The organism is Ralstonia sp. A12 (genome assembly GCF_000801955.1).
GTDB lineage: Bacteria > Pseudomonadota > Gammaproteobacteria > Burkholderiales > Burkholderiaceae > Ralstonia.
The window spans coordinates 111,787-166,876 of the sequence record NZ_JSZO01000019.1 but is presented as its reverse complement, the minus strand read 5'-3'; the positions used below and the strand labels follow the sequence as shown (position 1 = coordinate 166,876).

58 protein-coding genes and 1 tRNA gene (1 of these 59 cut by a window edge) are annotated in these 55,090 nt (G+C 59.9%); 33 read left to right on the top strand and 26 right to left on the bottom strand.

Annotated features, from left to right (window positions below; genetic code table 11):
* The first annotated feature begins 54 nt into the window (after positions 1–54).
* Entirely contained in the window at positions 55–405 is a 351-nt protein-coding gene (locus PI87_RS20660; RefSeq protein WP_039599590.1) for an arsenate reductase family protein, read from the top strand.
* 122 nt (positions 406–527) lie between these two features.
* On the opposite strand, the gene PI87_RS20655 is transcribed toward PI87_RS20660, so the two are convergent.
* From PI87_RS20655 to PI87_RS20645, 3 genes are all read right to left on the bottom strand, one after another.
* On the bottom strand, positions 528–791 hold the full coding sequence (locus tag PI87_RS20655; protein WP_039599589.1) for a hypothetical protein: 264 nt from the start codon (positions 789–791) through the stop codon (positions 528–530).
* Between the two features lie 274 nt (positions 792–1,065).
* Positions 1,066–1,782, bottom strand: a complete 717-nt coding sequence (locus PI87_RS20650; protein WP_039599588.1) for an exonuclease — start codon at positions 1,780–1,782, stop codon at positions 1,066–1,068.
* Positions 1,779–2,435 (bottom strand): MBL fold metallo-hydrolase, encoded by a 657-nt coding sequence (locus PI87_RS20645; protein ID WP_039599587.1) that lies wholly within the window; start codon positions 2,433–2,435, stop codon positions 1,779–1,781. The genes PI87_RS20650 and PI87_RS20645 overlap by 4 nt, the downstream gene beginning before the upstream one ends.
* Positions 2,436–2,636: 201 nt before the next feature.
* Here PI87_RS20645 and PI87_RS20640 point away from each other — a divergent pair, with 201 nt between their 5' ends.
* Positions 2,637–3,359, top strand: a complete 723-nt coding sequence (locus PI87_RS20640) for a septal ring lytic transglycosylase RlpA family protein (protein ID WP_039599586.1) — start codon at positions 2,637–2,639, stop codon at positions 3,357–3,359.
* Here the strand turns inward: PI87_RS20640 and rsmI are convergent.
* Positions 3,356–4,258 (bottom strand): 16S rRNA (cytidine(1402)-2'-O)-methyltransferase, encoded by a 903-nt coding sequence (gene rsmI / locus PI87_RS20635; protein ID WP_039599585.1) that lies wholly within the window; start codon positions 4,256–4,258, stop codon positions 3,356–3,358. The two genes, PI87_RS20640 and rsmI, sit on opposite strands and share 4 nt — an antisense overlap.
* 19 nt (positions 4,259–4,277) lie before the next feature.
* On the opposite strand from rsmI, the gene PI87_RS20630 reads away from it, so the two are divergent.
* From PI87_RS20630 to PI87_RS20550, 17 genes are all read left to right on the top strand, one after another.
* Complete coding sequence (locus tag PI87_RS20630) at positions 4,278–4,658, top strand: YraN family protein (RefSeq protein ID WP_039599584.1); 381 nt, start codon at positions 4,278–4,280, stop codon at positions 4,656–4,658.
* Between the two features lie 49 nt (positions 4,659–4,707).
* Positions 4,708–5,502: a BON domain-containing protein gene (locus PI87_RS20625; RefSeq protein ID WP_039599583.1), complete on the top strand. Its 795-nt coding sequence runs from the start codon at positions 4,708–4,710 to the stop codon at positions 5,500–5,502.
* Positions 5,503–5,627: 125 nt separating this feature from the next.
* Complete coding sequence (locus PI87_RS20620) at positions 5,628–5,975, top strand: c-type cytochrome (RefSeq protein WP_039599625.1); 348 nt, start codon at positions 5,628–5,630, stop codon at positions 5,973–5,975.
* Complete coding sequence (locus PI87_RS20615) at positions 5,972–7,264, top strand: NAD(P)/FAD-dependent oxidoreductase (RefSeq protein WP_039599582.1); 1,293 nt, start codon at positions 5,972–5,974, stop codon at positions 7,262–7,264. Before PI87_RS20620 ends, PI87_RS20615 begins: the two co-directional genes overlap by 4 nt.
* A 130-nt stretch (positions 7,265–7,394) precedes the next feature.
* Positions 7,395–8,291 (top strand): EamA family transporter, encoded by an 897-nt coding sequence (locus PI87_RS20610; RefSeq protein ID WP_039599581.1) that lies wholly within the window; start codon positions 7,395–7,397, stop codon positions 8,289–8,291.
* A 151-nt stretch (positions 8,292–8,442) separates the two neighbouring features.
* Positions 8,443–8,790, top strand: a complete 348-nt coding sequence (locus PI87_RS20605; protein WP_039599580.1) for a c-type cytochrome — start codon at positions 8,443–8,445, stop codon at positions 8,788–8,790.
* A 10-nt stretch (positions 8,791–8,800) separates the two neighbouring features.
* Complete coding sequence (gene soxY / locus PI87_RS20600) at positions 8,801–9,271, top strand: thiosulfate oxidation carrier protein SoxY (RefSeq protein WP_039599579.1); 471 nt, start codon at positions 8,801–8,803, stop codon at positions 9,269–9,271.
* Between the two features lie 17 nt (positions 9,272–9,288).
* The gene (gene soxZ, locus PI87_RS20595; RefSeq protein WP_039599578.1) at positions 9,289–9,600 is read left to right on the top strand and encodes a thiosulfate oxidation carrier complex protein SoxZ; all 312 of its coding nucleotides are present in this window, start codon (positions 9,289–9,291) and stop codon (positions 9,598–9,600) included.
* A gap of 15 nt (positions 9,601–9,615) precedes the next feature.
* Positions 9,616–10,080 carry a DsrE family protein gene (locus tag PI87_RS20590; protein ID WP_039599577.1) on the top strand — a complete coding sequence of 155 codons (465 nt, stop codon included), beginning with the start codon at positions 9,616–9,618 and terminating at the stop codon, positions 10,078–10,080.
* A 19-nt stretch (positions 10,081–10,099) separates the two neighbouring features.
* A complete protein-coding gene (gene soxA, locus PI87_RS20585) occupies positions 10,100–10,930 on the top strand; it encodes a sulfur oxidation c-type cytochrome SoxA (RefSeq protein ID WP_039599576.1) in 831 nt (276 codons plus the stop codon).
* An 8-nt stretch (positions 10,931–10,938) separates the two neighbouring features.
* Positions 10,939–11,583, top strand: coding sequence for a sulfur oxidation c-type cytochrome SoxX (gene soxX, locus PI87_RS20580; RefSeq protein WP_039599575.1), 645 nt, complete (start codon positions 10,939–10,941; stop codon positions 11,581–11,583).
* A gap of 4 nt (positions 11,584–11,587) precedes the next feature.
* On the top strand, positions 11,588–12,097 hold the full coding sequence (locus PI87_RS20575; protein WP_039599574.1) for a TlpA family protein disulfide reductase: 510 nt from the start codon (positions 11,588–11,590) through the stop codon (positions 12,095–12,097).
* On the top strand, positions 12,094–13,809 hold the full coding sequence (gene soxB, locus PI87_RS20570; RefSeq protein ID WP_039599573.1) for a thiosulfohydrolase SoxB: 1,716 nt from the start codon (positions 12,094–12,096) through the stop codon (positions 13,807–13,809). The genes PI87_RS20575 and soxB overlap by 4 nt, the downstream gene beginning before the upstream one ends.
* Before the next feature lie 46 nt (positions 13,810–13,855).
* Positions 13,856–13,931 (top strand) — tRNA-Ala (locus PI87_RS20565).
* 1,163 nt (positions 13,932–15,094) lie between these two features.
* On the top strand, positions 15,095–15,322 hold the full coding sequence (locus PI87_RS20560) for a hypothetical protein (RefSeq protein ID WP_039599572.1): 228 nt from the start codon (positions 15,095–15,097) through the stop codon (positions 15,320–15,322).
* Positions 15,323–15,326: 4 nt separating this feature from the next.
* Entirely contained in the window at positions 15,327–15,647 is a 321-nt protein-coding gene (locus tag PI87_RS20555; protein ID WP_084210037.1) for a helix-turn-helix domain-containing protein, read from the top strand.
* Positions 15,644–16,690, top strand: a complete 1,047-nt coding sequence (locus PI87_RS20550; RefSeq protein ID WP_084210036.1) for a reverse transcriptase family protein — start codon at positions 15,644–15,646, stop codon at positions 16,688–16,690. Before PI87_RS20555 ends, PI87_RS20550 begins: the two co-directional genes overlap by 4 nt.
* Positions 16,691–16,699: 9 nt before the next feature.
* Here PI87_RS20550 and PI87_RS20545 read toward each other — a convergent pair whose 3' ends face one another.
* From PI87_RS20545 to PI87_RS20530, 4 genes are all read right to left on the bottom strand, one after another.
* On the bottom strand, positions 16,700–17,845 hold the full coding sequence (locus PI87_RS20545; RefSeq protein WP_157003186.1) for a hypothetical protein: 1,146 nt from the start codon (positions 17,843–17,845) through the stop codon (positions 16,700–16,702).
* A 19-nt stretch (positions 17,846–17,864) separates the two neighbouring features.
* Complete coding sequence (locus PI87_RS20540; RefSeq protein ID WP_084210035.1) at positions 17,865–18,476, bottom strand: hypothetical protein; 612 nt, start codon at positions 18,474–18,476, stop codon at positions 17,865–17,867.
* 209 nt (positions 18,477–18,685) lie between these two features.
* A complete protein-coding gene (locus PI87_RS20535; RefSeq protein ID WP_039599568.1) occupies positions 18,686–19,255 on the bottom strand; it encodes a hypothetical protein in 570 nt (189 codons plus the stop codon).
* 14 nt (positions 19,256–19,269) lie between these two features.
* On the bottom strand, positions 19,270–20,235 hold the full coding sequence (locus PI87_RS20530; RefSeq protein WP_198139592.1) for a YaaC family protein: 966 nt from the start codon (positions 20,233–20,235) through the stop codon (positions 19,270–19,272).
* 267 nt (positions 20,236–20,502) lie between these two features.
* Here PI87_RS20530 and PI87_RS20525 point away from each other — a divergent pair, with 267 nt between their 5' ends.
* Positions 20,503–21,480, top strand: a complete 978-nt coding sequence (locus tag PI87_RS20525; RefSeq protein ID WP_039599567.1) for a 5'-nucleotidase — start codon at positions 20,503–20,505, stop codon at positions 21,478–21,480.
* 74 nt (positions 21,481–21,554) lie between these two features.
* Here PI87_RS20525 and PI87_RS28185 read toward each other — a convergent pair whose 3' ends face one another.
* From PI87_RS28185 to PI87_RS20505, 4 genes are all read right to left on the bottom strand, one after another.
* Positions 21,555–22,907 (bottom strand): hypothetical protein, encoded by a 1,353-nt coding sequence (locus PI87_RS28185; RefSeq protein WP_052321651.1) that lies wholly within the window; start codon positions 22,905–22,907, stop codon positions 21,555–21,557.
* A 97-nt stretch (positions 22,908–23,004) separates the two neighbouring features.
* Positions 23,005–24,393: a TniQ family protein gene (locus PI87_RS20515; RefSeq protein WP_039599566.1), complete on the bottom strand. Its 1,389-nt coding sequence runs from the start codon at positions 24,391–24,393 to the stop codon at positions 23,005–23,007.
* Positions 24,390–25,523 carry an AAA family ATPase gene (locus PI87_RS20510; protein ID WP_039599565.1) on the bottom strand — a complete coding sequence of 378 codons (1,134 nt, stop codon included), beginning with the start codon at positions 25,521–25,523 and terminating at the stop codon, positions 24,390–24,392. The genes PI87_RS20515 and PI87_RS20510 overlap by 4 nt, the downstream gene beginning before the upstream one ends.
* Positions 25,520–28,186, bottom strand: coding sequence for a Mu transposase C-terminal domain-containing protein (locus PI87_RS20505; RefSeq protein WP_039599564.1), 2,667 nt, complete (start codon positions 28,184–28,186; stop codon positions 25,520–25,522). The genes PI87_RS20510 and PI87_RS20505 overlap by 4 nt, the downstream gene beginning before the upstream one ends.
* Positions 28,187–28,967: 781 nt before the next feature.
* On the opposite strand from PI87_RS20505, the gene PI87_RS29870 reads away from it, so the two are divergent.
* From PI87_RS29870 to PI87_RS20495, 3 genes are all read left to right on the top strand, one after another.
* Positions 28,968–29,090, top strand: coding sequence for a hypothetical protein (locus PI87_RS29870; protein WP_269746654.1), 123 nt, complete (start codon positions 28,968–28,970; stop codon positions 29,088–29,090).
* Between the two features lie 93 nt (positions 29,091–29,183).
* Positions 29,184–29,456, top strand: coding sequence for a hypothetical protein (locus PI87_RS20500; RefSeq protein ID WP_039599563.1), 273 nt, complete (start codon positions 29,184–29,186; stop codon positions 29,454–29,456).
* A gap of 19 nt (positions 29,457–29,475) precedes the next feature.
* Positions 29,476–29,838 carry a hypothetical protein gene (locus tag PI87_RS20495; RefSeq protein ID WP_039599562.1) on the top strand — a complete coding sequence of 121 codons (363 nt, stop codon included), beginning with the start codon at positions 29,476–29,478 and terminating at the stop codon, positions 29,836–29,838.
* Positions 29,839–30,127: 289 nt separating this feature from the next.
* Here the strand turns inward: PI87_RS20495 and PI87_RS20485 are convergent, their stop codons facing one another.
* The 7 genes from PI87_RS20485 to PI87_RS20455 all read right to left on the bottom strand — a co-directional run bounded on the left by PI87_RS20485 (position 30,128) and on the right by PI87_RS20455 (position 37,098).
* Positions 30,128–30,856: a hypothetical protein gene (locus tag PI87_RS20485; RefSeq protein WP_157003185.1), complete on the bottom strand. Its 729-nt coding sequence runs from the start codon at positions 30,854–30,856 to the stop codon at positions 30,128–30,130.
* A gap of 73 nt (positions 30,857–30,929) precedes the next feature.
* Positions 30,930–31,913, bottom strand: coding sequence for a hypothetical protein (locus tag PI87_RS20480; RefSeq protein ID WP_039599559.1), 984 nt, complete (start codon positions 31,911–31,913; stop codon positions 30,930–30,932).
* Positions 31,910–32,119, bottom strand: coding sequence for a hypothetical protein (locus PI87_RS20475; RefSeq protein ID WP_039599558.1), 210 nt, complete (start codon positions 32,117–32,119; stop codon positions 31,910–31,912). Before PI87_RS20475 ends, PI87_RS20480 begins: the two co-directional genes overlap by 4 nt.
* A 184-nt stretch (positions 32,120–32,303) precedes the next feature.
* Complete coding sequence (locus PI87_RS20470) at positions 32,304–33,407, bottom strand: ComEC/Rec2 family competence protein (protein ID WP_039599557.1); 1,104 nt, start codon at positions 33,405–33,407, stop codon at positions 32,304–32,306.
* Entirely contained in the window at positions 33,404–34,870 is a 1,467-nt protein-coding gene (locus PI87_RS20465) for a hypothetical protein (RefSeq protein ID WP_039599556.1), read from the bottom strand. The genes PI87_RS20470 and PI87_RS20465 overlap by 4 nt, the downstream gene beginning before the upstream one ends.
* Positions 34,867–35,988, bottom strand: a complete 1,122-nt coding sequence (locus PI87_RS20460; protein ID WP_039599555.1) for a caspase family protein — start codon at positions 35,986–35,988, stop codon at positions 34,867–34,869. Before PI87_RS20460 ends, PI87_RS20465 begins: the two co-directional genes overlap by 4 nt.
* 459 nt (positions 35,989–36,447) lie before the next feature.
* Complete coding sequence (locus PI87_RS20455; protein ID WP_039599554.1) at positions 36,448–37,098, bottom strand: DUF433 domain-containing protein; 651 nt, start codon at positions 37,096–37,098, stop codon at positions 36,448–36,450.
* Positions 37,099–37,966: 868 nt separating this feature from the next.
* On the opposite strand from PI87_RS20455, the gene PI87_RS20450 reads away from it, so the two are divergent.
* From PI87_RS20450 to PI87_RS20440, 3 genes are all read left to right on the top strand, one after another.
* The gene (locus tag PI87_RS20450; protein WP_039599553.1) at positions 37,967–38,401 is read left to right on the top strand and encodes an SMI1/KNR4 family protein; all 435 of its coding nucleotides are present in this window, start codon (positions 37,967–37,969) and stop codon (positions 38,399–38,401) included.
* Between the two features lie 1,206 nt (positions 38,402–39,607).
* The gene (locus PI87_RS20445; protein WP_232314046.1) at positions 39,608–40,204 is read left to right on the top strand and encodes a hypothetical protein; all 597 of its coding nucleotides are present in this window, start codon (positions 39,608–39,610) and stop codon (positions 40,202–40,204) included.
* 91 nt (positions 40,205–40,295) lie between these two features.
* Positions 40,296–41,597, top strand: a complete 1,302-nt coding sequence (locus tag PI87_RS20440) for a hypothetical protein (protein ID WP_039599552.1) — start codon at positions 40,296–40,298, stop codon at positions 41,595–41,597.
* A gap of 281 nt (positions 41,598–41,878) precedes the next feature.
* Here PI87_RS20440 and PI87_RS20435 read toward each other — a convergent pair whose 3' ends face one another.
* Positions 41,879–42,643, bottom strand: coding sequence for an SDR family oxidoreductase (locus PI87_RS20435; RefSeq protein ID WP_039599620.1), 765 nt, complete (start codon positions 42,641–42,643; stop codon positions 41,879–41,881).
* 532 nt (positions 42,644–43,175) lie between these two features.
* On the opposite strand from PI87_RS20435, the gene PI87_RS20430 reads away from it, so the two are divergent.
* From PI87_RS20430 to PI87_RS20425, 4 genes are all read left to right on the top strand, one after another.
* Positions 43,176–43,454, top strand: coding sequence for a hypothetical protein (locus PI87_RS20430; protein ID WP_232314045.1), 279 nt, complete (start codon positions 43,176–43,178; stop codon positions 43,452–43,454).
* A gap of 602 nt (positions 43,455–44,056) precedes the next feature.
* Positions 44,057–44,731 (top strand): hypothetical protein, encoded by a 675-nt coding sequence (locus PI87_RS29150; protein WP_198139591.1) that lies wholly within the window; start codon positions 44,057–44,059, stop codon positions 44,729–44,731.
* Entirely contained in the window at positions 44,728–45,549 is an 822-nt protein-coding gene (locus tag PI87_RS28685) for a dCTP deaminase (RefSeq protein WP_084210033.1), read from the top strand. Before PI87_RS29150 ends, PI87_RS28685 begins: the two co-directional genes overlap by 4 nt.
* A gap of 7 nt (positions 45,550–45,556) precedes the next feature.
* On the top strand, positions 45,557–46,591 hold the full coding sequence (locus PI87_RS20425; RefSeq protein ID WP_039599551.1) for a thiamine-phosphate kinase: 1,035 nt from the start codon (positions 45,557–45,559) through the stop codon (positions 46,589–46,591).
* Between the two features lie 264 nt (positions 46,592–46,855).
* Here PI87_RS20425 and PI87_RS20420 read toward each other — a convergent pair whose 3' ends face one another.
* From PI87_RS20420 to PI87_RS20410, 3 genes are all read right to left on the bottom strand, one after another.
* On the bottom strand, positions 46,856–47,863 hold the full coding sequence (locus PI87_RS20420; protein WP_039599550.1) for a HEAT repeat domain-containing protein: 1,008 nt from the start codon (positions 47,861–47,863) through the stop codon (positions 46,856–46,858).
* Between the two features lie 79 nt (positions 47,864–47,942).
* Complete coding sequence (locus PI87_RS20415) at positions 47,943–48,614, bottom strand: HEAT repeat domain-containing protein (protein WP_039599549.1); 672 nt, start codon at positions 48,612–48,614, stop codon at positions 47,943–47,945.
* Between the two features lie 101 nt (positions 48,615–48,715).
* The gene (locus tag PI87_RS20410) at positions 48,716–49,705 is read right to left on the bottom strand and encodes a zinc-dependent alcohol dehydrogenase family protein (protein ID WP_039599548.1); all 990 of its coding nucleotides are present in this window, start codon (positions 49,703–49,705) and stop codon (positions 48,716–48,718) included.
* A 104-nt stretch (positions 49,706–49,809) separates the two neighbouring features.
* On the opposite strand from PI87_RS20410, the gene PI87_RS20405 reads away from it, so the two are divergent.
* Positions 49,810–50,709 carry a LysR family transcriptional regulator gene (locus PI87_RS20405; RefSeq protein ID WP_039599547.1) on the top strand — a complete coding sequence of 300 codons (900 nt, stop codon included), beginning with the start codon at positions 49,810–49,812 and terminating at the stop codon, positions 50,707–50,709.
* Between the two features lie 372 nt (positions 50,710–51,081).
* Here the strand turns inward: PI87_RS20405 and PI87_RS20400 are convergent, their stop codons facing one another.
* Positions 51,082–51,990 (bottom strand): dienelactone hydrolase family protein, encoded by a 909-nt coding sequence (locus PI87_RS20400; RefSeq protein WP_039599546.1) that lies wholly within the window; start codon positions 51,988–51,990, stop codon positions 51,082–51,084.
* Positions 51,991–52,007: 17 nt separating this feature from the next.
* Entirely contained in the window at positions 52,008–53,387 is a 1,380-nt protein-coding gene (locus tag PI87_RS20395) for a sensor domain-containing diguanylate cyclase (RefSeq protein WP_039599545.1), read from the bottom strand.
* A 294-nt stretch (positions 53,388–53,681) separates the two neighbouring features.
* On the opposite strand from PI87_RS20395, the gene PI87_RS20390 reads away from it, so the two are divergent.
* Positions 53,682–54,281, top strand: coding sequence for an undecaprenyl-diphosphatase (locus PI87_RS20390; RefSeq protein ID WP_039599544.1), 600 nt, complete (start codon positions 53,682–53,684; stop codon positions 54,279–54,281).
* A 12-nt stretch (positions 54,282–54,293) separates the two neighbouring features.
* On the opposite strand, the gene PI87_RS20385 is transcribed toward PI87_RS20390, so the two are convergent.
* The gene (locus tag PI87_RS20385) at positions 54,294–54,743 is read right to left on the bottom strand and encodes a GlcG/HbpS family heme-binding protein (RefSeq protein ID WP_157003183.1); all 450 of its coding nucleotides are present in this window, start codon (positions 54,741–54,743) and stop codon (positions 54,294–54,296) included.
* A gap of 98 nt (positions 54,744–54,841) precedes the next feature.
* Between PI87_RS20385 and PI87_RS20380 the strand changes: the two genes are divergently transcribed.
* A protein-coding gene (locus PI87_RS20380; RefSeq protein WP_039599543.1) for a LysR family transcriptional regulator crosses the window boundary here: on the top strand, positions 54,842–55,090 show its 5' portion. The gene runs 633 nt beyond the window's last position; the window shows 249 of its 882 coding nt (coding positions 1–249); it begins with the start codon at positions 54,842–54,844; its stop codon lies off the right edge, out of view.

Genomic DNA, 55,090 nt, shown 5'->3' with positions numbered 1-55,090 from the left:
ATGCCGCCAAGCCAATTAAGATGGCACCTCCAGCAAGCCCAAGCCATCACCACCATGCAGATCTACCACAATCCCCGCTGCTCCAAATCCCGCACCGCGCTTGAGCAAGCCCAAGCCTTCGCAGATAAACAGGGCGAACAACTCGAAGTCATCGAGTACCTGAAAACCCCCGCCACGCTGGCCGATCTCAAAAAGCTCGCATCGCAACTCGACACACCGCTGCGTAGCCTCGTGCGCGAAAACGAAGACGAGTACGCGCAACTGAACCTGGCCAGCGCATCGGACGAAGCCCTGCTGAAGGCCATTGCAGAAACCCCGAAGCTGATGCAGCGCCCGGTGCTCGTGCGCAATGGCAAAGCCACCATCGGCCGCACACCCGAAGCACTGGATGCGTTCCTGAAGTAAATCAGCGCGCCCCAAAAGTTGAACGGCCTGCCGATTTCCATCGGACAGGCCGTTCAGGGGTGGCCGTATCGCCTTGCGCGAGGGCCGGGGCTGCGTCCGTCAAGACGCGCAAGGGCACCGGATCATTCCAGGCCCATCAATCGGGCCATTTCTGACCCGAAACCAATTGCCAGCAGCGCAACCAACACCACTGCCAGCGCCACCGCGGTAGAGACCGCCGTGACTTTCATAACCTCCGCGTCGTCGCTCTCGTCGCCGCGGGCACGATGCAGATGCGTGCGGGCGCTCAGCGGGATTGCCTTGGCGGATACATTGCGATGCCAGTGCAAGCGCTCCGTCATCGCTCGCAAGTGTTGCGTGTCAAACGCGTCACGGGAAAATCGCATCGCGGCACCTCCCGTCGTTAGCTGATAGCCGACGCCGGCACGCACCGGCGTCGGGGGTACGTGCGGCCCGAAAACGATACGACAAGCAAATGGCGTATGCGAGTGGCTTTGCTTGTCGGCGCCGGGTGGCGCAGTCGTCTGGTCGCCTCGCACAAGCCCAGCGTAGACGCGGGTTTGCGGCGCCGCAAGTTGCGTTGCGTCATGGTGAGCGCATCACGCGGGCAAAACGCAAACGGTATGCGGCTCTTCGCGAAATGCGTGATGTGAGCGGCGCTCAATCCTGAGCAGGTTGCTGGGGTAATAGCTCGGTGGCGCGCTCGGCTTCGCGCTTGCGGAGTTCGGCGAGCATGTTGCAGAAGAGGGCGCCTTGCTCCTTCGCATCATCCAGCGCGACATGCGTGTGCGGCAGCGGGTCGTGCCAATGCTCGGGGAAGAGCGCCTTGACGTTGCGCCGATACGGCAGGCCCGTGAGCGCAAAGGCCAACGTCTTGATGTCGAGCGCGGCCCAGCCGAATGGCGAGCGCCCCGCAAAACGCATCATGTACCAGAACATGTACGTGAAATCGAAGCCCGCCGGAAACGCCACGAACACGGGCTTGCCGGGCAGGCTCTCGACCCACTCCACATAGCGCGGCAGGGCCACTTCGGGCGCTTCGAGATTCTTGCGGCAGGCGGCCCAGGCCTCGGGCTGCGTTTGCCACCATTGCATCTGGATCGGATGCCCCTCTGCGCCGGGCAGCGTTTCGAGATTCGCTTCGAACGTGCCAATGAGCGTCTTGTCAGCCAGGTATGCCGCGCTCGCGAAACTCAGCATCGAGTGCGGCCCGGGGATGGGGCCATCGGCTTCGATGTCGGTGCTGACGTAGATCTCGGGCCGCGTGTCGGGCGGCTGGTTGCCGCGTTTGCGACGGGGCTTGTCTGCCGGTGCAGCGGGAGCGGTGTCCGCGAAGGTGTCGTCGCTGTCGTTGGGTTCGCTGGTGTCGTCGCTCATGACGTGCCTTCGTTGGCAAACAGGCGATCGGCGACGTACGGGTTGGTCGCGCGCTCATCGCCAAAGGTGGAGACCGGCCCGTGGCCCGGCACGAAGGTGACGTCGTCGCCCAGCGGCCAGAGCTTGGTGCGGATCGCGTGGATCAGGTCTGCATGGTTGCCGCGCGGGAAATCCGTGCGGCCGATCGAGCCCGCGAACAACACGTCGCCGACGATGGCGACACGGTCTTCCGCGCTGAAGAACACCACGTGGCCCGGCGTGTGGCCAGGGCAGTGGAACACCTGCAGCGTGCGGCCGGCGGCTTCCACGGTGTCGCCATCCTCAAGCCAACGGTCCGGCACGAAGGCCTTGGCGGGCGGAAAGCCGAAGCGCTGGCTTTGCATCGGAAGCTGGTCGATCCAGAAGGCTTCGTCTTTCTGCGGGCCTTCGATGGGCACGCCGAGCTGCGTGCGCAGCGCATCGGCGGCGGCGCAGTGATCGACATGGCCATGCGTGAGCAGGATCTTTTCGATGCGTGCGCCGTGCTGCTGGGCAGCCGCCAGGATGCGTTCGATGTCGCCGCCCGGGTCGGTGACGGCGGCAGCGCCATCGTCGCCAATCAGCAGCGTGCAGTTCTGTTCAAACGGCGTAACGGGGACGACAACGACTTTCATGTGGTTTTTTGCGCACTTTCGCGCGGGAGGTGGACAAGGCAATTGTAACGGCCCAAGCCCGCACCAGCATTGGGCTGGCGGGGCACCCTGTTACATCCGGCGGAAAATATTACAAAGTTCACGCAAGATGCCTGCATGATGTGACCGTTTTAATAGGAAATGTAAATAATCGGGCTGGGCATGCGTGTTAGACTCGCGCCCATGCTCAAGCTTCCCCCCCTGTTCTCCAGCCTTCCGGCCGGCCGCGCGCTGCGTGCCTGGCTGATGCACGGCACCGCGTTGATGGTGCTGGCAGGCTGTGCCGCCGTGCCGGGTGAGCCTCCGCTTAACGCGAGTGCTGGCAAGCCTGCAGCGCCCGCGCTGAAGGTGCCGGATACACGCGACAACCCCGACGCCTGGGGCTCGCTGGCGTTTCGTGGCGTGCCGGATTCGAGCAGCCTGAAGCTCGACGAGAACACCGATTCCACGCCCGGCCTGCGGGCCGACCTCGGCACGTTTGAACAGCGCGGCCTGGCCTCGTGGTACGGCCGCGGCTTCCACGGCCGCCGTACCGCCAGCGGCGAGCGCTTCAACATGAATGCCTTCACGGTGGCGCACCCGTCGCTGCCGCTGCAAAGCTGGGTGCTGGTGCGCAACCTCGCCAACGACCGCGTGGTCGTGGCCAAGGTGACAGACCGTGGTCCGTACTATGGCAAGCGCATCCTCGACATGTCGTATGCCGCGGCCAAGCGGCTGGATTTCGTCAAGCGTGGTTCGACGCAGGTAGAAATCCGCCGCCTGTCGCGCGCAGAAGTCGACGCGCTGCGCCCGGAACTCACGCAGACAGACATCGCCAGCAATGACGGCGACGCCGACGTCGGTGCCGACGAGCCGGCACCGCCGAAGAAAAAGGCGACCAAGCGCCGCGCGAAGGCGCGTCGTTAATCCTTCCCGTCGTTTTTCAATGCCAGCGCGCTTTGATACAGCGCGTCGACCGGCGCACCCGTAATCGCCCCGGCCAGCTTGGCGGCGCGCTTGGCCGGTAGTTCGGCCAGCAGCAGGCGCAGCACCTGGTCTGCGGCCATGGCTGTCGGGGCCGCGTCCTGCGCGCCCGCACCCTCCACCACCAACACGAATTCGCCCTTGCCGTGCGCGGCATCCGCAGCCAGCCAGGCCGGCGCTTCGGCCGCAGGCAGCACGACGATCTGCTCGAACAACTTGGTCAACTCGCGGCCGATGAGGATGCGGCGCGCCGGCAGATGTTCAGCCAGCGCTGCGAGCGTGGCATCGATGCGATGCGGCGCCTCATACAGAACCCAGGCTGGCCCGTGCGAAGCCCATTGGCGGATGGTTGCGTCACGTTGCCCGGCTTTGGGCGGCAGGAAGCCGACGAAGGTGAATTGCCCACCGGACGTGTCGAGCAACTCGCCGGCAGCGGAAAGCGCCGTCACCACCGCACTCGCGCCCGGCAACGGAATCACGCGATGCCCCGCCGCCCGCACCGCCTCGACGATGCGTGCACCGGGGTCCGACACGCCCGGCGTGCCGGCATCGGACACATAGGCGATGCGCTCGCCCTGCGCCAGACGCGCGACGATGCGCACAGCGGCTTCGCGCTCGTTGTGCTCGTGCGCCGCCAGCATCGGCCGCGACAGGCCCAGCCGATTGAGCAGTTGCCCGGTGTTGCGCGTGTCCTCGCAGGCCACCGCGTCGACCATGCCGAGCACATATCGCGCCCGCAGCGACACGTCGGCGGCGTTCCCGATGGGGGTGGCCACCACATATAATGCGCCGGCGGGATAGTGCTGGTCGTGCGCCAGCAGGGTCCAGTCAGGATCACTCACAAGAACTTCTCTCAGTCACTTGGTTCAAACCGCAAAGCCCATCACCGCAGCCACCGGCGAAGCCGGTGAAGACCGCGCGCTGCGTTACTTGCAAGCGCGCGGTTTGTCGGTGGTCACCCGCAATTATCGCTGCAAGGGCGGCGAGATTGATCTGGTGATGCGCGATGCGGCCGGCGCGTTGATCTTCGTGGAGGTGCGCGCCCGCGTGGCGCGGTCCACGCAGCGCTTCGGTGGTGCGGCCGCGAGCGTCACGCCCGCCAAGCAGCGCCGCCTGATCGCCGCGGCGGAAGATTTTCTCGCACGGCAGGCTGACGATGTGCCGGCTTGCCGTTTTGATGTCATCGCCATCGACGGCGCGCGTATCGAATGGATGCGCGATGCGTTTGGCGCTGAAGCATGAACCTCGCTCTTCTCGATCTTCCTCTTTCCGGACTCTCTTCAAGGACAGCATGAAACTCTCGTCGCCTACGTTTGCCCGTGCCAAGCGCATTGTCGTGCTGGCCGCCCTGGCGGGTATCACCGCCACGCAGTTGACCGCCTGCTTCCCGCTGTTTGCTGGTGCCGTGGCCGGCGGCGTGGCGCTGGCCACCGACCGTCGACCGACCGCCACCCAGACCATCGACCGCGGCTTGCAGATGGAAGCCGAGAACACGCTGATCTCGCGCTACGACGGTCGTGCCCACGTCAACGTGACGGTCTACAACCGCAAGGTCCTGCTGACCGGTGAAGCCGGCACCGAGGCGACCAAGCAGGAGATTGGCCAGTACGCGCAGAAGCTGGAGAACGCGCGCGAGGTCGTCAACGAGATCGTGGTGACGCCGGAGTCGAGCACGTTCGGCTCGCGCACCAACGACACGTACATCACCACCAAGGTGAAGAGCGTGCTGGCCGGCACGGAAGGCGTGCCCTGGAACTCCATCAAGGTGACCACCGAAGCCCAGACCGTCTTCCTGCTGGGCGTGGTGACCGAGGCCGAAGGCAACAAAGCCACCGAGGCCGTACGCACCGTGGGCGGCGTCAACAAGGTCGTGAAGGTGTTCGACTACGTGAGCGAAGACGAGCGCAAGCGCCTAGACACGAACGCATCGTCGAGCAATCCGCAGACCGCGCCGGGCACGCCGGCACCGGTGCAGGGCACGCCGACGGCAACGCAAGCACCGGCACCGGTCACGTCGGCGTCGCCGGGCGTGACGGTGTCGCCGACCAACACGCCGGCACTGCCGCCGGGCAAACAACTGCCCTGATGCAAGCCACACACCGCAAAGAACGCAGCCACCGTGCTGCGTTTTTTGTTGCCCGCGCGCACTGCACGGCACATGGCAAGGCGGGCGTGTTAGCGTATGACGCTCCCGTGACTTCGTTGCCCCCCATGCCCGTCGCTCACCGACTTGCCGCCGCCGCTCTACTTGCGGCGCTGTCTTCGGCCTATGCGGCCCAAGCGGCCGATCGCCCGCCCACCAACGCACAAGCCCGCACCTGGGCCGCCTCCTGTGCGAGCTGCCATCACGCTGATACGGCGCCCGGTGCAAAGTCGGCTGCGCAGACGCTGCCCTCTCTGGCCGGCCGCTCGCAGGCTGAGTTGATTGACACGCTGCAGGCGTTCCGCAACGGCACGCGCCCATCCACGGTCATGGGGCAACTCGCCCGCGGCTACGACGATGCGCAGATCACCGCGATTGCCGGCTGGCTGTCACGCCAACCGCAGGAGGCGCCATGAACGAGACCCCACGCAAGGATCGGCGCGCCGTACTGCGCGCGCTTGGGGCGACGGCGTTGGCCGGCCCGCTGGCGGCATGCGCGTCGCTCTCTGGCACGCGCAATGCGCGCGTCGTCGTGGTTGGCGGTGGCTACGGTGGCGCGACGGCGGCGAAGTACGTGCGTGTGTTCTCCGGCAACCACGTCGACGTGACATTGGTCGAGCCGAATGCCGCGTTCGTGTCGTGCCCGCTGTCGAATCTCGTGCTGTCGGGTGACCGTGATTTGGCCTCGATCACCGTGCCATACGACGCACTGGTCGAGCGCCACGGCGTGCGCTGGGTACGCGATCGCGCCGCGGCCATCGACATTGGCGCAAAGCAGGTGCGCCTGGCCGGCGGCGGCACGCTGGAGTACGACCGGCTGATCCTCTCGCCGGGCATCGACTTTGTGCCGGGGGCGATTCCTGGTCTGGCCAACCCTGCGACCGCCGCGCAGGCGCCGCACGCGTGGAAGGCCGGCATGCAGACGCTCGCGCTGCGTCATCGGCTGGAGGCCATGCCCAACGGCGGCACGGTGGCGATCAGCATTCCGCTGGCGCCGTACCGCTGCCCGCCCGCGCCGTACGAGCGTGCCTGCCTGATCGCCAGTTGGCTGCAGCGCGCCAAGCCGGATTCGCGCGTGCTGATTCTCGATGCCAACGACGACGTGACCTCCAAGGGGGCGTTGTTCAAGCGCGTGTGGGCGGAACGTTATCCACAGCACATCGAATACCGCCCGCAATACAACGCGGTCGACATCGATGCCACGGGCCGTGTGCTCAAGTTCGACGTGCAGGACGACGTGCAGGCGGATGTGGTCAACCTCATCCCCCCACAGCGCGCCGGGGCCATTGCCGTGCAGGCTGGGCTGGCAACCGCCAACGGGCGCTGGTGCGAAGTCGATTTCCTGTCGTTCGAGTCGAAGGTGGCGCCGGGCGTACACGTGATCGGCGACGCCATCCAGACTGCGCCGCTGATGCCCAAGTCGGGCCACATGGCCAACCAGCACGGCAAGGTGGTGGCTGCCGCCGTGGTGGCGATGCTGGCCGGCCACGCGCCCGATGCGTCGCCGCTGTATGCCAACACCTGCTACAGCTTCACTACGCCGGACGAGGCGATGCACGTGGCAACCGTGCACCGCTACGACCCGGCCGAACACACCATGGTGACGGTGCAAGGCGCGGGTGGGCTGTCGAACGCCCCCTCCGTGGCGGAGGGCAAACTGGCGCAGGGCTGGAGCCGGGCGATCTGGTCGGACATGCTCGGCTAGGCACGCGGGCGTCGGGAGGCAATTCGGCTGGGCACAAACAATGCGCAAGATTGTGCAAGTCGCGTAGGCGCCCCACGCCTACAGTGCGTCATAGGGCCGCGCGGGCGGCCGTTCGACCATTCCAATCATCATGTCTCCCAAGGATCTGCTGCTGGCCCTGACCGTTGTGCTGGTGTGGGGCGTCAACTTTGTCGTCATCAAGGTGGGCCTGCATGGCGTGCCGCCCATGCTGCTGGGTGCGCTGCGCTTTGCGCTGGTCGCCTTCCCAGCGGTGCTGTTCGTGCCGCGCCCGAAGATTCCGCTCAAGTGGCTGCTCGCTTACGGCGCCACCATCAGCTTGGGGCAGTTCGCTTTCCTGTTCTCGGCCATGTATGTGGGCATGCCGGCGGGGCTGGCCTCGCTGGTGTTGCAGTCGCAGGCGTTCTTTACGCTGACCATCGCGGCGCTGGTGCTGCGTGAGCCGATCCGCTGGTTCCACCTGGCGGGCATGGCGGTGGCGGCGTGCGGGCTGGCGATCATCGGCATGGCAGGCCAGGCGACCACGGGCGTGGCCACCGGCATGACCACCGCCGGTTTCCTCCTGACGCTGTGCGCTGCGTTCTCGTGGGCCAGCGGCAACATCGTCACCAAGCGCATCGGCAAGGTCAACGTGGTGGGCCTGGTGATCTGGGGCGCGGTGATCCCGCCCGTTCCGTTCCTGCTGCTGTCGTACTGGATGGAGGGGCCGGAGCAGATCGTCCACAGCCTGACGAACATCGGCTGGTCGAGCATTGGCGCGATCGTCTACCTGTCTTTCGGTGCCACCATCTTCGGCTACAGCCTCTGGAGCCGCCTGCTGGGCCGATACGCGGCCAGCCAGGTCGCGCCGCTCACGCTGCTGGTGCCGGTGGTGGGGTTGATCTCGGCCGCTGTGCTGCTGGATGAGCGGCTGGTGCCGGCGCAGTGGCTGGGCGGCGCGGTGGTGATGGGCGGCTTGCTGCTCAACGTATTCGGCGGGCGGCTGGCGGCACGGCGGGCGATGGCCTGAGCGTCGATCCGACCATCGCACAAGCGCCCGGGGCCGGCTGGTTCCGGGCGTTTTGCTTTTGGGGCGACGTAGGTTTTGGCCCACTTCGGGCACAATATCGGGTCCATCCGCCCGTACACGCATGCGGGCCGCCCCATCCATTGGAGACCACATGAAGTTCGCCCCCACGCTCGCCGCTGCTGCGGCGCTGGCCGGCTTGGCGCTGTCTGCTGCGCCTGCACAGGCTACCGTTGATGCCGCCCGCGCTCAGGCCATCACCAGCCAGAACGCCTGCATGAGCTGCCACGCTGTCGACCGCAAGCTGATCGGCCCGGCCTTCAAGGATGTCGCCGCCAAGTACAAGGGCGATGCCGGCGCGCAGGCCAAGCTCGTCATGAAGGTGCGCAACGGCGGCGCGGGCAACTGGGGGGTGATCCCGATGCCGGCCAACCCGAAGATCAGCCAAGAGGATCTGAAGATTGTGATCGACTGGGTGCTCGCGGGCGCCCCGGCCAAGTGAGGAACGGGCGATGAATGATTCGATCAATCTGAGCCGTCGCGACGTACTGCGTGCGGGCGCCATGATGGCGCTGCTGGTGTCTGCCGGCCTCGCCACCCCGGCGCAGGCTGCGGAGTGGAACAAGGCCGCCTTCGCCGTCAAGGGCGTGAACGACGTGCTCAAGCAACTGGGCGGCGGCGCTGTCGAGAAGGGCGGCGCAGGCATCCAGCTGACCGCCCCGGACATCGCCGAGAACGGCGCCGTGGTGCCGCTGGTGGTGACCAGCACGCTGCCGGGCACGGACCTGATCGCCATCCTGGTGGAAAAGAACCCGAACACGCTGGCCGCCACGTTTGCCATTCCTGCCGGTACCGATCCGTTTGTCAGCACGCGCGTGAAGATGGGCGAGACCTCGATGGTCTACGCCGCCGTGCGCGCCAACGGCAAGTGGGTGCTCGCGAGCAAGGAAGTGAAGGTCACCCTCGGTGGCTGCGGCGGTTAAGGAACAAGGAGCACACCATGGCAGACCCGATGCGCATCCGCGCAATGGAAAACGGCGGCACGACCGACGTGAAGATCCTGATGAAGCACGATATGGAAACCGGGCAGCGCAAGGATGCGTCCGGCAAGGTCGTGCCCGCCTGGCACATCACCAACGTGACGGTGCAGCACAACGGCAAGACGGTGCTCGACGCGCAGTTCGGCCCGGCGGTGTCGAAGGATCCGTTCCTCAACGTCAAGTTCAAGGGCGGCACCAAGGGCGACAAGGTGACGGTCACCTGGGTCGACAACCACGGCGACAAGCGCACCGACGAAACCGCAATTCAGTAACACCAGGAGGCCGAGATGCGACGCAGCTTTTTTCGTGTAACCGCCGCGCTGGCGGCACTGGGCGTGGCCGGCAAGGCCGCCGCACAAACCGCGCCGCCGACTGGTCGTGCTGGTGGCGCTGGTGCCCGCTACAAGGTGGTGTACCAACTGAGCGAAGGCCTCGACCAGGCCATGCGCGCGATCGGCAACCTGCGCAACCATCTCAACGGTGCACCCGGCACGCGCATCGTGGTGGTGGCGCTGGGGCACGGTATCGAATTCCTCGTCGAAGGGGCCAAGGACGCACAGGGCCGCACGTTTGATGCGCCTGTGGCCGCGCTGGCCAGCATGGGCGTGGAGTTTCGCGTGTGCCACAATTCGCTGATGGCCTTCAAGGTGCCGGAAGACAAGCTGCTGCTCGAAGCCAAGGTCGTGCCCGCCGGTGTGGTGGAGATCACCCGCTTGCAGCAGGAAGAAGGTTTCGCCTATATCAAACCGTAGGCGACCCGCGGAGGGGACCGTGAAACGCACACAACGAATCGTCGCGCTGGCAGCGGCACTGCTTGCCGGCAGCGCCCTGGTGGCCAATGCGCAAGACGCCAAGGACCAGAAGGACAGCACCGCCGCCGGCATCGCGCAGTACCGCGAGATGCTGGCCGACGGCAACCCGGCCGAGCTTTGGGAAGCCGCCGGCGAAGAACTCTGGAAGAAGCCCGCTGGCCCGAAGCAGGCCTCGCTCGAAGCGTGTGACCTGGGCCTGGGCCCTGGCGTGGTGAAGGGCGCGTACGCCAAGCTGCCGCGCTTCTTCAAGGACACCGGCCGCGTGATGGACGCCGAACAGCGCCTCATGTACTGCCGCATGACGCTGCAGGGGTTGACGAAGGAAGAGGCTTCGGCCCGTCCGTTCTCGTCGCCGGGCAAGCCGTCGGACATCGAACGGCTGATGGCGTACATCACATCGGAATCGCGCGGCACGGCTATCGACATTCCGCTCGCCCATCCGGAAGAAAAGCGCGTATACGAACTCGGCCGCCGCATGTTCTTCTACCGTGGCGGCGCATACGACTTTGCCTGCGCCACGTGCCACGCCCAACCGGGTCAGCGCATCCGCCTGCAAGAGTTGCCTGATCTGCTGACGGCCGATGGTGCGCGCTTTGCGTATTCGACATGGCCGGGCTATCGCGTCTCGCAAGGCGAGGTGCGCACCATGCAGCACCGTCTGTACGACTGCCTGCGCCAGCAACGCTTTCCGGAACCGCTCTACGGCAGCGAGGTGATCACCGCGCTCGAGCTGTTCCTCGCCCGCAACGCCAACGGCGGCAAGATGGACGCGCCGTCGATCAAACGCTGAGGCCCGCCATGCTTCGAACAACCCTCATCGCTTTGATGTTCGCTGCCGGCATCGCGCACGCTGCGGACGTGGCCAAGGGTGTCACCCCGCCCAAGCCCGACGCGAAGGCCGACGCCGCACTCACCAAGGTCATCCACGAGAGCTTCGTCTCCAAGGGCCCGGCCACCGTGGAAGGCGTGACCGAGCGCGACGACGTGCAGAAGACCTGCAGCCAGTACGCCGACCGCAACGCCGTGCCCGCCGCCGTCGCCAAGAAGCTGGAAGACGCGCAACTCAAGACCATCCATTACCCGGCTGACAACAAGTGGCTGGGCGACTGGAAGGAAGGCGAGAAGACCGCGCAGAGCGGCCGCGGCATGCAGTTCTCCGACCCGGCCGGCACGGTGAACGGTGCCAACTGCTATGCGTGCCATCGCCTGTCGAAGGACGAGGTGTCGTACGGCACGATTGGCCCGTCGCTGTACCAGTACGGCAAGCTGCGCGGTGACTCGGAAGCGATCCTGCGCTACACGTGGGGCAAGATCTACAACTCCAACGCGTACGCCGCGTGCTCCAACATGCCGCGTTTCGGGCACAAGGGCATCCTGAGCGAACAGCAGATCCGCGATGTGATGGCGCTGTTGTTTGACCCGGCCTCGCCAGTGAATCAATAACGCCATGCATATGATTCGACGGCTCCTGATGTGGGCGGCAGCGGCGATGGTGTTTGCCGCTGGCACCGCGCAGGCCGTCGAAGTGGGCGATGTGGTGACGATGCCCGAGGTGCAATTGCTCGACGGCACGCGCGTGCCGGGCAATGCGTGGCGCGGGCATCCGGTCATCATCGCCACCTGGGCATCGTGGTGCCCGTTCTGCGCGCTGCAGAACCCGCGCCTGCAGAAGCTCTATGACGCCACGCGCGGCACCGACCTGCGCATCCTTACCATCAGCATCGACGCCAACCCGCAGCTCGCGAAGGATTACGTCGCCAAGCGCAACTTCACCTTTCCGGTGACGATGGAAACCGACGCACTGTGCGCCGCCACCGGCCCACGCAAGGGTTTGCCGGAGTTGCTGGTGCTCGACGCCAACGGCCGCGTCGTGCGCAAGGAAGTCGGCGAGATGCTGGAAGACGACGTTGCAGATCTCGCCCAGTACGCCCACCCGGCGCACAACCACAAACAATGAACCGCCGCGAATTCGTTCAAGCCCTGGCGATTGCCGCAGCCGCCGGCCTGCGCCTGACCGACGCCCACGCAGATACGGTGGCCTACGACGTGCCCCGCTTCGGCAACGTCCACCTGCTGCACTTCACCGACTGCCACGCGCAATTGCTGCCCATCGAATACCGCGAGCCCAGCGTCAACCTGGGCGTGGCGCAATGGGCCGGGCAACCGCCGCATCTGGTGGGCCATGCGCTGCTCAAGCGCTACGGCATCGCGCCGGGCTCGCGTGCCGCACACGCTTTTACCTCGCTCGACTTCACGGAAGCCGCGCGCCGCTACGGCCGCATGGGCGGCTTCGCGCATCTGGCCACGCTCATCCAGCGCCTGCGTGCCACGCGCCCGAATGCGCTGCTGCTCGATGGTGGCGACACGTGGCAGGGCTCGGCCACCGCGCTGTGGACCGACGGCCAGGACATGGTCGACGCGGCCCTCGCACTTGGCGTGGATGTCATGACCCCGCACTGGGAAATGACCTACGGTGCCGACCGCGTGCGCCACGTGGTCGATCACGATTTCAAGAACAAGGTCGCCTTCGTTGCGCAGAACATCCAGACCGCCGACTTTGGCGACCCGGTGTTCGATCCGTACGTGCTGCGCGAGCTGAACGGCGTGCCGGTCGCCATCATCGGCCAGGCGTTCCCGTACACGCCGATCGCGCACCCGGCGGACTTCACGCCCGACTGGACCTTCGGCATCCAGGAAGAGCGGTTGCAGAAGATGATTGACGAGGCGCGCGGCAAGGGCGCCAAGGTGGTTGTCTTGCTGTCGCATAACGGCATGGATGTGGACCTGAAGCTCGCCTCGCGCGTGCGCGGGTTGGATGCCATCCTCGGCGGCCACACGCATGACGCGGTGCCGGCGCCGGTCAAGGTCAGCAACCCGGGCGGCGTGACGCTCGTGACCAACGCGGGCGCCAATGGCAAGTTTGTCGGCGTGCTCGATCTGGATGTGCGTGGCGGCACCGTGCGCGACATCCGCTACACGCTGCTGCCCGTGTTTGCCGATCTGCTGCCGCCCGATCCGGCCATGACTGCGCTCATCGAGCGCGTGCGTGCGCCGTACCAGGACAAGCTCGGCGAGACGCTCGCCACGAACCGCGGCCTGCTGTACCGGCGCGGCAATTTCAACGGTACGTTCGACCAGCTCATCATCGACGGCCTGATGCAGGCGCAGGGCGCGGAGATCGCCTTCTCGCCCGGCTTCCGCTGGGGCACCACGCTGCTGCCCGGCGAGGCCGTCACGATGGAAGCACTGATGGCCCAGACCGCCATCACGTACCCGGCCACCACGCTCACCGAGATGACCGGCGCCACCATCAAGACCGTGCTCGAAGACGTGGCGGACAACCTGTTCAATCCCGACCCGTATTACCAGCAGGGCGGCGACATGGTACGCACCGGCGGTCTGCACTACACCATCGACCCGATGAAACCGATGGGCCAGCGCATCACCGATATGCGCCTGGGTGACAAGCCCATCGACGCCGACCGCCGCTACAAGGTGGCTGGCTGGGCCGCGGTGTCGCCCGAAGCGCGCAAGGCCGGTGGCCGCCCCGTGTGGGACGTGCTGGCCGACTGGCTGCGCGACCAGCGCGAAGTGACCGCGCGGCCGCTGAATACACCGCGCATTGTCGGCATGGAAGGTAACGCCGGCATGGAGACAGGGGCGGGTTGACCCGCGATTGAAGGCACGCTGGAAATTCGAGTAGACTGATTTTTACGGGCCGATAGCTCAGCTGGGAGAGCGCCGCGTTCGCAATGCGGAGGTCGGGAGTTCGATCCTCCTTCGGTCCACCAACTCAATGGCAAAGTTTGCCAAGCGATGAGACAGGGACGATATTTTTGCAGCAGATGCAAGGATATGCTTCTCTGACAAAGTGCAGCCTTATGCTTCAACAACGAAGCCGACCATGTGTCGGCTTTGTTGTTTCTTGGCTAGGCCGCCCGATATGCTCTAATGCGCCGCGCAGGCGGAACTGCGCCGACTACCTTGGCCACATGGTCAAACGGTGAGATCATCGTCCAAAGGTTCGCTCCTTCGTCGAGCCCAGAATTTTCATCTTCTTCATGCTTGGCGCAGGTCGGCTTCAAGGCGGCAACGTCGCGCAGCGTTTTGCCAATTGTTCCCACCGCGAGGATTGAGCTATGAAGACGCCCGCCCACGCTCCCCTTAGAGACACAAAGCAATTCGAGTCGCCAGAAGCGCTTCGCTCGCGGTTAGCGATGTTTGCCATCGCGACGCGTGACGAGGCTTTGCGACGCGGCAAGATAGAAGAGCCGGTTTCCTGCGGGCCCGTGTTGGTCGGGCCACGCGTCCGCTTGACGGACACGGCCTAGAATCAGGCGCCAGACGCCCCAGGCCTCGCTTGACTACGGCGGTCCTCTTGCAAGTCGGGGCCCTGGTGCGTAGCGAACAATACTGCGGGATTCACTGATTCACTCATTTAGCCCACCCAGCCCCGAAAAAGTCGGCCAATCCACCTGAGCCGCGCCTGTCGCCCTGTCCACGACACTTGGCCGCGCCTCATTGCGTGAGGAAGGCTCTTCAGAGTACGTGAATTTGCCTGAATGGCAAAAAAATTGCCAAATCTCCGTGCCTGTGATTCAATACCCCCAGGGCAAGCGTTTCGCTTGCGTGTTCTTTAAGAATTCTCTCCAGTTCGTCTAAGACAGGACCGTTTCACGCTGGCGCAAGCCGGCGCTAGATGGACCAACATCTGGCTATTACGTGGGCGCGGGCGACCGTACCTACGCAGCGAGGCGTCGACCTTCTGTGGTATCGCGGGCAGCGACTAGCGACCAGCAGCTCTCATGAGCAGTTGGTATCAGTCGGGAGCCATCGAGAGCGGAAGGGCGGCAAAACCTCTTTCGTCGGTGGTGGGTCTTGAGGTGTTGAGCAACTCCTTTCCGGTCATTGCTCTTGGGCGGCAGGCATGGTGCCTGAAACGGAGATTTGCAAAATGCAAAACTTGAAGAACCAGATCCAGGAACTCGAGGAGCTCTTGGATTTGAATCACGGTCAGCTCAACACCGAAGTGCGTGCAGCTATGAAACTCAAGATCGCCGAGCTCAAAAGGCAGGCAGATCAGGCAGACGCCGCGAATCAGCGGCGAATTGCGGCGGAGGCCTTGCGGCTTTTGTCGTCACTGCTGAGCGTGATCACAAATGTGATGACGCTTTTGAAATAAGTGGATGCGACGCACGCAAGGCCCACACTTTTGTATTGATCTTATGAATATCGGAAAAACCCTAAAGCTGTGCCGCTCAGCGAAAGATCTCTCTTTGGAGACGGTCGCTGCGCGCGCGGGTATTTCCACGTCTTATCTCTCTCGCTTGGAGAACGACAAGCGGGAGCCCACCTTGACGTTGATAAGTAAGGTTGCTGAGGCGCTGGAAGTCCCAGTCCCTGTCATTGTCTTCCTTGCCTCTGATGACAAAGAGCTGAAGGGTATGGACAAGAAGACCGAGCAGCGATTTTCTGAACTGGCGCTCGAACTGATCCGGCACAAATGAACGCACCAAGGTATCGACATCACCGCGTTCAATCGATCGAATCACTACGGCACCCGCTGGGCATGGGGCCGAGTGAGCTGCTTGCCCTGGCGAAGAGAGCCTCTCACCTGTACCGGATTGCCAAGACCGTTCCTAAGGATGATGGGACATTGCGTGTTCTGTACGATACCCGCGAACCCCTCAAAGCGGTCTTAGGCCGTATCAACGAGCACTTTCTTCGACGAGTCATTTATCCAGACTACTTGACTGGTGGAGTGCCGCGCAAAGACTACACGGACAGCGTGAAAATTCACGTCGGCGCTAAGTCTGTGATCAAAGAGGACATCTCCAAGTTCTATCCGAGTGTGAGTTTTGATGTGGTGCGAGAGATCTGGTCTGGCTTCTTTGGCTTTGCAGACGAGGTTTCCGACCTTTTGACAATGCTCACCACCCGGGATGGATACCTTGAACAGGGTGCCCCCACGAGCGGCTATCTGGCAAATTTGGCACTATGGGATATCGAGTCACAACTCATTGCGCAAATTGCGTCGGCTGGCGCGACGCGCTATTCCCGTCACGTGGATGACATCACCATTTCCAGCCCGGAACACCTTAGCACCTCGCGCGTCGACTGGATTGTCAGGATGGTTGCCGGAGCCTTAGCAAGTAAGGGGCTTCGCGTAAATGCTAGCAAGCATGAAGTCATGCAGGCGGGCGGACAAATCAAGATTCTCAAGCTCGTTGGCAATGCGAAACCCTCTCTGCCACCGAAAGAGCGATCAAGGGTCCGGGCGTTGGTGCACACGTTTTGCCTGCGGGTCGAATCGGGGGAGTCGCCCGAAGAGCTGGCGCTGCTCTTACCTCGTGTGAGAGGGCAAGCCCACAAAGTCAAAAGATTTCACCGGCGTGCCGGGGAGCGGCTGGTAGAGCAAGTCAACCAAGCCGCCCAACTGCTAAAAAATCAGACGGCCGAGGCCCAGCCAGTCAAGCAACCGACACCTAATCTAGTTTTCGACGAGGCAATTGCTGGCCAACAGCCTCCAGAGAGCGACCCACCCTGGTAAGGGGCTGCGCTAAAGGGTCGTAAGCGTGGCGAGGATCTCGCTGTAGCTGCCAGCCTTGCCGACATGCTCCACCAGTTCCGCGAAAACTGCGTTCTTTCCTTTTGCCCGACGAACGCTCTCCAAGGTGCGCTTGTCCACGTAGGTGACATCCGCATAAGGTGCTAGGCAGAGTAAATGAACATCATTGAGCTCGCTGCCTTTGCGCTCCGGTTGATCATGTGCGTAAAGCCGCATGCATTCCTGGATCACGGTGACCGGAAGGCGGTTTTGCGTCACCGTTCGCTTGAGTTCTTGTAAAGGTAGTCCCGACGTCTTCGCCACAATCGCTAAGCGCTTGTGAAACGTAAGGAGATTCGTCGCCTCTGCGAGGGTGATGGAAGGGTCGATATCTTCGAGATCCATGCCAGCATTTACTAGGGTCTGAATGGCCGGCGACGGACTGTTCCGCCTATTGATTGCCTGACCGCCGCGGACGATTTCTGAGATGAACGTATCTGCCACCGTCGCTGGATCCGAGATCCGCCTGTCGCCGCGCGTAGCGATCTCCTTAGTCAAATTGCCTCGAAGCAACTGAAGCATGCGAGCTGCTTCGTCACTATGGCGGAGAGGCTTGTCCATCCAGTCCGCAACCCGTGTGCCGTCGACATCCATCGCACGCCACCGCGAGATTGCAGTGATCTCTCGTGCTTTCTGTTGTTGTGCCACCAAGGTCGAGCGAAGAAGCCGCCAGTCCCGGAACACCTCAGGAATTGCTTCTGTGCCCGGCCCCATGGCGAGCAAACTATCACGCGCAAGCTCGCGAACCTCGAGTGCATCAGTTCCGGCGTGCCTATGGGCTGCCACAACCTCCGCCTGCAACACGTCTACAACGGATCCGGGACCAGCTCTTGAATCCTGTGCTTGGATCCATGCCATCAGAGGCCAGCTTCGAAGGTAGCGAAGCCGTGCTTCAACCAACTTGTCATTTTGATGTTGCAGCAGCTCTTCCACATGGTGCCAACAAAGCAGCGGCAGCCATGCGTGTTCTACAAGGCTGTGAATGAATTCCTCAGCAGCACGGCGCTGCTCACGGTTGGGCGATATCGAATCTGCCGCAAGTCCAACAATGTGGGACGTGTCGAGAACTACTAGGCGTGGGAGAGTTAGAGTAGTCACAAGGGAGGAGCTGTATTGTTCAGCCGGATTGCGTCGCACCCTCCGTGCACACTGAGTCTGGTATCGGAGAGCTCACTAACCCGGCGGCTGAGAGCGTGAGTTGATGAGCACTAAGGCTTTGCTCAATTGCGCGACGTGCCCAATGACGGTTCCTCACCTCCGCAAATTCGGCAAGCGTAACCATTGCAGACAAAGCGGTCAGCCCGCCCATGATGGCAGCCCCTTTGAAATTGTTAGCGAGCAAAGCTACGACGATGATGATGAAACCGAGCACGGTCATCGCTATCGGTGCTATGAGTTGGCGAGCAGACCCCGGTTCAGGTGGTACGAAGGTACTCTCCGCGCTGAAGCCAGTAGACTCGTTGAAGTCTAGGTATTGCCTCCCGGCAGCGACATTCCTCGCTAGCCGTAGTGCTTCTTGGTGTCGAGCGATATAGCGCAACTCGGCAAGTGTGAAATCCGAACCGTACGCGGAAAACATGCGGCCGGCGTCTGCCAATGTCGGTGTGTCGGCGTTGATCTCCGCCCAAGCTTTTGCCACAGCTTCCGGATTCCGTACGCAGTGCTCACGTACTACCCATGACAAAAAGCCGCCTAAGAGTGATGCGATACCGCCAGATTGACTAATCATTCTGAATGCCCATCTTGTTGTCGCCTACGAGGGTGCTTCCACAATGAGCTACTGTGCACCGCGCTCGCAGATCACGCGCAACCACCTGAGACCTGTCGCAATGATGCTCATACGTCAAGCACACGGTAGGTTCACGTATGTCAGTAGCGATTCTGGAGTATGCGTGCGCGAAGGAGTTTATCGGAACGGCGTCTCGCAGCTAACGGCTGTTACTCGCTAGGCATCTGCGGACTACCTGTCGGAAGTCCGCTGTTCTCAGTAGCTTGTGGTCGCCTCAATGTCTCGAGCATTGCGTGAAGCTCGAGCCATAGATGTCCAGGATTGGTGTAAGGCAAAATGCCAAACAGATTTGGAAGTCCAAGTGCCATCAGGGAAACATAGCCGTCGCCAAGCTGAAGATCATGAATTTGATGATCAGCGGTTTCGTACTGCACCGGCTTTGCTCGATGCCCATCCTCTAGCTTAAAGGCGAGAACAACTGGGATACCGCGTGAGCAAGCGAGTTGCAGTTCGATGCCTAGCCCTGTGGAGGGGAAACTCGCTTCGGCCACGATGACATCTGCCCACTCGACCATATCTTTGTCCCACAAGTAGCAGAGACGAGCTCGATCCGCGAATGGTTTTTCGGCGAGCTGCGGATCGCTATCTTTCAGCGCGTAGCGTACTTGGGCATGGAGGTGAGTGGTCAGCAGGCTTGCAAGACCCTCCACCAGACCGACGTAGCTCGAAAACTCATCTCTTGGGACGTGAGTAAGTCCACAGGCGATATAGATGTTCATTCGTGAGTCCCTCACTAGCTCGCCGGCCTTACGTTTGGCACCATAAACTGCTGACCTGTCAGTTCAGCAGATAGCTCGTCAATGAACTGGGTGGGCGCCATACGAATGAACTCAGTGAGCAGCCAGTTCTTTTGGCCATTTAAGAATGCTGCGAGCTCCATGGGGCGATAGCGACATACCTCGCTCAATCGATGCATAGCCAACAACGTGCAAGTCAGCGGTGAGCGCATCAGACGAGTGGGGCCGGGGACAATGGCTTTCACATACCAAAGCGTTTGCGCGCCGGCAATGTAGTTCAAGTCGGGGCGAAGCTTCTTCCATAGGTCAGCAATCAACGAAATCTGTGCTGAAGTGCGAGCAACGTGGCTCGTCAGCGTTACCTCATCAATTGATCTGATGGATCGACCGTCATTAACTTGTGGATTCTCAATAAGTGAGGCTGGAAGACGTCGAATGTATGAGGGGCCGGAGAAATCTTTGGATAATTTTGCCGAAAAATATGCTGCGTTTAAATTTGAATCGAACTCAAATCGACAGTCTGTTAGAGGTATGAACAGGTCTTTTTGGCTCTTGTAGGTGAGGCAAAACGTTCGATGAATATAAGGCAAGTTAAACAGTAATTCTTCTAGGCTGTGACGGTCGCCTGTTTCTGCCTCTTGAAGATACGCTGACAACGACGGGGCGATACCTCGCTGCATGACTCTGATGCCCTCGTTTGACAGAGTGATCTTCCCCGACGAGGTTCGTATGTTGTGCGCCCTGACTCCGTGGTGCTCGTCGAAGACCACAGACTTAGCCGAAAGTAACGCTTTCGTGGCGTTCATGAAGGTGTAGTACCAAAGCAGCGGCGCCGAGCTAACCGGCATGCCTTCTGCGGCTTGTGCAAATGTTTGGGCTTGCTGCCAGTAAAATAGGGCGGCATTTTTTCGCTCTCGCCGGAGCCAAAGTGAAACGTATTCCCAGTGACTATTTGTCAGCACGGTCCGAGAACCCAGATTGGGTTGAGTCGTAGCTTTATGTGGGCCGGCGTCTCGACCGTTTATACGTAGAGTGGGCATATCGAAATGGCGGTGTCGCTGGCCCAGAGAATGACAGGTGATAAACCTCCGTGAGGAGTGCATCCTCGCGTTAGATGACTTTCCTCATCGCCAGTCTGTTCCAGCGGGATATCATTCGAGAAATATACCCGACTATTCTGACGTCGGTTTGAAGTTGGATCTTATCGTTGCGTTTTGGTGGAGGTATATGTGTCCTACGATCTGACAACTCGACTGGTAATCGGTCTAGCATCCAGTGCTCTATTTGACTTAGACGAGTCCGATCGCATCTTCCGGAGCGAAGGCGAGGAAGCCTATCGCGACTATCAACGAGAGCATCAAAACGTTCTCTTGCGCCCTGGCGTTGCCTTTCCGTTCATTAGGCGGCTACTGTCACTCAACGAGCTGCGTCCAGAGGATCCGCTAGTCGAAGTGATCCTGCTCTCAAGGAATGATCCCGACACGGGCATGCGGGTGATGGAGTCGATCAAGGCGCACCACCTCAACATAAGCCGGGCACTGTTTCTGCAAGGGGGCGCCCCGCAGCGCTACATTGAACCGCTGAGTATCAGTCTGTTCCTATCCGCCAATCAAACCGACGTCAGGCAGGCGATACTTGGAGGCCATCCTGCCGGTCAAGTGCTCGGTGGTGTTCTATCGGCAGACACTGAGTCCGATGAACTGCGCATCGCTTTTGACTTCGATGGTGTCATCGCGGACGACGCAGCGGAGGCGGTTTTCCATGCAGGAGAGCTGGACGCATTTCACCGTCACGAACAGCAGCATATCCACGTGCCGCACAATCCTGGCCCTTTGGCGCCCTTTCTCAAAAAACTCGCTGTGATTCAGGCAATCGAATCGGAGCGCCGGGAAAAGGATGTGTCATATAGACGCAAGTTGAGTGTTTCGATTGTCACCGCGCGAAACGCGCCAGCCCACGAACGGGTTGTCAACACGATGCGTCATTGGGGTATCTCAGTCAACGAAGCGTTTTTTCTGGGCGGCGTGGAGAAGCGGTTGGTATTGGAGGTCTTGCAGCCGCACATATTCTTCGATGATCAGCGCCTGCACCTGGAATCTGCTGCACGGACCTTGCCATGTGTTCATATCCCCTTTGGTATCAGGAACAGTGAGCAAGTTGAGTCTTTGCTGCCGCCTCAAGAAAGTGCGGCCCCATCGGGCGGGTAAGCCTCGGAGTTGCGATCTCATTGGAGGGCTGTGGTCGTTTGCCGCTCCTCACGGTGTATTAACGGGCGAGATAGCTAAGCGCGCACCTCAGCCCGTATGCTCGATTCCTTCCGAGCGGCGAGCCGATTGTAGTAGTCAGGGCGCTTGCTATGTAGCGACTCCCAGAGCGCATCAAACAACGGCATCAGGCAGTCCAGCGATCTTTCTGACTCGCTCCCGACAGAAAGCTCTCTTCTGATCTCAACCTCGTCGGTTCCCGGTGTGTGTTTGCCCGTCAGCTCACCGTCTTCGTCCATTAATGGCAAGACACGGCTACCAATACCGAGGATAGTAGCAACCACCTCGTAAGGCTCATGCATCCCCAAAAGTCGGAGTGTCGCGCGAGCCTGGTCCAAAATGGAAACAAACCGTGCCTCGACGTCGGGAACGATGGGGCGAATCTCATCGTCGATCGGGAAGCGAAGTGCATCGTAGTCAACCAGCCACATCTCTCCGTCGGGATAAATCTGCGTGAAGGCGTCATACGTTGGCTCCTGCTTCACGATCCATCGTCCAGGCAAAATGCGATCAGCGATCCTCCTGGGAAGACTCGGCTTTACAGGCGTGGGCGTGTCGACCACATAGCGACATACGCCGTATTCGTTCCTTGCCAGCTTTGCCAGCGCGTTCTTCCCAAATAGAGGCAGCTCCAGTTGGAGTCGCTCCATTCGCTCGACTAGCTCCCCGACCTTGATGGAAGTTCGTCGTTGCGGGCGAATAGATAGCTGCAGCTTTGGTCCCATCAGGCGCGGGCATTGCTCCTCTTCACCGCTATCCAATCGGATGAGGCGCGTCCGCCAGGCCTTGCTTTGTTCGACATACCTCCAGGCAGCTGGCACGTCGGCAATCGGCGTGTTGACGGCGTGTGCCGATAGTACTAAGCCAATCGCCCGAGTGAGCTCCTTTGCTAACTGTTCCCGAGCCACCTTTCGAGTCGCTTCGTCAGCGTCTTCAGGGCAATGATAAGTAATTGGATGCCGAAGATGCCGCAGGTCGAACGGAAGGTTTGCCTCCATCGATCCGCCGAATGCGGTGTTGAAGATAGGGACGATCCTCCTATGCCCCAAGGATTTAAGCGCCCAGCCGTACTCAACCAAGACATTGGGGTTCGGTGTTGAGCGTCCATCGGTTCGAGTTCCCACAAAGGTGAAGTCGGGAACAAAGACCGCAGCGGCGTCTATTTTTCTAAAGATCGTTGCAGCGACCGGAGGATGTCCTGGCTCATCTTTTGTATCTCGATCGAGAACGAAGTCTTCGCGGTTCGCGTTCTGGAGGTCGGCCTCCTGGCCGATGTTCGTGATGGCTCGCTCTAGGGCTCTTTCCTGCAGATTTCGGCACACCCGCGTTGAACGATCAGCTTGCCAGGAGAAGAAGATAGTTACCGTCATGCACGTCTCGATGTCTCGTCATGCTGCTGTGGAAGTTGACGAAATGTTATCCGACGAGCGTAGCGCCGACCCTACGGTTGTCGGCGCTACGCAGCTGTCATTGACGTTGCGCTATAACTTTCCTCCTTAGCCTCTCTGTGCTCACGAAATCCGAGACCGCACGCCGCAGTGCGGCCCGAACCTCGGGGCACGCAATTGAAATGCGGTGAGCTGCCAGCTCTGCCCTCACGATCTTCCGTGTGATGCGCTGCTTCGACGACAGTAGTCGCATCATGATTTTCCGGCTTTGGGTCACACTCGCGGCCAGCTTGGCTTCAGAGTTGTCCGACTTGAATTTCAGATGGGCTGCAGAAATTCTCGCGCATTCGTCCGGACACCGATAACGCAGGAACGTGTACTTCTCGCCCAGCGTCTTGGCGACATCGGTTAGCGCAAGGTGGTGCGGCCCGTTTCGAGCGATGCCGTCCAGTAGCTTTCTCAGATCATCCAAGCGCCGCTTGCTAACTGGTGGCCGGTGCTTGATTGGCTTCATGGGCGTCCGCTGACTTAGGTCAAGCGTAGTCGTTGGATCGTTCCGAAGCAGCGTTACGGGGCTTACGCCAACCCGCTCGGACAATTCAAGCAGCGACTTGAGCGACAGCAATTTATGTTTGCCCAGCCAACTGTGCAGGGCGCGAGGTCTCACTCCTAAACGACGCTCCGCCTCTACCCTGACGCCCCCAAAGTACCGCTGCACTAGAGTCGTGATGACGGCTACGTGCCGGCCGTGCGCCCCCAATGTCAAAGCTTCGGGCGTTTGCCCAACGACAATGAGCTCTCCTATTGCCTTAGCCCGCGCAATGGCATGTTGAGGAAGCACCGAGGTCTTGCGATTGGCAGGATTCTTTTTGCCCAACCATTCCCCACAATACGAGCAGTAGTCGAGATAGGCATGCCGAGTCACAAAGGGTTGCTGTCGACCGCATACAGTGCAGCAGTCAATCAGAGGGCGCTCGTGAGCCGGGCATACGGCCACCTGCTCGCAGAACCATGCGAGCGGGAAGTACGGTTCATGACCCGCAGCCCGCCACTCCTGAAAACAGGTTGGACACCAGCACGGTCGAGCATGCAGCAACGAGTTACCGTTCGATGCGAGGAGCTCTCGCCACGGCAAGAACGAGCATGATGCGAGGCCAGTCTGACCTGTCAATTGTTCTAGGGCGTCGACAATCTCATGTGCGTACTTACCTAGCCCGTTTGCCGTTTTTGCATGAGTGTTGACGAAGCTGCTGCTCGGCCTGCGCAACTGTATGTCGGTGCGCGGCACGATCTCCCGATTCAGTAGATCCAACGGCTTGACCGTGTGCGCACGTGCAATGCGAACCAGCAGGCTGCTGACGCTCTCCAGCATCTGCGTGCCCGCTCCCATCGGTTTGAGCGTAACAAGACGACTTCGTGCGGGCGGTACCCAATCTTCGTCGAAATCCAAGTTGAGCGAATCAATCATGGCAGCAGCCCTCCGACCGGATCCCTCGACGGATTGCGTGTGCCTGGTCTTCTGCGCCCTCGCTTGGCCGATTCCACTACCGGATATGACCCGGACAGCGTGGGCGCTACATCGAAGCCCATCAGGCTGGCGACCTCTTGGTTGTCTATATCCTCCAGATTTCTCTCACCGAGCTGGTTCTCTTCAGCCATGAGCTTGAGCCGCCTGTTTGGCTCCCGTTTGCGTTCCACTATCTTGGCCGTCACCATCTTGCTGCCTGTCCCGTACGCCTCTTGGAGGCAGCGGCGCAGCCAAGCTTTCAGATGCCCTGTGCACCCCAACGAGTTCATCAGAAAATAGTCAGGACGGCTTTTCAGGCACGCCTCGTATGGGATCGGCATCGCATCGAGCAAACTGGTCACGATGTCGACAAAGCCTTTGCCATACGAGTCCATTCGTTCGAGATCGCGCACGGTATAACGCCCGAAGTGAATCGGCCGAGTGCGACGGGTCAGTTGACCGTTGAACCCGTCGATCTTCAGCAGGTCGTATGCGCCAACTAGCAGGATCAAGATGTTGAACTCATTGGCAAGCGATTTCAGCAGTTCGAACTGCAGCAGGTAGGTATCTTTGTTTTTGGTGATGAAAAGGTGGCTCGCCTCATCGATGATGAGCAGTAACGTGCCTCGGTGCTTGACGCAGTTTTCGACGGCACGTCGAAGCTCTTCGCGTACGAGCTTTGTGGCGTTGGTGATTCGCTCTCCATCGAGCTCCAGGTGCAGCCTGCCCGCGCTTTTTCGACCAACAAGAGGTTCATCGAAGGCTGTTAGCAATCGGATGAAAGTGTCCTTCCAGTTGAATTCGCCTGCGACCGGGGCCGGCAGTCGCAGCGACACCACCGGCACAAAGTTCGGATCAGCGAGCATGCGCTCCAGGTGAAGCTTTTGGTACGCTCGAACGAAAGAGCCCACAACAGTGGACTTGCCAACGCCGCTTGGCCCTGTCATCACGAACACGCATTCATCGGTCGCTGGATGAAGGAGGTTGTTCAGTTCGTCCGTTAGGTCGCGCAGCCTCGGGTGCATGATTTTCTTCGCGTCGTACGCCCGCAGCGCTTCCATTTCCTCAAGGCTTGGGACACGTAGTTTCATTCCAGGTCTCCCAGTGCCTTCGGTTGGTACTCGAGCCACGCCTGCGAGGAATTGGTCGAGGCGGTGTGAGCCACGGAAGGCTCCTCAGACGCATACGAAGAGGATGCGTGTTGCTCTTTGTCATGAAGCCTTCGCCGCGCAAGCGCTTCGTCCGATTCGGCGGATAGAAGGAATGCAGCAACGTCTGCGGCGTCTACATCTCGCTGGCGATTGCCAAACCGCTTTTCCAGTCGTATGAGCACGCTGGCGAGTTCGATTTCGCGGAGAGTGCGCCCCTTGAATACATGGAAGTATTCTGATTGGACCTCCTCCCATTTACCTCTCACACTCACATGTGCAACTCCTGCATTGAACGGGTCGTAGCGCACTGGGACATCTCGGCCGCGCAACGAGAGATCTGCCAGCGCAGGACCTGAGAACCACGTGTAGTTGATCTTCACCCCACGAGGGCCAACTCGGGCTGTTCCCTTTGCAGTGGTAAGCCCCAGTCCGATGATGAAATCGCGCGTATAGAGGCCGCGCATGTGCGCGCGCTCGCCGCCAACCGCGATGCCATGCATAAACTGGTGCCGAGGTGTGCAGTTCAGCGTAGTGTGGTGATGGTTGGGGTAGACAGAGAAAAAATACTCTTCGAGGCGGCATTTCAGCTTCTCGTATGTCCAGATTGCACGGCGCGCAGGGGACACCTCTCGGCTGACCTTTCTGAACTGACGTTCGGCCTCGGTGTTGCCTTGCAGGCCACGCAGGAGAACCTTTTCGGTGGTTCCGAAGAAGCGCTCGATAACAGAGCCCTGGCGAGGTCTGCTCGCCTGGCGGGACTTCTTGTCGACGTAGGCCCCCGCCAGGAGCTTTTCATAGTATTCGGAGCCGAACTCCGGGCCATGATCTGTCACGATGAACTGCGGCAAGCGGCTCTGGCGCCGGACGCAATCACGTATGACCATCATGCATGCTATGCGCGAGGGAGCATCGAAACTCAGGTAGTAGCCAAGCACAGTCCGCGAGTAAGCATCGAGCATCAAGGTGAGCCAAACCGTCTGCACGTGGTGGGTCAGCGTTTCGTCCAATAGCCTGATGGACAGCGGAGTGTGGTCAATGTGCGCTGTATGGAACGGGTGCGTTCCGTGTACTGGGGTCGTATAACTGAGCCGATGGTCTTGGATGGGCTCTAACTCGTACGCGCCACGTGCCCCAAGTCGCTTTCGTTCAACCTCGATCGTACGGACGCGTTTGATTTCGGCTGACACCGTTTTCCTTGAGGGCGGAGTAAGACCTTGCTCGATGCAACGGAGCCGCACAGTGCTATAGATCTGTGCGCTCGTTCGACGCCTGTTGTCGCCATACCGCTCACTGACGTTGGCGCCCAAGATCTCGATAACTTCTTGGTCCAGCTTGCGGGTCTTGTTCCCCTGTCGCTGCTGCCAGTTGGGGACCAGTCCAATCAAACCGTAGCCGTACAGCCACTGCGCGCGCCGGTATTCTGCGAGCCAATAGGCCCGAGTCCGGGGCACGGCGTTAGTGTGGGGGTTGTCTTTTGACGGCATGCCGAAGAGAACCTCGTGCCGCCAAATGGCCCGACGCTGTGCTGCTGGTCCAAATCGGCGGAGGCGTTCGGCGGCCTCGCTTTCCACCGCCCTTGTGCGATCTGCGTTGGGGACGATCTTTCCCTTGGATGCAAGTTTCGAGAGGTGATCGTGTGTGAGTTCGATAAGGCGTGCGGACTTCCCTTCCGCATCTATGCATCGCGCCGCGATACCGTCATCACCTAAGTTGAGGATCTCCCACTCTCGCCCATCCCACTTGAATGTCGTGCCGGGGTGCAGAGACAGCGTCGTTTGGACACGGTTGTTCCAATCTAGCTGCTTAGTCTGCGAGAAAGTCGCGTACGCCCGCGCAGCATCCGCATCGCGGAATATCGTGGCCTCCTCCGTACGTGTCAGACGCTGCGCGGTAAGATCGAAATAGACTGAGCCGGAAACGATGGCTGCATACAAGGTGTCGGCACTGATGCCGGCGGCCAAGATCTCCTGCGTGGTTCGCCACGTGGCGTTTGCGATCAGTTCGGACAGAGCCTCTAGCTCTGACGCCTCCGGCTGTGCAGACCGGACATAGAAATCGCGCAAGAACTGAAGATTCTCGATCAGGGTCCAGTCATTCTCCTGGGATGACCTGACACGGAACGAACACCCCAGTTCGGCGGCAGCGTCTTGCGCTGGTGGGGACGTCCACATCCCGTCGTCGGTCCGCACCCACCGAGACGGTTGCTTGACCGCCAGCTCGAGCAGCGTCTTCTGTAATTTGCACTCGACGAACGTGAACCCCTCCTTCCCAATCAGGAAGAAGTCAGGGGTGGTCATATGGGAAATGGTGCGACCGTTCGTACCTCGGTAGCTCAGCTTCAGCTTGTGAGGGGGCTGGCCATATATTTCATAGACGTCGGGGTCGTGCTCCCATGTGACTAGGGCTGCATATTCGCCTTCGTAACTCTCAGCCTCTACAACGAACCCCATCTTCTTGCTGCAATAGCGGATGGTTTGACTTCGTGAGCCCCCGTCGGCTCGCCTGCCCGGAGGCTCGTGGCGAATTGCCTGGATGCGAAGGCGCCCCGCTTCCGGCACGTTATGTTTGTCGAACAGCGCTTGGATTTCGATGTCGGTCAGCATGACGGCCTCCCAATTCTGAACGCCAGCGCACTGCTGGCATGGGAGGTATCGTTCGAAGTGGCGCTGTGCTGCCCCCTGGGTTGAATGTGCGCCAAGCTTGGCTGCAAATGGCCCATTATGTTTCTCCGGAATGTCGGCCTCCCTGGCGCTCTCAAAATCGAGCTGCCATAAGAATCCGACGGGTAAAGGAGTCCACCGATCGGATCGGAATCCGGCCGGAAACGGACGAGCGGAGACCCCCCGTTGACAAACGGGGGAAAACGGGGGATAAATGAACTGTTTGTTCGAAGAACAGTACATTCCCCAAGACGGCCGTTGCTCTGGCAAGCGCGGCCGTTTTCGTTTTCACGGTGCACAACTGTCGTCTGTCGTGCGCCGTATCTCAATCATTGGCTTTGTATCTTTCCGCTGGTGAGCACCTCCATCGACTGGCTGGTTTTGGGGGCGAAAGACCCCCTTTGGATTTGACGTTCTTAGCCGCTCAATTTACCAAAATTACCATTACAAATCAACGAGTTACGATTATTCGTGCGCGGGGATTTGATTATTTTAATAAAACTGGTTAATTTGAATCACTAGTCGGGGTGATTAAAATTCTTCTGCGTGTTTAGTGATTAAAATTTTTAGGAGTTCCGTGAGCGAATTTCGAGGGCTTGCGGCGTAGGCGTGTAATATCCTTGGCAAAGTGCCAAGCGAGGCAAAATCGAACCTCTCGCGCTGGTGGATCGACAGCCGTAAACCTCACCCAAGAGAATCGAGCGAGAGCGGAAGGAAATGGCGAATGGCAGCATTCCGAGGCCCGGATGACGAAACGTGGAAGAGCATGAGTCCACTGGCGCGCAAGGTGTACTGGGCAGTGGTACTGCTCGTCTCCGGAACCATCTTGGTGGTGTGGCTGATGTAATCGTGCGCACGCCCCGGTCGTGTTTTGGATCTGAGGTTACAAGCGAAGCTACGAGCGGGATCTGATATGAGTGAGGTAAGACCTAAACCGCCCATGACCCTTGACGACGCACTTCAAACTGCACGCGTGCTTTTGAGCCGCGAGGACAAGGTGTTCATGCAGACGCGTTCGGTGGAAGAAGCCGTCATGTCTTTGCACTTGACGCTCGGCTACCAACTGCGGTCTGCGCTATCACTCTGGAGCGATGCAGCCACCCCACTAATACTAGATATGGCGAGGAAATTGCCGGAATGCCCTCCGCTGGATGCTGATTCAGCGTCGAGCGCCTTGATTCGGGCGTTATGGCACGAGTTCAACAATCACTAGACGACCACCGATAGTGCTGATGAAAGAAGCCTCGCTCAGCGTGAACGAACTCGTCGACCGCATCCAGGACCTCCACGGCCAGCCTGTTGAGGTTGTCGGGTTGCTGACGTTCGAGTTCGAGAATACTTCGGTTGACCATTTCCCCAAGGCAGAGCGCCACAAACCTGGCGACGACATAGATCTGCCGCTGTACCAATCGAGTGCTTGGCTCGCCTTTGGATCAGGAAGTATGCGGGCGAATGAGCGCGTGCTTGCTCGATGGCACGGGAAGCGCGTAAGAGTCACGGGGATCGCTTACGGTCCGAGAGGCCCGGGGGGATGCGGGCATTTTGGAGGGTGGGCGTGCGAAATCGAGCCCTATTCGATCGAGCGCGCAGATTGAGGCGCCACTGGATCACATCGCGGACATCCAGTCGCGATCTTCCAGATAGGCAATAAAGTCGTCGACGGCATCCGCGGATAGGTCGAAGCGAGTGCGGTAACCACCCTTCGGATGCACATCGATGATCTCAACGTTCCGCGTTCCTGGGGCCGATACCAAGAGCTGAAATAGCTCGCTGCGTTCGCCCTCCGTATAGACGTTCGCGCTCCGTCGCCTCATCAGCCTATGGTATTGCCTCATTTTTTCTCCCTCGCCCCATGGTTCGCTATGAGTCGGCCACGCACATGCCTCATTCACTTGAGGTGATTGGCGGCCACGACATGCTTCGAAGAATGACCATGTTGCGTGTAAATTCATCAAGGTACTCCTTGATAACGAGACTCTGTTTCCGCTGGGCAGCCATTTTTCGCGTTGCTTCGGCCATTTGTTGGTCTGATGCGCCAATCAACTTCATCGTCGCAAGAGCCTGCTGGGCTGACCTTTCTACAAGAATCGGGCCCACCGACGGCCCCGTTGCGGCGATGAGGTTGTATTCCATGCGCGCTGTAAGCCTTACCGCATTTAGGTGTTCGCCGATCTGATGAACCTGCATAGAAAGCGCGTCTTGATCTGGTTTGGTGAGGTCCTTTAACGCCGCGAAGACTTGCAGCTGGTCCGACAAACATTTCTCAACGTCGGTGTCGAGCGCTTCGGTGTAGAAGTCTTTACTCCCCGGTTTCGATTGATCGGGAGCGGGTGTTAGTAGACCGCTACACGCAGGTCCGACTAACCGCGCGAACTCGGCGGCAATCAATTTTCGGTTTCTGTCGTAGTTTTCTTGTAGCCGCTGCGTAAGCTGCGCCAGTTGTACTTGCTGCTTTGCCACTTGTTCGTCGACGACAGCTTTTTGGTACAGCGGGATCACGGTGTGGAACAAGCCCCATGCGGTGAGTGCAAATAGGCCAACTTGAGCCAGATGACTCAGAAGAGGAACAGCGCGCTCCACTAATGCGAGCACCTGTTCGAAACGAGATTTCATGTTTGTGGGACGGTGTTGTTGACAGAAAAACGGGTGAGACGATGTGGCTCTACGGGGCTATGCAGCGCCCTGTCTAGCACAGCTGAAAATCCGCCAACCAGCGCAAAAGCTCCTGACCCGTTCGCTTTCGGAAGTCCAGAGCGTCAGCTTCGGACAGAGCCCATGACTTCCAGACGATGAACCGGGCATCCGCTCGCTCCTCAGTCGTTAGGCGAGTTTCCAACTCCGCCACCAGCATTCTGAGCCGATCAGCATGTTCTTTTCCGTCTATCGCGGAGTCGAGCAGTTCTTGCCTTTGCTTTACTAGCGCCGCTTGTTCCGCCGCGACCGCCTGCCGCTTTCGCTCCTCCGCCTCTTTTGCTTTCTGAGTCGCCTCCTCCCTGCGCCAGGCCAGATCCCGATATAGCCAGGCAACCCAGTCACGAAGCCGCTGCTCCTGCTCGGATAGCAACATCAGCGTTATCGGCTTGAAGACTGGCATATCAAAGTCCGAGAAGGTGTAGACACCTTCGCCAGGCTTGCTATTTCGGCTGTCGGATTCAAACCGAAGTTGAAATGGTTCGTCAGTGGCCTTGCTACCCTTGAGTGACGATGGTCCATCCTTGCTTGTGAACCCGACTTCGAAAGACTTGTGGTATTGCCCACAAGCGACACCTAGGCGAATGTGTCGTGTACCGCCGGAGCTAGGCTTGAAGCCCAGGTCAGTCCACCACCAGAGCAATCGACTCAAGCCAGCCAGGAGCCGACGTCCCTGCGGGCTGGCGAACTCAGGTTTCGTTCCCCAGCTGTAGGTGACCAAAAGTTGTGCGCGTCGCTCATCTTCCGCCATGAGCTTCTCGACGGCCGGATGCGTGCCGCGAGTCGACTTCGGTAGCGCTACACGATCAATGAGTTCTTCGTAGCGACGCAAAGCCTGCTCGATGCTTTCCTTGAAAGCCGGCAATGGCGGGATAGGGATGTCCAGCGCATTCGGGTCCACTTTAGGGACCAGTCCGATCATATCTTCGCGGTCTTCCGCGATCCGCTCGGCTACGGTATAGGTTAGATCAGGTTTCAATCAGGTTTCACATAGCGCCGCTTGGCGCTTGTCCCGGCTGCGAGGCTGGCCCAATAGCCAGGCATTGGTGCTGGCACATTGAGTTGCCGACACATCTTGCCGATCATTACGTCGGATACACCGAGCTCCTTGGCAAGCTGCGTCCGCGGCTTACTCCAAACGAGGTCGTAGAGTTGTCTTCGTCCAATCGCCAGCGAGTTGCTCATTCGGCCCGATCCAGTATGTCGAGTCTCAACGATAGCAATGGAAGTTGATGCCCACCACCACCGACGAAGATGGCCTTTTTTTAAGTGCCACCGCGCACGCACTGCCGATACTACGAGAGTAGCGCGTGCTGCAGGTCAGCTTGCGCTCGCTGTTGCGCAGCGATATAACAGCACACTCGTGTCTCTATTGGGACACGTCAAGTTCAATTTTGAGAATGCCGCCCGTCTCGGTCGTGTCCACGTCAAGCGTGCCACTATTGTTAGTTGAGAACTCAAGCCACCGCTTGTACGCGGCACCGGGATAGTTGAATAGGACTCTACTGCCGGGGGCACCATCGACGATTCGAGCAATCGCGAGGTCGTCGGGATGATCATGCTTGTTCCCATTCGTTGAGACGATGTAGATTTCCGTCGGGAATGCCTTCAAGAGGTCAACGGTCACGTTTGCTGCGCTTCCGTGATGGGGGAGCTTCAAAGCATCAACACCGCGCGGCAGACCTCCGTCAAGTAGAGAGGCAGTTTCCAGCAGCACATTTGCGTGCGCGTCTGCGGCTAGCAGAAGAGAAGCGCTTCCGAAGCTGAACAAGAAGGCAATAGAACTCCCGTTGGCAACCGATCGATCCTCATCACATGTTGTCTTCAATAGTGCGTCGACGTTGATGGCTGGAATAGCGGGAGCGCCCATGCGCTCGAGGCCAACTGGAGCGGCACTTTTGGTTTCTGTTGCCGCCACCATCTTTTTCGTTTGCTGCAAGCGGTTCGCTGTCCAAGCTTCCCGAAGGGCATATAACGAGGCGACGGTAGGTGAAAGTAACGTGATGCTCGCACCGAGAGGCAGGATGACGGGCTTGTTGGCCCTCGATGTATCCACCACCACGTCTGCGCCGCCAAAGGCGTTATTCCACGGCAGCTTCAGCGACTTATCTGCGAGCATCTCTTCCAGTTCGTCGCCCTTCTTGAACCCCAGTTTCTCGAGCTCATTTCCTTGTTGCTCGACCGCACCATTAAACCAGATGTCCTTGATGCGGGCCCGCAAGCGCTTGTCCTTCAGAAGCCGAATCGCACCCGCGATGTGATCGTCGTCAGTGTGAGTTACGACGAGCAGTTCAACCTGTGCTTCGGGCCAGCCTCCCAACAGCTTCTTGAGCGCTGGCGTGGTCTCGCCAGCAACGCCGCCGTCAATGACCACGACATGCTGTTGTTTGGGGCCGTCTCCATACTCGATGACTAGGCAGTCGCCATGTCCGGCCTGAAGCGCGTGGAGGCGCAGAAACCGGTGTTCATTCATGGAGCGTTGCGACTGACATCAAATACGCAGAAAGGCTGATGTCGGTCGACCCGTACGCTCAGGCTCCGAACGTACTTCGCAGCTGCGTTAAGTCGTCGCCGTTCTGCATGGCCGGCCCCAACAAGGTGATTCAGGATGGCAATGCTGCTCGACAGCATACGCAGGCCGAATCGATACATTGGCGGGCCTCGCCGTACCGATTCAAGTACCGAACCGAGCGCAAGCTCCCAAGCTTGATCGGGCGAATAGCCGGGAATCTGTTCCTTGGCGGATTCGGGGCCCTGCAGGATGAGGTTTGCGAGAAGGATGTGGCCATCGGGCAAGGCAGGAAAGCGCGTCGCCAAGTTGTGGAGCCAATGCCCCCAGTCATCATGCCAGTCGTGGTAGCCCGCATAGGTGAGGACATACCCACCGGCCGCCGCTGCGTACGGGTTCAGGAATTTCTCATACAAGGCGCGCTCCGCTTGAACGAGAAGCGACACGGATGAGGCGAGGTCTCCCGTTTGCATGAACTGCAGAAGCGCTCTGAACTTTGGGTCGTCGACGCCAACTACGACGCGCGGCCCTCGTTGGTTGTTCCTTAATTGGTCGGAGACGTACTGCACGGTCAGCCGAGCGGACTCATCTGCTAGCGTTCGCCACCTTCCCGGAACGCAAGCAACTTGCAGCGGCCTGGGCTCATCTTCTGCTTCGAATGAGAGTGCAAAGTACCTCTCCTGTTGCTCTTCGTCGACGTGCCGCCGACGCTTCGTCGACAGCGGCATTCTCCATTGCGCGTGAAGCTCGTCTCGGGGTCCGTACAGCTTGGTGGGCTTCGCTGCCTGGACTTGACCAACCAGCGAGCTTTCAAAATGCACACGACTATCGAGCACGCTATGCGCAGGCCTGAACGTGCCTGCGGAGCTCTGAAGCTTGGCAATACCACGATTGCCTTGACGTTCACTCACCACCTGACTGGCAAACGGCTCTAGGAAGCTGCTCAGATTTGGCGGCTTCCGCCCAGGCCGCTGTTCGAAGTGATCGAACTTGACCGTTGACCAGCGGCTACGGTCGGAGGGGTCGGAGCGAGCGCGCAAAGAGTCCGGTACAGCTGCGCGTCTAGGGGTAGGGTGGATTTCAGCGACGTACGCGGGAAAGTCGACAAGTTCCTGTCGTCCCGCAACTCTTAGTGTTAGCTTGCCAGTAGTCTGGCCCTGAGACGCCTCAACCTCGATGCGCTCTGCCAAAGTCTCGCCGGTCGGCAAGCGAACATAGAGGATCCCAGGCCCAGCTGGCAGCTCGATGCCTCGCCTTAGCGCCTGCGGCTTGTTCAACTCGAGGACTATGCCCTTAACAGGCTTGGACTTAGGGTGTTCAACTTGTCCGTCTGCTTTCAGCGGTATGAAGTCGGCTACTCCGATGTCGGGTAAGGGCTCTGCTGATTCACGAATCTTGTCGAAGTCGAGGGTGAGTCGAGTGCTCATTGATCGTCTCCGCAGGGTATTGAGATGACCCGATATTGGGGAACGATGTCCTCGATGTGCGAGAACTGCTTGGGGTTCGCGGCATCGCCGGCGAAGAACTCGCGCTTACCGGCCTCCACATTGATGTGCCAAGGCTTTTCGGAAGGATGCGATCGGTACTGTGGGCAGTCGGTTTGAAGCCGGAACTCTGCCAACTTGGCAATTGGCTTGGTGCGAACAGTCACGGGCACCGAAGGGTTTCCAAGAATTGCGTGCAGGTCGAAGTCCACGGACATCTTGCCGAAGGCGACTCGTTGAAGCTTCTGCTCATACTCTCGGCCTACCAGCCAGTCTAGCCCGGTCCGCAGCGAGGCCGTCCCCACGACCCACTCACCGTCTACGTTCTGGTGTGCCCCAGCGCCTTTCATGGACGCAAGTAGCGAAGACATGAAGACCGAGGGCTTGTCATCAATGCCGTAGGCGGTGGTTCCCAGTTCGCTTGCGTACAGTTCTGCCTGGTGGTGGCTGCCTTGGTTGGAGTGCGTTCTCGGCGTTAGCATCTCCGGGATCGACGCGCTTTTGAACCGACTTCGCAACTCTTGAGGAGTGCTGCGACATGCATCGATCAAAAAGAGCTGTCGGGTCGCTTTGGCAGCCATGCATGCATCGGCAAGCGCTGCAGGGTCAAAACTTCCCAAGAACGGGCTCAGATTTTCCTTACCGAAGTCCTGAGCGAGGAGGGCCGTGATGTCGCCGAGCACGACACCGTGCCCGCAGAAATAAAAAAGCGCGACATTGTCGCTGTGCTGATCACAGTCTTCGTACCAACCCGCAACCGCGCTTCTGATGCTCTTGACGTCCGGGGCGCTCCAACCGTGTGTGGCTATCCCTTTGACTGGGCTGTTAGCAAGGACGCGCAGGCTGCATAGCGGCGCGCCTGGAAGATTGAGCCCAACACGTAGCCAATCGGCGAAAGCTTTGACCGAATGGTACGGCGAAGTGAGTTGACCGATGTCTCCTGCGTGATCGAACTTCGTTGTCGACCGGCCGCCCTTGAGATGCGGATAGCGTCCGACACCGATCAGCAATGCATGAACGCCGACCTTCTTACGGTCATCGTCCGGCGTAAGTAGCGTCACGTCCCCCCCCTCTTGTCAGTAGATGCCGCGGATTCTTCTGTGTCGGCTGATATTGGCTATTTGTTTCGCCAATATTATAGGGAAAGCAAGCTGAGGCGGTGCGCCGATATTGCGACTGAAATAGTTCCGGCTGAGAGAGGCGAACTTGTCACCGGATGAGGCATATGATGTTGCGGCAAAGCAAGCGCACTCTTTGGCAATCGCTGGGATGAATGGGAAACCGAGACAAAGAACCCTGGGCGAACTGAAAGCGACGCGCTTCCGATAACAGTGGTTGTTGTAATGTGTCCTATTGGGCCCAGCAACAAGCGTTCTGCAAGTGGATGAACTGACCCACTCTCGACAGGATTGCGCTGTCTAAGGTGCACCTGATTCTAGGCGTTGACGTCAACGTCGCGGCGCTACCCCCAACTTTGGGTCGTCACCAGTTATTCAATAACTTGATTCGAACCATTTTGCTTAAACCACGTTCCTGCGAATCAGCTTCCCTTTGGGATTTGCTTGTTCGAACGTCGTTACTTTGCTGAGTTCCCCAGACACTCTTTCGTAGACCTCGGCGGCTTCCATGAGCTGCTCTGTGAGAAAGGGATATGCCGATTGCAGCGCCGCGTATCCGAGCCCACCTCGCTTCAGCGCGAGTAGGTTTGCAACGGGCAATCGCGTACCGGAAAAACACGGCATTCCCCCCATCACCTCGGGGTCCGACCGGATGACGCTTCTGGCGTGTGCGATCTGGACCGCTCGTCTCAGCGACTCGACTACGAAAGGCCACATGTCCACGACGAGGCAGGACCAGGCCACGGTCCAATCAAAATCAGTCGAGCCCAGCTGCTCGTGAAGTCCTAGGAAAAGCTCAAAGTCTTGGTGGGCTTCGACGCGTTCGGTTAGCGTGCGAATAACCCGCGCTTGAGCCGACGGCGTCAGGTCACCGCACGTGGCGAGACAGAAGCTGGTTAACGGAGCTACCAGCGGCACAAGTCCTTGTGCACGCCAATCGTCAGTTAGCGCGGGCGCCAGTACCTCGTCGGCGAAGAGCCGGTTGATCTCATGTTCAGTAGCTCTGGCCATGAAGGCAGCTTCGGCCGGAGAGATAAAGCGGGTGGCACACATGCGATTTCCCAAAACGTGATGCTTCACGTGGAGGAGCTACGCCCGGCATGGAGGATCGTCACCCGGCTGCGCCGACGCCCAGTCAGACTTGTCTCGCTGCACTCCGGGAGTTCGGGGAGTGTGCGACGCCGTGAAACTCTAGCGTTGGCACACAATTGTTCCTTCATCTCGGGTGTGGCCATTCGTATGGGCTTAGTGCGCGAACGGCGAACCACGACCTTGGGCGGCTTTGCATCCGCTGAGCTGGGCCCCCCAAAAATTTTATCTGACCCATTTCGACTCCTTCGGATGCGTTCAGTCTAGTGCCTTTCGCGGACCGGAGATGCGAGATACGACGCCGAATTTTGCGCTTCGCCGCAGGGCATCAACCGAAGCAGGATCGAGGTTCGCGACAACGTGCAGTGAATTACGGCTCGTCAGAGCAAAGTGCACAGATATGGTTCTGAGGCGAGTTCCTTGACGAGCCGCAATCCCTTATGTCACTGTGCCAAGGCGCAAAGATATGGGTTCAGGGCGATGCAAAGAAATCGTCCCAGTCTCAGCGATGCCAAAAAAACCCGCGATGCTGCAAAGCCTCGCGGGTTTTTTATTGCCAGCATTGCCCAGGTTTTACCGTTGACATCCGGGGGCAAGTCACTACCCCGGAGAACCACTTGCCGCCAAGATCCCACGAAGCCCGCCTTGTGCGGGCTAATTCTTTGGGGTATCAGGAGTACCCAAGGGTCACCGACGGGCCGAGTTCGGCCAGTTGTAGTCAGAGCGTTTGATCCACTCAGAGTCGAAGGCGGCGAGGATCGATTGGTCGAAAAGATCAGCTACATTGCAAACAGTAGAATCTGCCTCCACTCGCTAACTCGAACGCAGAGACATGCTGAAAGACCTCTTTCCCCATTGGCACTTTGCTCCTTCTGCATCCGTCCAAGCAATTGTCGACGTTGAAGCAACTTTGAACGTCAGCTTTCCACAAGAACTCCGAGCGCTCTACTCGGAAACCGACGGAATTAGAGAAAGCGTTGGCAATGCAAAGTACCTCCTGTCTCTCAGGGATGAGGACTCCATTGGGTCACTTGTTACGACGACGAAGCATTTCTGGGAGGAGTGGGCTGGAGTATGGCCCGGTTTGGATTTTCGGCCATACATCTTCTTTGGTTTTTCCAGCAGCGACGAAGCGTGGGGCATCAACTGGAAGCGGCCGGGAGAAATCATTGCCTACCACCACCACATGGAAGGCACGTTTGAAGTTGTGGGGGCGAAAATCATAGACGTCTATCGCGCCGATATCGCCAAGTACGGACCGGCGTGAACCATCTGCAACGCACTGTGTGCTCGCATTTGAGTATTCCGGCCGGCCGCTCTGGGGTGCGGATTCAGCCGGTCACTCATTGTTTCCATCGCAAAGCATTCACTTACGGGTACCGCTGCAATCTATGTACTGCCCATACTGTTGCGCACCGCTCGTCAGTGCTCCTCACGGAGAGCTGCAGTGTTCGTCGAGCAAATCGTTATTTAGTCAGGCGCTTCGACAGCACTTTGAGGCGCTCGTGGCTGGCGCTCCAGGTTTGTCGCGTACGCCGGCGTCCTTTGATATCGGCCAGTGGTTCTGTCCAGCGTGTGGAAGCAAGACCGACAATGGCGTGTGCGCATGCTGCGGCGTTGTCATCAGTAGCGGAGTGGCGAGGCGGTTGATAGAGGTAAATCCTCACGTGGCCTAGCGCCAGTCGACAAAGGCACGTCGTACACCGCAGCGGCGCCTAGCCGCCATGATCCTAAGAAGCCCGCCCTGTGCGGGCTTTTTCGCGTCCCATGTTGCGCCGATCTCAGGCGGCCTTTGCTCGCCGCGCCGCGTGCCAGTGCAGCCGCATGCAACGCTAGGCATATGCACGCTGCTTTCTGATTCGCTCCACCAGTGCCCACGTAAACTGAAAAAACCCGTGGTTCCGTGTAGTTCTTAGCCTAACCCTTTGATTTATAATGAAAGTGGTGCCACGATTTTGCTCCAAAATGCCACGGTTTCGGTTCAATCCGCCACACGGCCCTTTTGCCTGCCGTCCCTACTTCTTTCCTTTTTTCCTTTAAAAATCAAAGAGAACGAGAAAGAAAGCGGTGAGAAAACAGGGAAGGGCCGTGCCACGGTTTCGATGGGGTGCCTATTTTTTGGGCCACGGAATTGGAGGCGTGCCACACCCCATTTCGTGGCATTCCATGGGAGGCAAATTCGTTGTAGCGTAAGGCTTAGCGGGCGATGGGAGAGGTATGCCACGGAACCACGGGTGTTTTTTGCCTGTGTCCCCCCGAGCGGGCCGGAAGAGGCGCTTTCCCGGCCGGCGCATTATGTTTGATATAAATTGCAGCAGAAAATTAACAAGCCGCCACAAAGGGGGTGAGGGTCGTGGGAGTACAAGAGCGCGATTGGTACCGGGATCGCCGAGAGCCGCAACTGAGAAATCCCGACTGGCAGAAGGAATACGCCCGCTGGTATGGCAAATCACCCCGGGGCGCAGGGCAGGGAGTGCACTGGACCATCTCTTTGATGGTCTGGGTTGCCGTCCTTCTCGTCATCTACATCGCTGCCAAGCAATTACGCCTCACCGGTAATGGCGCAGCAGTGCCGGGCCAGCAGGCCGTCTCAACGCAGCCGGCTCCCATCACAGCACCCCCACAGCGCCAACCCGTTAGCGTGGTGCAGCAGCCCACGGCACCCACAGCCGCGCCTCCGACTGGCGTCAACAAATGCGTAATCAACGGACAGACGGTCTATACGGAGGCGCCGTGCGGACAGGCAATGCGCGCGCTTGCTGGTAACCCTGCTGCTCAGCCGCTAGGCAATGCCCGTCAGCGTGAGATGGAAGAGGCTGCGGCAGCGGCGAAGCGGGCCGAAGAGCAACTTGCGCGTCAGTGGGATCAACGCATGGCGCAACGAGATCGAGACCAGGCGGCCGAGCAGATCGCTATTCAGCAGCAAGTCAGCGCCGTCAATGCGGAGTGCGCGCGTCTTAAGACGGACCGAGACGGCATTTTGCGGCTGTCTGTTACGACGCAGCAGATGTCTCCGTGGCGGGACAACCTGAACTACATCCGTAAGCGGATGAACGAACTCCATTGTTAGCAAGCTATTGCTTGCCGGACGCAAGTTCGCGGAATGTAGGCGAGCGCTAGAATATCGGGAACGTAGCTAAACATTTAATATCGCTGCTCACATGTCGAACGTTGATCCGTTTCAAGAGGATGATATTGCCTTCGAAGAGAAGTCGAGCGGTGATGTAAAAGCCGTTCGTGCGGAGCTGGAGGCCAGATGTGCTACCGAAAAAATAAAATTTGAGGAAGCAGAAGGCATTGAGCCGGATCAGCAAACCTTCCGTCTTGGTTTGCCGTGTGGCCGAGATATTCGCTGGGTTTACTGTAGGCACTACAACAGCTATCAGCGGCTCTTGGCAATACCCTTTGAGAAATTCGTATTCCTGCAAGGATTCGAGGCAATCTGCAACTATTCGACAGGAACAATCGAGGCCGCAGTACGAACGCTCGGCCTACCGACGCAGCGGCTGTTCTTCTCTCGTCTTTTCAAGATATCGCCCAACCTTATCGACTACGGGTCGCTTCCCCAGCTTGAGCTGCCCTCACCAGACGGAAAAATGACGGTCACCCTGGGAGAGCCATCAAGGGAGCTTGCGACACTGAGTCGTGGGCCGCAATCGCGGCTTTCGCTGCGCATCACTGCTATAGGCATCAATCAACATGACAAAGCTCTCGACCTTCTCAAGCGGGTCGCAGATGCTGTGTCTTTCCAGATCGATCTCATTCACGACATCGCACTGACCTTGGTCCGTGAACGGCGTCCAGGAGCGTGGCGGCGAAGAGTCGCGCGTGCAGACGTCCCGCCTGATGTGTCATTCCCGTCGCATGAATACGATGCGGCACCGATATCCTTGTATTGGTATGCACGTAGCGCAGTGGGAATGCCGCTCTTACAGTTCTTGGCGTTCTATCAGGTCGTTGAATACTACTTTCCAACATACTCTCAAGCGGATGCGCGTCGGAAGATCAAATCTGTCTTGAAGGATCCGAGCTTCCGTGGCGATCGAGATGCAGATCTTGGACGGCTCTTGTCAGCAATTCATATCAGCCGATCCGGTGCCTTCGGCGACGAACGCTCGCAGTTGCGCGCAACTTTGCTTGAATGCCTTGATGCTGAAGACCTTCGGCAATTCATTACATCTGACCCAGACAGGTCGGAGTTCCTGTCGTCCAAGGCAAAGGGGCTCTGTGAGCAAAAGATTCCGGTCGCGAATCTCACTGCGGATCTGCGTAGCGATGTTGCGGAGCGCATCTATGAGATACGGTGCAAGATCGTGCACACAAAGACGGATGCGAAGAATTCCGAGTTTGAACTGTTGCTGCCCTTCTCGAAAGAAGCAGAACAGCTCGCTCATGACATTGAGCTCGTGCAGTTTGTTGCGCAGCGGGTGCTTATGGCAGCAAGTACCCCATTTCGCACTTAGAGATTGTCCGCAAGTTTCGCCGCTAGCAGCGGTGCCGCAGATCGCCACGGGGGCAATTTTGGGGGCAAGTTACGGGGAGCTGGAAAACGATTGGCTCAACCACGCGGGTTATTTGAGGTTGTTCGGTAGCCCTTCGGTCCACCAACTCACTGGCAAAGCTTGCCCAGCGATGCCAAAAAAACCCGCGATGCTGCAAAGCCTCGCGGGTTTTTTATTGCCAGTATTGCCCAGGTTTTACCGTTGCCCCCGAGGCAACTCACCTCTCGGAGATCCGCGACACATCAAGTGCGAGTAATCGAGACACCGCCCTCGACGAGCAACGTTGTACCCGTCACGAAGCTCGACAGATCGGACGCAAGATACAGCGCCGACTTGGCGATCTCTTCTGGATTGGCCATCCGTTTTAGCGCGTGGATGCTTTCGACAAACGCTTTCTGCTCGGGCGTGCTGGCTGCCTCACGCCCCATCTCGGTGTCGGTACCGCCCGGCATCAGCACGTTGACGCGCAAGCCGGACGGGCCGTACTCGGCGGCGAGCGTGCGCGTCAGGCCCACGAGCGCGGCCTTGCTCGCGGAATACGCCGCCATCCCTGGAAAGCCAACCGTATAGCCGACGAACGACGACGTGAAGATCAGCGAGCCGTGCCGGCGCGCGAGCAGCGCCGGAATCTGATATTTCGCGCCGAGGAACGCGCTCGTCAGGTTGGTCTCCAGCGTGTCGCGCCAGCCGTCCAGCATGATGTCGGTGACGCTACCGAGCGCTCCCATCGTCGCGGCGTTGTTGAACGCCACGTCAAGCCCGCCGAAACGGCCGACGGCCAACTCAACAGCGTGCTTCGCACAACGCTCGTCCCGCACGTCGCCCGCCAGTGCCACCGCCTTGCCGCCGAAGTCGGCAATCTCGTCGACCAGCGTGTCGAGCAGCGCCGCGCGGCGCGCAACCAGAACGACGCTCGCGCCTTCCTTCGCAAACATCTTTGCCACTTCACGGCCGATGCCCGAGCTGGCGCCCGTCACGATCGCAGCCTTGTCAGTGAGAAGAGCCATGTTCATTTCATTTTGATGATCTGAGCCGCAGAGTAGGCGTCAGGGCGCTGCACAACACTCCGGTTCTTGCTACGCAAATCAATGCTGCTGGATGGAGGCTCGGACGCTGCGCGCATTGGATCGGGATGTATGGTGAGCACAGAGCTGTTGGCGCTCAGAACCCGATACGCAGAATCGGAACTTGGAAGATTCCCCCGTCGCTATAATTGCCCCGCCGCCGCACCAACGGCAGCCGGGTCTGGCGACCTAGATCACTCACAACGAGCTGCCGCTTTGCGGTAACGCTCGGGCGCGCTCGCGCATCGTCTACCAAGGCGGGCCGGGTGGGGAGACCTTCGGGTCTGCCGGTTGCCGTGAGTGCCGGTTCGCCAGCCCCGCCGTCAGGCCCGCCACCCTCGTCTGGCGATGAGAAGGCGGGCCTCCCGTCAATACTCACGGAGGCTCTTATGCCTATTGCAGACGAGACGCGCCCCGCGTCCTACCCATCCCCACCCAGGTGTCACCCCTGTTCCACCGGATCAGGAGGCGACCAATGATGACCCCCATCCAACGCCGCGCCTACTTCAGCGGCGCCCTGGCTGCGCGAGACTACCTGCGCCACACACAGGCAGACCTGCGCATCCACCGCCAACTTCGCCCCGACACCCTGCGCTGGGAACTGGCCTATGCCAGCCGACAGCCGCCCGAGTTTCGGGCGGGGTTTCTGGATGGCATCGGTGCGTTTGTATCGATGGTGCTGGAAGGGTGTCAGATCAACCCTGATACGTGGGAAGTGCTCACCGCCTTAGAGCGGGCTGGCGAAAGCCAATAACTAGATTGACGCTTCCCCGGACGGGCGGGGATGCCAACGCAAATGCTGCGGAGTGAGGGACCTTTGCCGGGGTTTCCGAAAACGCTTGGGTCTGTGTGGTTCTGCGCCTAACGGCGGTCCAGGCGGCGAGATGCAACCGCCCGATACTTTGACCGCGAGGTGCAGAGAGCACTAAGCTCCATTGGCAGAGACAAGTTGTTGCACAACTTGTTTAGCCAGTGCATCCACGACAACGTCGACGCCGTCTAGCGAGTGGTTCTAATCACTGAAGATGCCATATGCCGTAGCAAACGCGTACTTGTCGTCTTCGACAAATGAGAAGGCCAACTGCTCTTTCTCGCACCGCCCAGCGCACGCCGTTGACCACTCTGTCGCCCGTGCGACCCGCTCGCGGAACTCCAAATGAACATGCCGCGCGCCTTCCCGGTCCAATGGCAAAACCTTGCATGTGGAAGCCTCAGTGGAAGCATTCTGTCCATGAGGCAAGTGTAAAATCATTCATCTTGTCGGCGGTTACGAGTAAGAACACGAATCGCCCAAGTCAAGCTCGCCGTTGTGATGAGATTTACATATAGTCTTAAGCATAAGCTACGAGCATCAATGTGCAAATCCAACCGTTACGAGGTGGGACTTTGATGGCACCAGATATTACGGTGATCGCAAGCGACTTATCCGCGCCATCAACCAAGGAAGAATTGGTTCATTGGCTTGAGTCGATCATTAAAAATCGCCTCCTCCTCAAAGGCGTGGCCAAGCGCTCATATCGACATCAACTCGGCTTCTCAAAGTATGTCCTAGCTATTGGTGCGGATGGAAGTGCTTTGCGAATGCATCATTGGGACAGGTCGGAATCGACGGAGGAGGACATTCATTCCCACTGCGCTGATTTCGCATCAACGGTCTGGTTGGGTGGGTTCAAAGAGCAAACGTTTATTCTTAAGAATGGAGAGACGCACGCTCTTTATTCTTATATATTCAATGATCAAACAGAAAAGAGTGAGGCATTTCGCCTGAGGTTGTCGGCTGTTGAGAAGGTAAGTGAAAAAAAAGTATCGGCCGGCGATTCGTATAACGTCAGTGCATTGTCGCTTCACAGAGTAAGCTCGGTTCTTCCCGGGACGCTAACCGTGTCTCTCTGGAAACCGCGCTCGCACTCCGCCTTGGTTCTTAAGCCCAAAGCTGATCTGGCAGACCCGTGTTGCGCAGTGGCTGGTATGGATTATCTTGAGCTACAAAAAAAGATTGAATTAATAATAAGGAGGCTTTGCGAGGAATGATACTGAGCAATAGTGAAATCCAAGGGCTCATAGGTCAACAACGCCCCCTAATAGCTCCCTTTATCTCTGCTAACGTGAGACTAAGTTCATATGACCTCACGATTGGCGGCGAGTACTACATCAGCACAAACGGGAAATCTTCCGCGATAGTTACACAGCAATTACTGCAGAATCAATCGTTCACTATACCACCTCACGGAATTTGCTTCATTCTATCCGAGGAAGATATTAGTTTGCCAAACGACATAACGGCAAAGATATCTTTAAGAATGTCGTTGGTTTACAAGGGTTTGGTTCTCACTGCTCAGCCACCATTCGACCCGGGCTACTCGGGCAAGGCGGTTGTGATGATTCATAATCTGTCTTCAGACGCACACCATCTGAAGCGAGGTGATCGCGTTGCGACGATAGAGTTTATTAAGGTCATGAATCCTTCCGTTCCGGGAAGTCCTGCAACTCATCGTAGCGTAACTAATGTGCTGGGGCAGTTAACCACACCCGTGAAAAGCAGTCTCAGTGAAATATCTGCGCAAGCTGTCTCCGCGCAAAAACGGGTGCTTTGGTTATCGAGTCAAGTGATAATTTTTGCTGCCCTCGTCGTAGCCATCCTTGCAGTACCGGGATTTTATTCATACAGCACTTTTGCAGATCGCCTTAGCGACCAGAAAGCAAAGATCGACGACCTAAGTAAACAAGTCGATAGCCAGCGTCTAGAGTTGCAGAAGCTCCGCCAGCAAGGGGTGCCAAATTCCAGTAACGGCGAAGACCCTCGTCAGCAGCCTGGGTCTCGTCAGAGTCAACACCGAACAGGCAATTGAGATGTCCATGAGTTCAATGGAAGATATTGGTGAGAAGGGCTTTCTTCGCGGCATTCTACCGGGGTTGGCTAGAAATGAAATCTTCGTGAACGGTTTCGGGCACGACTCCAGCCTCCTCGATCTAGGGCTTGAGCGCCATATCGCTTTTAAGATTGACCGAGCTCCCTCGCCAATAGCTATCTCGCGAGGATGGAGCGATTTCAAAGTTTGGGGTCGTTTGGCGGTAGTGGCAAATGTTAGCGATCTATTGGCGACTGCGGCGCTGCCTCAAGCAATGATGCTGTCACTTGTCTTGCCCCGTGATTTGGATGCAAAGAAAGCCACCGATATAATCATTGGCTGCGAAGAGAGTTGTGCCCAGCACGGCATAGCCTTCGTGGGAGGGGACACGAAAGAAGGTGCCACCATCCAAGTAGTCGGTGCTGCGCTCGGCACCGCGGAAAAATCGTACTGGTTAGGCCGCTACAAAGCCGTACCAGGTGATCATCTCATTATCGCGGGTATGGTAGGTGGCTTTTCAGGAGCGTTGTCCTTACTGGATGCAGGAAAGGCAAGCGATGTCGAAAGGCGAAGCTTGCTATCCGTCCTGACTGAGCCAGTTGCCCGTATTAGAGAAGGTGCATATATTCGAGAGTCGAGGGTATTGCACTCATGCATGGATCTCAGCGATGGTTTAGCCGAAGCAATAGCTAATTTCTCAAGCAAAAACGTTGGCATAACTATTAACGAGGATGCTCTCCCACTTCATCGCTATGCTATTGATGCGGCGCATCTCTTGTCAGTGAGCTCTAGTAAATTTGCGTTTTCGGTCGGTGATTGGGCGATCGCTGGGCTCGTGTCGCAGGAAAATTTAAGTCGCTTCTTTGATAATGCCCCAGCCGATCTACAGCTTCGTGATCTTGGTGCGTTTGACTCCAGTGGGAAATGCCTCCTGAAAGCGCCTGATGGCAGCGTCAGACCGATTCCGAAAATCCTAAATGAGCAGTTCAGGAAGCGGCTAGAGGATGATGGTGACTATTTCAGGTCGGTTCTTAATGCTTAGTACGGCGGGCGCCAGTGTACTCGCTTGAAACAATCGGGAATTTGGGCTGTGTTGACAGGTACGGCTGTGCGTCTTTGACGATGTGCCGCCCTATACTTCAGCAACAAAGCCGACCATATGTCGGCTTTGTTGTTTCATGCGGGTGTTCTTGAGATCGGCTTGATGGGCACTGTACTGAAGGCTGGTCACTCGGCAAGGGAGCGCAACGAGGTTCGTTCCTAATCGACAGGGCTTCTACCGAACCAGCCTCACAGCCAAACGCCGCTACGCCTGCGCGCCGCCACGAATACCAATTACGTATCGCGCAGTACGCACCACGGCCGGGTCCGCATCACCGGCCAACCGCGCAAGCAGCGCCGATGCCGCATCGTTGATTTCCGCCAGCGCCTGACAAATACGCACACGGGCCTGGGCATCGGCTGGGCCGTCCGCAATTGCGGTTTCAAACCGCTCCACAACTTGCTTCGCAATCGCAGGGTCTTCCGCCAGATCGGCCAACGCATCAGCCGCTTCGACATCGTGCGCCCCGACGACAACCTGTTCGATCAGCAGGGGAATGGCGTCGCGTACGCCCCATTCGCCAAGCACCCGCGCAGCGCGGTACCGCACGTGCTCCACAGGGTCGAGCAGCGCCACGCGCAACGCTTCCACTGCATCGGGACCGCCGAGTTTCGCCAGCGCGAGCACGGCCCGTTCGCGCACGGCCGGATCAGGCTGTTGAAGCGCCGCACCGAGTACGCTGGCGCCGCTGCCTTCGGCTCTTCCCAACGCCCAGTACAGCGCACCCGCGACATTCGGCTCTTGCTCTTGCAGCAGGGCCTGGGCGATAAGTTCTGCCAGCGGGGCATCGCTGGATGCAGCGTCAAACGCAGCACGCTGTCGCTCTGGTGCGTGCGTTGAGTCCAGTCCTTTCAGCAACTGCACAACGTCAAGCACGGCCGGCCAATCCTCGGGGGCGGCGGCGGACACGGCGGCCAGCCGGGAGAGCAATGCTTGCTCGGCGGCCAACCGCTCGCGACTGCGCGCCATCAGCGCGTCAATGAGCGTATCGGGGCGGGGTGCTTGCTGGCTGAGCGCCTGCCGCACCTCGGCAAGGCCAAGGCCCAGCGCACGCAGGCTTTCCACTTGGAACAAGCGCCAGGCATCGGTTTGCGAATACTCGCGGTATCCCGCTTCTGTCCGCCCGGAGGGGCTGACCAGTCCGATCCGGTCGTAGTGGCGCAGCATGCGCGCGCTGACGCCGGAGCGATTGGCCAACTCGCTGATGCGCATCACTGGTCTCCGGTGTCGTCTGGGTTATGCGGCCTCGTTTCTCAGCCTTGGAGGCGTTGATCGAGCCGAAAAAATTCTATCAAACCGGTGGTTGGCAACCGGCCGCTGCACCGGTGTATGGCAACAGCACAACTGCGCGCCGCGCATCGGCCGGATCCAGCACAAACGCACGCTCCGGGTCGGCGATCAGCCTGAGGCTTGCGCAGGCGTGAACACGAACCGCTGGGTCCGTATGGTGGGTCGCGGCCGCATCAAGCGGGGCCACGGCGTCGTCTCCGAGCATGAGCAACGCCCGGCTCAGACTCCGCTGGAGGTGCGTGTCGCCGCGGCCTAGCTCGCGAACCAGCTCGTGTGCCAAGGCGGCGCGTTGCCCGGTCGGCACCAACCCCGCTGCGGTGCGCCACGCGGTGCGTGCCACGTCCGGATCAGGGTCATGCAGATGCTTGGTTGTGATCGCCGGCCACGTTGCAGGGTCGCCAATTTTCGAGAGCGTGTGCAGCGCCTGGCTACGCGCTTGCGCCAATGGCGAGCGCAGCTCGTCAAGGAGCAACGGCACAGTTAGATCGTGCGCATGCCGGGTGAGCGCCCAGGTGAGCATGTCGCGAACGAAGAAATCCGGCTCGACGCGGCAACGCTCTACCAGCGGCGCGATCTTGCCCGGGTCGGGCGCCATGCCGGCACCCAGCGCAGCCGCAAGGCGCTGCGAAGCGTCCGGGTGCTCCAGCGCTTGGGTCAATGTGTGATGGGTCATGAATACCTCCTCGCCCGACAGTGAGCGCCTTGTCACCGTGACAAGGTCAACTGTTTTCGGGCGAGGAGAAAGCGGCACGCCATGGAACGTGCCGCAACCAATCAAACCGTTACGACGATCTTGCCGAACTGTTCGTTCGATTCAAGAAAGCGGTGCGCATCAACGATCTCGTCAAACGCGAAGGTCCGGGCGATCACCGGCCGGAAAGCCCCTGACGCCAGCCCGTCGAGGATGAACGCCTTCGCGGCTTCGAGCTTGGTTGGGTTGCCGGTGATTTCGTGCACGAGATAGCCACGCAGCGTCAGGGTCTTGCTCAGTACGGCAAACAAGGGGAAGGGCGTTGGCTCCGGACTCAGGCCGCCGTATTCAATGAGAATGCCGCCGCGCGACATCGCCGCCGCAAGCGGCTCGAAGATCGGGCCGCCAATCGAATCCAGCACTACGCGCACGCCTGCTGGACCTGCAATCTCCTGCAGCCGGGCGACGAGATCCGCCTCCGCCGTTGCAACCACATGGGCGGCGCCTGCGGCAAGCAGGGCGGGGGCCTTGGCGGATGTCCGCGTGATGGCAATGGGTGTCGCACCGACCTGGTTCGCGATCTGGATCGCAGCCAGCCCGACACTGCTGGATGCGGCCGTCACGGCCACAAAGTCTCCTGGGCCAAGCTTGGCGATGTCGATCAGCGCGCCGTAGGCGGTGAGATACGGCATCCAGACCGCAGCGGCAGCCTCCCAACTGAGCGACGGCGGATGCTTGACCACCAGTGCGGCAGGAAACGTGACCAGCTCACCGTACGCGGGCCAGCGGACCATCGACTGTGGCGGCACGATGCTGACCGCATCACCCGGCGCAAAGGCCGTCACGCCAGCGCCCACCGCCTCGACAACGCCCGCCGCCTCCAGCCCGAGCCCGGAAGGGAACGTCGGCTTCTCGATATACGACCCCGCACGCAGCAGCGCTTCTGCCCGATTGAGCCCCAGCGCCTTGACGCGGATCTGCACCTCGCCCTGGCCCGGCTGCGGCACCTCGACGTGTTCGATGCGCAAGACCTCCGGACCCCCATGCTGATGAAAACGGACAACGCGTGCCATATGGCCTCCAGTCGAAACTCATTAAAGTGAATCCACTGTAGTCGTGCACTTTTCATCGATAAATGGTCGATAATCGACGATAGTAGAAACCATTGGTTTTTAATATGGACCGCCTGACCAGCATGGCCGTGTTTGTGAAAGCCGTTGATCTCGGCTCGTTTGCGGCCGCCGCAGACGCACTTGGCCTATCCGGCCCGATGGTCGGCAAGCACGTTCTTTCGCTGGAAACACGCCTGGGTGTGCGCCTGCTTATCCGCACCACACGGCGCCAGAGCCTGACCGACTTCGGGCAGGCCTACTACGAGCGCTGCAAGGTCGTGCTGGCCGAGGCGGAAGCGGCTGATGCGCTCGCGGCCGAGCAGCTCGGTGAACCGCGCGGCAGGCTGCGCGTCACCATGCCCGTGCACTTTGGCCGCAGTTGCGTGGCGCCCGTGCTGCTGCGGCTGGCGCAGCAATACCCGGCGCTGGAGCTGGACCTCTCGTTCAACGACCGTTTTGTCGATCTGGCCGAAGGCGACTACGACATCGCCATCCGCACCGGCAATCTGGAAGACAAGGCCGGCGTGATTGCGCGCCGTGTCGCACGCCAGCGCATGCTCGTCTGCGCATCGCCCGCGTATCTCAAGGCGCATGGGCACCCGACGACCGTCGATGCACTCGGTGGTCACCAGGCCATCGTGTACAGACGGTCTGGCCGCATCAGCCCGTGGCTCTTTCCGAGAGACGGGCAGCCACCGGAGGAGACCATTCCGCTCAACCGGATGCGGATGGACGATCTCGACGCGATTGCCGATGCCGCGACACTTGGCATGGGGCTCGCATGGCTGCCTTCCTGGCTTGTCAGTGATCGCCTCCGGACGGGCGCGCTGGTTGCGCTGCTACCGGATCGGCCTGCGTTTCTCTACGACGCCTATGCGCTGTGGTTGCAGACACCACACTTGCCGCGCAAAGTCCGCGTGGCCGTCGATGCGCTCGCTGAGGCATTGCCCGCGCGGATGGCGTAAGCGGCAGGTGTTGGGCGATGTACCGTCGACGCAGCGCCCTTGTTGCGATGTGGATAACTCCCACCTCCCGCTGTGGAAAACTCAAGGGACAAACGTGTTGGCTCTCCGGGGTTAGATTGTCCACAGTGCGGGCATAACTTCGACACGTGTGGACCGGGCGCGATGCGATCCACCGCATCCATCCACGCAACAGCACACGCTGTCCGAATGGTTGTGCATTTCGCAAGCCATTGAACTCAAAGCGTTTTTTTGGCCTATCCACAGAACTTATCCACCGTTATCTACTACTACTATCTTTATATAAAGAAAGAAGTAAACAGAAACAGAAAGCAGGGGTGGCCGTGCCTGCCTTGATTGCAGGCATGCCTCTGTTCAAGGGCGTTTGACCTGCAATGCCTGATCGAGGAACTCGAACATGCGGCGTTCTGCGTCTTCGGTGGCCTGCTTGCTGTAGTGGTAGACCACGTGGTTGCCACGCACGTCGATCTTGCTGAGGTTGTTCTGGCTCTCGCAATCCCAGCAGTGCGTGGTGTCCGGATAGACGTACCACTGCACGGGTGCGCCGGCGTCCTTGGCGGCTTGCAGTTTGGCGACGCATTCGGCGGGTGGGCCTTCGGTGTCGGCCTCGCCCATCAGCACGAGCAACGGGTGGTCGATATCGGGGTTGAGCACGTCGAACGGGGCGCCATTGCGCAGCTTGAGCGTGGAGCACACCGGGTAGAACGACACGGCAGCGGCAAAACGTGTACCGTCGCCCAACGCTTCAGCCCAGTGCTTGCCGCTGAGCCCCAACCCCATCATCGCGCCCCATGAGTAACCGGCGTGGGCAATGCGCGCTTTGTCGACGAAATCGAATCTCTCGAGATATGCGGCCGCTTGCAGGGCATCACGTACGCCGCGCATGGGTGTCACGCCGCCCTGGGCGCCCATGCAGACCGATTCAACGCCGCGCTGGCTGAGGCTGTCGATCACCAGGGCCACGTAGCCGTGGCGCACTGCGCGGCGTGCCCAGTCGAGCATCGCCTGGTTTTGCCGCTTCCCCTGCCCGAGTCCACCGCACTGATGCTGCAGCACGAGTGCAGGGAAGGGGCCATTCCCGGCTGGCTTGTAGAGTGCCATGGCCGGCGTGGTGAAGAAGCTGAGCTCGCTGACCTTGTCGGGGAAGTTCAGGTCAGGCGCGCGCGAGGCTGCGGCACGCAGCGTTTGCGTGTCGACTTGCGCGTTGGCCAGCAGGGGCAAGGCAAGAGCGACGACCAGTACGCAACGGCGCAGAAGTGTCATGGCGGCCTCGATCGATCTCACATCACAGCCGCTGCCATGGCCTGCGCGCTGATGACAAGATTGCGTCCCGCCGCCTTGGCCTGGTACAGCGCGGCATCGGCCGTCTCGACCAGCGTATCGACAGACACGACTTCGCCGCCCGGCATGGCGGTGGCGCAGCCGGCGCTGACCGTCACGTAGCGTGAAGGCGCGACGGCTTCAATGCGCAGGCGCATCACCGCTTCACGGGCGCGTTCGGCCAACGCCTGTGCATCGCTCGGGGCGGTGTCGGGCAATACGATGACGAACTCTTCGCCGCCGTAGCGGGCAATGAAATCTCCGGGGCGGCGCACCACGGCGGACAGTGCTGCAGCTACGGCAGCCAGGCAGGCGTCGCCCTTGAGGTGGCCGAAGGTGTCGTTGTAGCGCTTGAAGTGGTCCACATCCACCATGACGAGCGAGAGCGGTTGCCCGTTGCGCTTTGCCGCGGCCACGCGCGCGCCAATCTGCTCGTTGAAGTAGCTGCGGTTGTAGAGGCCCGTGAGCGCATCGTGCATGGACGCCTGCCGCAACGACACGTGTGCCTCGAACAGCCGCCGGTACAGCGCCGTCACCTCCCACACCAGCACGCACACCAGCACCCCGGGCGCGAACATGCTGAACAGGCGCGCCACGTACCAGCCCACGGTAAAGCGGTCGGCGCTCAGCAGGTTCAGGCTCGTATCCGTAAAGCAGGCCAGCGCGGCAATCGCCAGCCACACATCGAGCACGGCGCGCAGACGGCCGCTCGCCAGCACCGCCAGCACGGCAATGGCATTGATCGCCCACAGCACCACCGCGACGGGGTTGCTGGCGATCGCCCCGCCGTTGGATGGCCCCAGCGGCGGCGGCAGATCCGCCATCAGGGCGACACCGCACAGCAGGGCACCCACCACCACCGGTCCGCCGATCAACAGCCAGGTCCACAGGCCCACATGCCGGGAAGAGACCGCATCGCGCGAGAACCGGTCACGTGTGAGCACCGCCAGGATCACGAACAGCGGAAAGCCGCCGTGCCAGAACACCCACATCCACACCGAGCTGGTCGGGCGGGCGCCGAACAGGCCGGTGGGCGAGAACACGCCCGGAAACATCAGTAGTTGCAGCGCCACGGCCAGTGCGGTGAAGGCGTAGGCGCCGCCCAGCGCCCCCAGCATGGGCTGGCGCGTGACCGTGAACTGCGCCCCCAGCAGGAAGGCGGCAATGCAGGCGGTGGTGAAGACCGTCAATGCGCACATCGGCATGAACGGGTTGACGGCAGGCCACGGCAGGCTGGCCCGCGGCGCGGCCACAGCCAGTGTCAGGAGGATCAGCAAGGCAATCACGCCGGCCACGGCGGATTGCCGGCGCGTCGCCCGCTGGATCAGGAAACTTTCCATCCAACCCCCGGTTTGGTTGTCAGCGTCCGATCGGCCCGTGGCCCGCTGTGTGCGCCAGCGGTGCCGGTGTGGCGATCGGCGATGGGTGTGTGCTGCCTGTGTGCCTCCATCATAGGCACCGGCCGACGGGGCGAAAAGCCCAGGCAGTGATCGGGGTATCCCTGTGATTGGCCTAAGTCCGAGGGCATAGCCTTGCATTCAGACCCGTTCCAAGGGAATTGAAGGGAACGCGCCGTACTGTGCGCGGGACAAAGCACTGCTGTCGAATCAACCCGGCCCATGGGCCGAAGCTGCATGGAATCACTCAATCACACCCTGTTTCTCTGGCTCAACGCCCCGGCCGATCCCGCTCCCACGGCCTTCTGGTTGGCGATGTTTTTTGCGGAATACATGATCTGGCTGGCGCCGCTCACGCTCGTGGCCTGCTGGCTGTGGGGCGAACCGGCCTCGCGCCGCCGTGCCTTGCAGACGGCATTGGCTACCGGGCTGGCGTTGCTCATCAGCGCGGGTTTCAGCCTGGCCTGGTATCACCCGCGGCCGTTTGAGATCGGCCTGGGGACCAATCTGCTGCCGCACCTGGCGGATTCCTCGTTTCCGAGCGACCACCTGACGGTGTGGTGGACGGTTGCGTTCAGCCTGACGTGGCACGCGCGCTTGCGCCGGGTGGGCGTGTGGCTTGCGCTGCTGGGCGTGCCGATGGCCTGGGCGCGCATCTACCTGGGGGTGCACTATCCGTTTGACATGCTGGGTGCGGCGGGCGTGGCTGCGTTGAGCGCCTGGCTGTGCAGCGGGCGCGTGGCGCATACGTTGTCGGAGCCGCTGCACCGCCTGGGGCTTGCGGTGCACGGCGTGGTGCTGGCGCCGTGCGTGCGGCGCGGCTGGGTGCGCAAATAGGTCGCTTGGGTTCTACAGCGCGGCGGCGCCGGCCTGCGCGACCTGCGCATCCTGCGTCGACTGCATCCCCGACACACCAATGGCACCGATCACGGCGCCATCTCGCACCAGCGGCAGACCACCGTCGAGGGGAGTCAGGTTGGTCATACCCAGCAGACGCCAGTGCAGGCCGCCCTCAGAGAGCACATCTTCGAACACCTTGGTCGGGCGACGGAAGCGCACCGCTGTTTCGGCTTTTTGCCGCGCGACTTCGATGCTGCCAAGCTGGGCCTGGTCCATGCGTACCTGCAGCACGAGATGGCCCGCGGCATCCACCACGGTCATCACCATGGGCCAGTGATGGCGTTCGGCCTCGGCATGGGCGGCGTCGACGATGCGCTGCGCTTGAGCCAGCGTGACGCTGGCACCGTAGCGCAGCGGATGGGGGGTGGGGGAGGGGCTAAGGGTCGTGGCAGTCATCATGAACACCCGAAAGGCGATGGCTACAATGTACGGACCCCACGCTGGCCCGCCTAGCTGCGCGCGCCGGCAATCATTCTTCCGCTTGCCGAGAGAATCCGATGCCCGCGCTTGATGACTACGCTGTGCTGCTTGCCGTGGTGGACCACGGCAGCCTGACCGCCGCCGCGCGTTCGCTGCGGCGTTCGTTGCAGGCCGTCAGCCGCGCGCTGGCGAGCCTGGAGCGCGAGGTGGGCGTGCAGCTCGTTGCGCGGACGACCCGTCAGGCACGCCCGACTGCCGCGGGCATCGCCTTTGCTGCGCGTGTGCGGCCCGCCGTCGCGCACCTGCAAAGCGCGCATGACGACCTG

What these genes read in the sequence shown, in the direction of transcription:
- PI87_RS20465 (WP_039599556.1), bottom strand. Translation starts at nt 34,870, where the DNA reads ATGAGCACTCGACTCACCCTCGACTTCGACAAGATTCGTGAATCAGCA.
- PI87_RS28185 (WP_052321651.1), bottom strand. Translation starts at nt 22,907, where the DNA reads ATGACGGTAACTATCTTCTTCTCCTGGCAAGCTGATCGTTCAACGCGG.
- soxZ (WP_039599578.1), top strand. Translation starts at nt 9,289, where the DNA reads ATGGCAGACCCGATGCGCATCCGCGCAATGGAAAACGGCGGCACGACC.
- PI87_RS20400 (WP_039599546.1), bottom strand. Translation starts at nt 51,990, where the DNA reads ATGACACTTCTGCGCCGTTGCGTACTGGTCGTCGCTCTTGCCTTGCCC.
- PI87_RS20475 (WP_039599558.1), bottom strand. Translation starts at nt 32,119, where the DNA reads ATGAGCAACTCGCTGGCGATTGGACGAAGACAACTCTACGACCTCGTT.
- PI87_RS20610 (WP_039599581.1), top strand. Translation starts at nt 7,395, where the DNA reads ATGTCTCCCAAGGATCTGCTGCTGGCCCTGACCGTTGTGCTGGTGTGG.
- PI87_RS20395 (WP_039599545.1), bottom strand. Translation starts at nt 53,387, where the DNA reads ATGGAAAGTTTCCTGATCCAGCGGGCGACGCGCCGGCAATCCGCCGTG.
- PI87_RS20620 (WP_039599625.1), top strand. Translation starts at nt 5,628, where the DNA reads ATGCCCGTCGCTCACCGACTTGCCGCCGCCGCTCTACTTGCGGCGCTG.
- PI87_RS20485 (WP_157003185.1), bottom strand. Translation starts at nt 30,856, where the DNA reads ATGAAATCTCGTTTCGAACAGGTGCTCGCATTAGTGGAGCGCGCTGTT.
- PI87_RS20615 (WP_039599582.1), top strand. Translation starts at nt 5,972, where the DNA reads ATGAACGAGACCCCACGCAAGGATCGGCGCGCCGTACTGCGCGCGCTT.
- PI87_RS20515 (WP_039599566.1), bottom strand. Translation starts at nt 24,393, where the DNA reads ATGATTGATTCGCTCAACTTGGATTTCGACGAAGATTGGGTACCGCCC.
- PI87_RS20410 (WP_039599548.1), bottom strand. Translation starts at nt 49,705, where the DNA reads ATGGCACGCGTTGTCCGTTTTCATCAGCATGGGGGTCCGGAGGTCTTG.
- PI87_RS20625 (WP_039599583.1), top strand. Translation starts at nt 4,708, where the DNA reads ATGAAACTCTCGTCGCCTACGTTTGCCCGTGCCAAGCGCATTGTCGTG.
- PI87_RS20645 (WP_039599587.1), bottom strand. Translation starts at nt 2,435, where the DNA reads ATGAAAGTCGTTGTCGTCCCCGTTACGCCGTTTGAACAGAACTGCACG.
- PI87_RS20535 (WP_039599568.1), bottom strand. Translation starts at nt 19,255, where the DNA reads ATGAACATCTATATCGCCTGTGGACTTACTCACGTCCCAAGAGATGAG.
- PI87_RS20435 (WP_039599620.1), bottom strand. Translation starts at nt 42,643, where the DNA reads ATGGCTCTTCTCACTGACAAGGCTGCGATCGTGACGGGCGCCAGCTCG.
- PI87_RS20660 (WP_039599590.1), top strand. Translation starts at nt 55, where the DNA reads ATGCAGATCTACCACAATCCCCGCTGCTCCAAATCCCGCACCGCGCTT.
- soxX (WP_039599575.1), top strand. Translation starts at nt 10,939, where the DNA reads ATGCTTCGAACAACCCTCATCGCTTTGATGTTCGCTGCCGGCATCGCG.
- PI87_RS20440 (WP_039599552.1), top strand. Translation starts at nt 40,296, where the DNA reads ATGTCGAACGTTGATCCGTTTCAAGAGGATGATATTGCCTTCGAAGAG.
- PI87_RS20450 (WP_039599553.1), top strand. Translation starts at nt 37,967, where the DNA reads ATGCTGAAAGACCTCTTTCCCCATTGGCACTTTGCTCCTTCTGCATCC.
- PI87_RS20505 (WP_039599564.1), bottom strand. Translation starts at nt 28,186, where the DNA reads ATGCTGACCGACATCGAAATCCAAGCGCTGTTCGACAAACATAACGTG.
- PI87_RS20555 (WP_084210037.1), top strand. Translation starts at nt 15,327, where the DNA reads ATGCGACGCACGCAAGGCCCACACTTTTGTATTGATCTTATGAATATC.
- PI87_RS20605 (WP_039599580.1), top strand. Translation starts at nt 8,443, where the DNA reads ATGAAGTTCGCCCCCACGCTCGCCGCTGCTGCGGCGCTGGCCGGCTTG.
- PI87_RS20540 (WP_084210035.1), bottom strand. Translation starts at nt 18,476, where the DNA reads ATGATTAGTCAATCTGGCGGTATCGCATCACTCTTAGGCGGCTTTTTG.
- PI87_RS20650 (WP_039599588.1), bottom strand. Translation starts at nt 1,782, where the DNA reads ATGAGCGACGACACCAGCGAACCCAACGACAGCGACGACACCTTCGCG.
- PI87_RS20385 (WP_157003183.1), bottom strand. Translation starts at nt 54,743, where the DNA reads ATGATGACTGCCACGACCCTTAGCCCCTCCCCCACCCCCCATCCGCTG.
- PI87_RS20655 (WP_039599589.1), bottom strand. Translation starts at nt 791, where the DNA reads ATGCGATTTTCCCGTGACGCGTTTGACACGCAACACTTGCGAGCGATG.
- soxY (WP_039599579.1), top strand. Translation starts at nt 8,801, where the DNA reads ATGAATGATTCGATCAATCTGAGCCGTCGCGACGTACTGCGTGCGGGC.
- PI87_RS20455 (WP_039599554.1), bottom strand. Translation starts at nt 37,098, where the DNA reads ATGTGTGCCACCCGCTTTATCTCTCCGGCCGAAGCTGCCTTCATGGCC.
- PI87_RS20590 (WP_039599577.1), top strand. Translation starts at nt 9,616, where the DNA reads ATGCGACGCAGCTTTTTTCGTGTAACCGCCGCGCTGGCGGCACTGGGC.
- PI87_RS20510 (WP_039599565.1), bottom strand. Translation starts at nt 25,523, where the DNA reads ATGAAACTACGTGTCCCAAGCCTTGAGGAAATGGAAGCGCTGCGGGCG.
- PI87_RS20415 (WP_039599549.1), bottom strand. Translation starts at nt 48,614, where the DNA reads ATGACCCATCACACATTGACCCAAGCGCTGGAGCACCCGGACGCTTCG.
- soxB (WP_039599573.1), top strand. Translation starts at nt 12,094, where the DNA reads ATGAACCGCCGCGAATTCGTTCAAGCCCTGGCGATTGCCGCAGCCGCC.
- PI87_RS20575 (WP_039599574.1), top strand. Translation starts at nt 11,588, where the DNA reads ATGCATATGATTCGACGGCTCCTGATGTGGGCGGCAGCGGCGATGGTG.
- PI87_RS20560 (WP_039599572.1), top strand. Translation starts at nt 15,095, where the DNA reads ATGCAAAACTTGAAGAACCAGATCCAGGAACTCGAGGAGCTCTTGGAT.
- PI87_RS20470 (WP_039599557.1), bottom strand. Translation starts at nt 33,407, where the DNA reads ATGAATGAACACCGGTTTCTGCGCCTCCACGCGCTTCAGGCCGGACAT.
- PI87_RS20420 (WP_039599550.1), bottom strand. Translation starts at nt 47,863, where the DNA reads ATGCGCATCAGCGAGTTGGCCAATCGCTCCGGCGTCAGCGCGCGCATG.
- PI87_RS28685 (WP_084210033.1), top strand. Translation starts at nt 44,728, where the DNA reads ATGATACTGAGCAATAGTGAAATCCAAGGGCTCATAGGTCAACAACGC.
- PI87_RS20495 (WP_039599562.1), top strand. Translation starts at nt 29,476, where the DNA reads ATGAAAGAAGCCTCGCTCAGCGTGAACGAACTCGTCGACCGCATCCAG.
- PI87_RS20640 (WP_039599586.1), top strand. Translation starts at nt 2,637, where the DNA reads ATGCTCAAGCTTCCCCCCCTGTTCTCCAGCCTTCCGGCCGGCCGCGCG.
- PI87_RS20430 (WP_232314045.1), top strand. Translation starts at nt 43,176, where the DNA reads ATGATGACCCCCATCCAACGCCGCGCCTACTTCAGCGGCGCCCTGGCT.
- PI87_RS20500 (WP_039599563.1), top strand. Translation starts at nt 29,184, where the DNA reads ATGACCCTTGACGACGCACTTCAAACTGCACGCGTGCTTTTGAGCCGC.
- PI87_RS20550 (WP_084210036.1), top strand. Translation starts at nt 15,644, where the DNA reads ATGAACGCACCAAGGTATCGACATCACCGCGTTCAATCGATCGAATCA.
- PI87_RS20390 (WP_039599544.1), top strand. Translation starts at nt 53,682, where the DNA reads ATGGAATCACTCAATCACACCCTGTTTCTCTGGCTCAACGCCCCGGCC.
- PI87_RS29870 (WP_269746654.1), top strand. Translation starts at nt 28,968, where the DNA reads ATGGCAGCATTCCGAGGCCCGGATGACGAAACGTGGAAGAGCATGAGT.
- PI87_RS20405 (WP_039599547.1), top strand. Translation starts at nt 49,810, where the DNA reads ATGGACCGCCTGACCAGCATGGCCGTGTTTGTGAAAGCCGTTGATCTC.
- PI87_RS20425 (WP_039599551.1), top strand. Translation starts at nt 45,557, where the DNA reads ATGAGTTCAATGGAAGATATTGGTGAGAAGGGCTTTCTTCGCGGCATT.